Annotated in this window: 54 protein-coding genes and 3 pseudogenes (1 of these 57 only partly in view); 28 read left to right on the plus strand and 29 right to left on the minus strand. The window is 72.8% G+C overall.

Annotation, left to right across the window (positions count from 1 at the left end; translation table 11 throughout):
- The first annotated feature begins 191 nt into the window (after positions 1 to 191).
- Together AB0I68_RS16925 and AB0I68_RS16930 are read left to right on the plus strand one after the other, a co-directional pair.
- Complete coding sequence (locus AB0I68_RS16925) at positions 192 to 701, plus strand: helix-turn-helix transcriptional regulator (RefSeq protein WP_363178069.1); 510 nt, start codon at positions 192 to 194, stop codon at positions 699 to 701.
- A 628-nt stretch (positions 702 to 1,329) separates the two neighbouring features.
- Positions 1,330 to 1,491 (plus strand): hypothetical protein, encoded by a 162-nt coding sequence (locus AB0I68_RS16930; RefSeq protein WP_363178070.1) that lies wholly within the window; start codon positions 1,330 to 1,332, stop codon positions 1,489 to 1,491.
- A gap of 358 nt (positions 1,492 to 1,849) precedes the next feature.
- Here AB0I68_RS16930 and AB0I68_RS16935 read toward each other — a convergent pair.
- The 3 genes and pseudogenes from AB0I68_RS16935 to AB0I68_RS16945 form a co-directional block, all read right to left on the minus strand.
- Positions 1,850 to 2,011 (minus strand): annotated as a pseudogene (locus AB0I68_RS16935) (IS5/IS1182 family transposase); the annotation flags it as partial.
- Complete coding sequence (locus tag AB0I68_RS16940; RefSeq protein ID WP_363178071.1) at positions 1,944 to 2,933, minus strand: GNAT family N-acetyltransferase; 990 nt, start codon at positions 2,931 to 2,933, stop codon at positions 1,944 to 1,946. The pseudogene AB0I68_RS16935 and the gene AB0I68_RS16940, both read right to left, overlap by 68 nt.
- A gap of 945 nt (positions 2,934 to 3,878) precedes the next feature.
- Complete coding sequence (locus AB0I68_RS16945) at positions 3,879 to 4,100, minus strand: hypothetical protein (RefSeq protein ID WP_363178072.1); 222 nt, start codon at positions 4,098 to 4,100, stop codon at positions 3,879 to 3,881.
- A 202-nt stretch (positions 4,101 to 4,302) separates the two neighbouring features.
- Between AB0I68_RS16945 and AB0I68_RS16950 the strand changes: the two genes are divergently transcribed.
- Genes AB0I68_RS16950 through AB0I68_RS16965 form a run of 4 tightly spaced genes read left to right on the plus strand, consistent with a single transcriptional unit; the run spans position 4,303 to position 5,030 of the window.
- The gene (locus AB0I68_RS16950; RefSeq protein ID WP_363178073.1) at positions 4,303 to 4,467 is read left to right on the plus strand and encodes a hypothetical protein; all 165 of its coding nucleotides are present in this window, start codon (positions 4,303 to 4,305) and stop codon (positions 4,465 to 4,467) included.
- On the plus strand, positions 4,457 to 4,660 hold the full coding sequence (locus AB0I68_RS16955) for a MazG-like family protein (protein WP_363178074.1): 204 nt from the start codon (positions 4,457 to 4,459) through the stop codon (positions 4,658 to 4,660). Before AB0I68_RS16950 ends, AB0I68_RS16955 begins: the two co-directional genes overlap by 11 nt.
- Positions 4,661 to 4,678: 18 nt before the next feature.
- Entirely contained in the window at positions 4,679 to 4,876 is a 198-nt protein-coding gene (locus AB0I68_RS16960; RefSeq protein ID WP_363178075.1) for a hypothetical protein, read from the plus strand.
- A gap of 10 nt (positions 4,877 to 4,886) precedes the next feature.
- Positions 4,887 to 5,030 (plus strand): hypothetical protein, encoded by a 144-nt coding sequence (locus AB0I68_RS16965; protein ID WP_363178076.1) that lies wholly within the window; start codon positions 4,887 to 4,889, stop codon positions 5,028 to 5,030.
- Between the two features lie 216 nt (positions 5,031 to 5,246).
- Here the strand turns inward: AB0I68_RS16965 and AB0I68_RS16970 are convergent, their stop codons facing one another.
- Both AB0I68_RS16970 and AB0I68_RS16975 read right to left on the minus strand, forming a co-directional pair.
- On the minus strand, positions 5,247 to 6,119 hold the full coding sequence (locus tag AB0I68_RS16970) for an undecaprenyl-diphosphate phosphatase (protein WP_363178077.1): 873 nt from the start codon (positions 6,117 to 6,119) through the stop codon (positions 5,247 to 5,249).
- Positions 6,120 to 6,167: 48 nt separating this feature from the next.
- A complete protein-coding gene (locus AB0I68_RS16975) occupies positions 6,168 to 6,893 on the minus strand; it encodes a VTT domain-containing protein (RefSeq protein WP_363178078.1) in 726 nt (241 codons plus the stop codon).
- A 49-nt stretch (positions 6,894 to 6,942) separates the two neighbouring features.
- On the opposite strand from AB0I68_RS16975, the pseudogene AB0I68_RS16980 reads away from it, so the two are divergent.
- The 5 genes and pseudogenes from AB0I68_RS16980 (at position 6,943) to AB0I68_RS17000 (ending at position 10,974) form a co-directional block, all read left to right on the plus strand.
- Positions 6,943 to 7,659 (plus strand): annotated as a pseudogene (locus AB0I68_RS16980) (DNA alkylation repair protein).
- A 66-nt stretch (positions 7,660 to 7,725) separates the two neighbouring features.
- Positions 7,726 to 7,857, plus strand: coding sequence for a hypothetical protein (locus AB0I68_RS16985; protein ID WP_363178079.1), 132 nt, complete (start codon positions 7,726 to 7,728; stop codon positions 7,855 to 7,857).
- Between the two features lie 101 nt (positions 7,858 to 7,958).
- Entirely contained in the window at positions 7,959 to 9,140 is a 1,182-nt protein-coding gene (gene tuf, locus AB0I68_RS16990) for an elongation factor Tu (RefSeq protein ID WP_363178080.1), read from the plus strand.
- A 106-nt stretch (positions 9,141 to 9,246) separates the two neighbouring features.
- Positions 9,247 to 10,092 carry a patatin-like phospholipase family protein gene (locus AB0I68_RS16995; RefSeq protein ID WP_363178081.1) on the plus strand — a complete coding sequence of 282 codons (846 nt, stop codon included), beginning with the start codon at positions 9,247 to 9,249 and terminating at the stop codon, positions 10,090 to 10,092.
- A gap of 90 nt (positions 10,093 to 10,182) precedes the next feature.
- Positions 10,183 to 10,974, plus strand: coding sequence for a fused MFS/spermidine synthase (locus AB0I68_RS17000; protein ID WP_363178165.1), 792 nt, complete (start codon positions 10,183 to 10,185; stop codon positions 10,972 to 10,974).
- On the opposite strand, the gene AB0I68_RS17005 is transcribed toward AB0I68_RS17000, so the two are convergent.
- Both AB0I68_RS17005 and AB0I68_RS17010 read right to left on the minus strand, forming a co-directional pair.
- Positions 10,961 to 12,292: an MFS transporter gene (locus AB0I68_RS17005; protein WP_363178082.1), complete on the minus strand. Its 1,332-nt coding sequence runs from the start codon at positions 12,290 to 12,292 to the stop codon at positions 10,961 to 10,963. The genes AB0I68_RS17000 and AB0I68_RS17005 overlap by 14 nt on opposite strands.
- Before the next feature lie 107 nt (positions 12,293 to 12,399).
- Entirely contained in the window at positions 12,400 to 13,428 is a 1,029-nt protein-coding gene (locus AB0I68_RS17010) for a hypothetical protein (protein WP_363178083.1), read from the minus strand.
- Positions 13,429 to 13,525: 97 nt separating this feature from the next.
- On the opposite strand from AB0I68_RS17010, the gene AB0I68_RS17015 reads away from it, so the two are divergent.
- The 3 genes from AB0I68_RS17015 (at position 13,526) to AB0I68_RS17025 (ending at position 17,699) form a co-directional block, all read left to right on the plus strand.
- The gene (locus tag AB0I68_RS17015) at positions 13,526 to 13,978 is read left to right on the plus strand and encodes a DUF4442 domain-containing protein (protein WP_329104485.1); all 453 of its coding nucleotides are present in this window, start codon (positions 13,526 to 13,528) and stop codon (positions 13,976 to 13,978) included.
- Between the two features lie 520 nt (positions 13,979 to 14,498).
- Positions 14,499 to 17,009, plus strand: a complete 2,511-nt coding sequence (locus AB0I68_RS17020; protein WP_363178084.1) for a glycoside hydrolase family 3 C-terminal domain-containing protein — start codon at positions 14,499 to 14,501, stop codon at positions 17,007 to 17,009.
- Between the two features lie 57 nt (positions 17,010 to 17,066).
- Positions 17,067 to 17,699 (plus strand): DedA family protein, encoded by a 633-nt coding sequence (locus AB0I68_RS17025; protein WP_363178085.1) that lies wholly within the window; start codon positions 17,067 to 17,069, stop codon positions 17,697 to 17,699.
- 45 nt (positions 17,700 to 17,744) lie between these two features.
- On the opposite strand, the gene AB0I68_RS17030 is transcribed toward AB0I68_RS17025, so the two are convergent.
- Complete coding sequence (locus AB0I68_RS17030; protein ID WP_363178086.1) at positions 17,745 to 18,296, minus strand: gamma carbonic anhydrase family protein; 552 nt, start codon at positions 18,294 to 18,296, stop codon at positions 17,745 to 17,747.
- A 155-nt stretch (positions 18,297 to 18,451) separates the two neighbouring features.
- Between AB0I68_RS17030 and AB0I68_RS17035 the strand changes: the two genes are divergently transcribed.
- Positions 18,452 to 19,225 carry an acyltransferase gene (locus tag AB0I68_RS17035; RefSeq protein WP_363178087.1) on the plus strand — a complete coding sequence of 258 codons (774 nt, stop codon included), beginning with the start codon at positions 18,452 to 18,454 and terminating at the stop codon, positions 19,223 to 19,225.
- A gap of 367 nt (positions 19,226 to 19,592) precedes the next feature.
- On the opposite strand, the gene AB0I68_RS17040 is transcribed toward AB0I68_RS17035, so the two are convergent.
- Entirely contained in the window at positions 19,593 to 20,000 is a 408-nt protein-coding gene (locus AB0I68_RS17040) for a CoA-binding protein (protein ID WP_363178088.1), read from the minus strand.
- Between the two features lie 102 nt (positions 20,001 to 20,102).
- On the opposite strand from AB0I68_RS17040, the gene AB0I68_RS17045 reads away from it, so the two are divergent.
- The 3 genes from AB0I68_RS17045 to AB0I68_RS17055 all read left to right on the plus strand — a co-directional run bounded on the left by AB0I68_RS17045 (position 20,103) and on the right by AB0I68_RS17055 (position 25,016).
- Positions 20,103 to 20,729, plus strand: coding sequence for a YigZ family protein (locus AB0I68_RS17045; protein WP_363178089.1), 627 nt, complete (start codon positions 20,103 to 20,105; stop codon positions 20,727 to 20,729).
- Between the two features lie 112 nt (positions 20,730 to 20,841).
- Positions 20,842 to 22,008 carry an exonuclease SbcCD subunit D gene (locus tag AB0I68_RS17050; RefSeq protein ID WP_363178090.1) on the plus strand — a complete coding sequence of 389 codons (1,167 nt, stop codon included), beginning with the start codon at positions 20,842 to 20,844 and terminating at the stop codon, positions 22,006 to 22,008.
- Positions 22,005 to 25,016, plus strand: a complete 3,012-nt coding sequence (locus tag AB0I68_RS17055) for an SMC family ATPase (protein ID WP_363178091.1) — start codon at positions 22,005 to 22,007, stop codon at positions 25,014 to 25,016. The genes AB0I68_RS17050 and AB0I68_RS17055 overlap by 4 nt, the downstream gene beginning before the upstream one ends.
- On the opposite strand, the gene AB0I68_RS17060 is transcribed toward AB0I68_RS17055, so the two are convergent.
- Entirely contained in the window at positions 25,006 to 25,452 is a 447-nt protein-coding gene (locus AB0I68_RS17060) for an Lrp/AsnC family transcriptional regulator (RefSeq protein ID WP_363178092.1), read from the minus strand. The genes AB0I68_RS17055 and AB0I68_RS17060 overlap by 11 nt on opposite strands.
- A gap of 94 nt (positions 25,453 to 25,546) precedes the next feature.
- Between AB0I68_RS17060 and AB0I68_RS17065 the strand changes: the two genes are divergently transcribed.
- A complete protein-coding gene (locus tag AB0I68_RS17065) occupies positions 25,547 to 26,065 on the plus strand; it encodes a rhodanese-like domain-containing protein (RefSeq protein WP_363178093.1) in 519 nt (172 codons plus the stop codon).
- Positions 26,066 to 26,148: 83 nt separating this feature from the next.
- Here AB0I68_RS17065 and AB0I68_RS17070 read toward each other — a convergent pair whose 3' ends face one another.
- From AB0I68_RS17070 to AB0I68_RS17085, 4 genes are all read right to left on the minus strand, one after another.
- Positions 26,149 to 27,852: a DUF885 domain-containing protein gene (locus AB0I68_RS17070; RefSeq protein ID WP_363178094.1), complete on the minus strand. Its 1,704-nt coding sequence runs from the start codon at positions 27,850 to 27,852 to the stop codon at positions 26,149 to 26,151.
- Positions 27,853 to 28,015: 163 nt separating this feature from the next.
- On the minus strand, positions 28,016 to 29,482 hold the full coding sequence (locus AB0I68_RS17075) for a GNAT family N-acetyltransferase (RefSeq protein ID WP_363178095.1): 1,467 nt from the start codon (positions 29,480 to 29,482) through the stop codon (positions 28,016 to 28,018).
- 179 nt (positions 29,483 to 29,661) lie between these two features.
- Positions 29,662 to 31,263 (minus strand): alkaline phosphatase D family protein, encoded by a 1,602-nt coding sequence (locus AB0I68_RS17080; RefSeq protein WP_363178096.1) that lies wholly within the window; start codon positions 31,261 to 31,263, stop codon positions 29,662 to 29,664.
- A gap of 115 nt (positions 31,264 to 31,378) precedes the next feature.
- On the minus strand, positions 31,379 to 32,230 hold the full coding sequence (locus AB0I68_RS17085; protein ID WP_363178097.1) for an alpha/beta fold hydrolase: 852 nt from the start codon (positions 32,228 to 32,230) through the stop codon (positions 31,379 to 31,381).
- Between the two features lie 296 nt (positions 32,231 to 32,526).
- Here AB0I68_RS17085 and AB0I68_RS17090 point away from each other — a divergent pair, with 296 nt between their 5' ends.
- A complete protein-coding gene (locus AB0I68_RS17090) occupies positions 32,527 to 33,288 on the plus strand; it encodes a GntR family transcriptional regulator (protein ID WP_363178098.1) in 762 nt (253 codons plus the stop codon).
- Between the two features lie 825 nt (positions 33,289 to 34,113).
- On the opposite strand, the gene AB0I68_RS17095 is transcribed toward AB0I68_RS17090, so the two are convergent.
- The 3 genes from AB0I68_RS17095 to AB0I68_RS17105 form a co-directional block, all read right to left on the minus strand.
- Positions 34,114 to 35,271, minus strand: a complete 1,158-nt coding sequence (locus AB0I68_RS17095) for an ROK family transcriptional regulator (RefSeq protein ID WP_363178099.1) — start codon at positions 35,269 to 35,271, stop codon at positions 34,114 to 34,116.
- A gap of 100 nt (positions 35,272 to 35,371) precedes the next feature.
- Positions 35,372 to 36,022 carry a response regulator transcription factor gene (locus tag AB0I68_RS17100; protein ID WP_363178100.1) on the minus strand — a complete coding sequence of 217 codons (651 nt, stop codon included), beginning with the start codon at positions 36,020 to 36,022 and terminating at the stop codon, positions 35,372 to 35,374.
- 4 nt (positions 36,023 to 36,026) lie between these two features.
- Complete coding sequence (locus AB0I68_RS17105; RefSeq protein WP_363178101.1) at positions 36,027 to 37,202, minus strand: histidine kinase; 1,176 nt, start codon at positions 37,200 to 37,202, stop codon at positions 36,027 to 36,029.
- A gap of 108 nt (positions 37,203 to 37,310) precedes the next feature.
- Here AB0I68_RS17105 and AB0I68_RS17110 point away from each other — a divergent pair, with 108 nt between their 5' ends.
- From AB0I68_RS17110 to AB0I68_RS17125, 4 genes and pseudogenes are all read left to right on the plus strand, one after another.
- The gene (locus AB0I68_RS17110) at positions 37,311 to 38,222 is read left to right on the plus strand and encodes an ATP-binding cassette domain-containing protein (protein WP_363178102.1); all 912 of its coding nucleotides are present in this window, start codon (positions 37,311 to 37,313) and stop codon (positions 38,220 to 38,222) included.
- Positions 38,223 to 38,251: 29 nt separating this feature from the next.
- A complete protein-coding gene (locus AB0I68_RS17115; protein WP_363178103.1) occupies positions 38,252 to 39,001 on the plus strand; it encodes an ABC transporter permease in 750 nt (249 codons plus the stop codon).
- 40 nt (positions 39,002 to 39,041) lie between these two features.
- A complete protein-coding gene (locus tag AB0I68_RS17120) occupies positions 39,042 to 39,476 on the plus strand; it encodes a hypothetical protein (RefSeq protein WP_363178104.1) in 435 nt (144 codons plus the stop codon).
- 193 nt (positions 39,477 to 39,669) lie between these two features.
- A pseudogene (locus tag AB0I68_RS17125) lies at positions 39,670 to 40,026 on the plus strand (helix-turn-helix domain-containing protein); the annotation flags it as partial.
- A 219-nt stretch (positions 40,027 to 40,245) separates the two neighbouring features.
- Here the strand turns inward: AB0I68_RS17125 and AB0I68_RS17130 are convergent.
- A complete protein-coding gene (locus AB0I68_RS17130) occupies positions 40,246 to 41,097 on the minus strand; it encodes a helix-turn-helix domain-containing protein (RefSeq protein ID WP_363178105.1) in 852 nt (283 codons plus the stop codon).
- A gap of 134 nt (positions 41,098 to 41,231) precedes the next feature.
- Between AB0I68_RS17130 and AB0I68_RS17135 the strand changes: the two genes are divergently transcribed.
- Complete coding sequence (locus AB0I68_RS17135; protein ID WP_363178106.1) at positions 41,232 to 42,233, plus strand: alpha/beta fold hydrolase; 1,002 nt, start codon at positions 41,232 to 41,234, stop codon at positions 42,231 to 42,233.
- A 362-nt stretch (positions 42,234 to 42,595) separates the two neighbouring features.
- On the opposite strand, the gene mug is transcribed toward AB0I68_RS17135, so the two are convergent.
- From mug to AB0I68_RS17160, 5 genes are all read right to left on the minus strand, one after another.
- Positions 42,596 to 43,174, minus strand: a complete 579-nt coding sequence (mug, locus tag AB0I68_RS17140) for a G/U mismatch-specific DNA glycosylase (RefSeq protein WP_363178166.1) — start codon at positions 43,172 to 43,174, stop codon at positions 42,596 to 42,598.
- Positions 43,171 to 44,604, minus strand: a complete 1,434-nt coding sequence (gene purB / locus AB0I68_RS17145) for an adenylosuccinate lyase (protein ID WP_030300188.1) — start codon at positions 44,602 to 44,604, stop codon at positions 43,171 to 43,173. Before purB ends, mug begins: the two co-directional genes overlap by 4 nt.
- A gap of 71 nt (positions 44,605 to 44,675) precedes the next feature.
- On the minus strand, positions 44,676 to 45,467 hold the full coding sequence (locus AB0I68_RS17150; protein WP_363178107.1) for an SGNH/GDSL hydrolase family protein: 792 nt from the start codon (positions 45,465 to 45,467) through the stop codon (positions 44,676 to 44,678).
- Between the two features lie 69 nt (positions 45,468 to 45,536).
- Positions 45,537 to 46,562, minus strand: coding sequence for a hemolysin family protein (locus tag AB0I68_RS17155; protein WP_363178108.1), 1,026 nt, complete (start codon positions 46,560 to 46,562; stop codon positions 45,537 to 45,539).
- Complete coding sequence (locus tag AB0I68_RS17160) at positions 46,559 to 47,899, minus strand: hemolysin family protein (protein WP_363178109.1); 1,341 nt, start codon at positions 47,897 to 47,899, stop codon at positions 46,559 to 46,561. The genes AB0I68_RS17155 and AB0I68_RS17160 overlap by 4 nt, the downstream gene beginning before the upstream one ends.
- A 194-nt stretch (positions 47,900 to 48,093) precedes the next feature.
- Here AB0I68_RS17160 and AB0I68_RS17165 point away from each other — a divergent pair, with 194 nt between their 5' ends.
- On the plus strand, positions 48,094 to 48,519 hold the full coding sequence (locus AB0I68_RS17165; protein ID WP_363178111.1) for a GNAT family N-acetyltransferase: 426 nt from the start codon (positions 48,094 to 48,096) through the stop codon (positions 48,517 to 48,519).
- A 3-nt stretch (positions 48,520 to 48,522) separates the two neighbouring features.
- On the opposite strand, the gene AB0I68_RS17170 is transcribed toward AB0I68_RS17165, so the two are convergent.
- Positions 48,523 to 49,188 (minus strand): class I SAM-dependent methyltransferase, encoded by a 666-nt coding sequence (locus AB0I68_RS17170; RefSeq protein WP_363178112.1) that lies wholly within the window; start codon positions 49,186 to 49,188, stop codon positions 48,523 to 48,525.
- A gap of 246 nt (positions 49,189 to 49,434) precedes the next feature.
- Here AB0I68_RS17170 and AB0I68_RS17175 point away from each other — a divergent pair, with 246 nt between their 5' ends.
- On the plus strand, positions 49,435 to 50,097 hold the full coding sequence (locus AB0I68_RS17175) for a hypothetical protein (RefSeq protein WP_363178113.1): 663 nt from the start codon (positions 49,435 to 49,437) through the stop codon (positions 50,095 to 50,097).
- A 68-nt stretch (positions 50,098 to 50,165) separates the two neighbouring features.
- Here the strand turns inward: AB0I68_RS17175 and bioD are convergent, their stop codons facing one another.
- Genes bioD through bioB form a run of 3 tightly spaced genes read right to left on the minus strand, consistent with a single transcriptional unit; the run spans position 50,166 to position 53,440 of the window.
- Entirely contained in the window at positions 50,166 to 50,885 is a 720-nt protein-coding gene (bioD, locus tag AB0I68_RS17180) for a dethiobiotin synthase (protein WP_363178114.1), read from the minus strand.
- Position 50,886: 1 nt separating this feature from the next.
- On the minus strand, positions 50,887 to 52,200 hold the full coding sequence (locus AB0I68_RS17185; RefSeq protein WP_363178115.1) for an adenosylmethionine--8-amino-7-oxononanoate transaminase: 1,314 nt from the start codon (positions 52,198 to 52,200) through the stop codon (positions 50,887 to 50,889).
- Complete coding sequence (gene bioB / locus AB0I68_RS17190; protein ID WP_363178116.1) at positions 52,193 to 53,440, minus strand: biotin synthase BioB; 1,248 nt, start codon at positions 53,438 to 53,440, stop codon at positions 52,193 to 52,195. Before bioB ends, AB0I68_RS17185 begins: the two co-directional genes overlap by 8 nt.
- A gap of 156 nt (positions 53,441 to 53,596) precedes the next feature.
- Here bioB and AB0I68_RS17195 point away from each other — a divergent pair, with 156 nt between their 5' ends.
- Positions 53,597 to 54,769, plus strand: coding sequence for an 8-amino-7-oxononanoate synthase (locus tag AB0I68_RS17195; RefSeq protein WP_363178117.1), 1,173 nt, complete (start codon positions 53,597 to 53,599; stop codon positions 54,767 to 54,769).
- Positions 54,770 to 54,773: 4 nt separating this feature from the next.
- On the opposite strand, the gene AB0I68_RS17200 is transcribed toward AB0I68_RS17195, so the two are convergent.
- Together AB0I68_RS17200 and AB0I68_RS17205 are read right to left on the minus strand one after the other, a co-directional pair.
- Positions 54,774 to 54,995 (minus strand): DUF397 domain-containing protein, encoded by a 222-nt coding sequence (locus AB0I68_RS17200; RefSeq protein ID WP_363178118.1) that lies wholly within the window; start codon positions 54,993 to 54,995, stop codon positions 54,774 to 54,776.
- 12 nt (positions 54,996 to 55,007) lie between these two features.
- Positions 55,008 to 55,184, minus strand: the 3' portion of a protein-coding gene (locus AB0I68_RS17205) for a helix-turn-helix transcriptional regulator (RefSeq protein WP_363178119.1). It continues 708 nt past the right edge of the window; only the last 177 of its 885 coding nucleotides appear in the window; its start codon lies beyond the right edge, outside the window; the stop codon is at positions 55,008 to 55,010.

A 55,184-nucleotide genomic window follows, 5' to 3' on the forward strand; every position in this document is an offset into this window, starting at 1 on the left:
CGTCGCGGCGCGTGGTCGTGGAGGTGGCGCGTGGCCGCGGAGGCGCGGCGGAGGCCTGTGGAATCCGCAGTGCGGGATGTGTAAGGTGCTGCCCCAGCACTGCCCCGACGCCGGCCTGCTCGATTCCGAGGTGGGCCGCCCACACCTACCCCCGTCGATCGCGATCTTCACCAGGAAGTGTCAAACCGCCCATGAACCCACTGCCCGGTGACCTTTTCGCCCGCCGGCTTCGTCAAGAGCGCGAACGCCTCGGCATCAGCCAGGCAGAGCTGGCACGCCGTATGGCCGCACTGCTTGGCGCGAACGTTGACTCCACCGCCATCACGCGCATCGAGCAGCAGACCCGTGCGGTCAGGCTCGACGAGGCGGTCACCGCTGCCGAGGCTCTCGGGGTTCCGCTGATCACGCTGGTCAGCGACAACTACGCCCGGGAAAACGAGGCTGAGATCCAGAAGCAGCTCGCCGAACTCGCCATCGCCGAGCAGGAGCGGGAGAGGCTGCGGCAGAAGATCCACCGGATCACCCAGACCATCCAGCAACTCTCCGCCGAGCGGGAGGCCTTCCGCTCGCACGCGCTGAGCGTCAACCCTGAAACCGCCGGCGACCACGAGCTCGACCCGGAGACCCAGGCCTCTCTCGATGTCCGGATGCGTGATGTCCGAAACAAGCCGGCCGGAGAGGGTGCAGGCCTAGGCACATGACGCTGTTGCGGGCGGCCGGGTTGAACTTCCGGTTGCAGACGTTAACCGTCTCGGTTTCTGCCACCGGTTGGCCTGCATGATCTCCTCGGTGCTCGCGTCGTTCCGCCTTGTCTGGGTGACATGACCAGCCCGCAGACTGTGGAAGTCGTATGCCGACGGATCCCTCCCATGTGCCGGTGCGGCATCGCGTGCAGCGCGTCGCCGCTCACGCCGGTCGTGTGGATCCGTGCGTCCCTTCGAAATGGGGGGGCGTCGCCCGCAGCAAGAGTGGACGACCAAGGTCCACGCTGCTGATCAGCCCCGTGTGGCCGGCGGCGCCAAAGACGTGCGCGTCGAGTTGACACCCGTACGAATGCCGCAGGATCGTCCGCCGACGCGCATTGGCATTTTCTGTAGTAGAGGCCGCCGCCAGTGCGCCCCACCGGTGAACCGTGCACGGCGCGCAGGTCGATGGTGCAGGCTCGGACGGCGTGACAGCGGCGTCGAGAAGGGCATTGTCCTGGTTGGCCTTCGGCTGGCCACGGGCCCACGGATCCGTCGATCAGATGTAGCTCCAGGCCGTGCAGCCGCACGGCCGCAGTGTCCCAAATCGCCGACACTGTCGGGCGGTTCAGATAGGATCGTAGGTATGGGAATTGACTGGGAAAACATCCTCGACACAAGCGGGAACGGCCTCGACGAGGCATACGACAAGGCCGTCTCCTCGGCCATCTATAGCGAGACCCTGGAGGGCGACCATCGGCCACTCCCGGTCGGCGAAGAGTACGACGACACAGATGGCCTGCGCTGACCTGAGGGCGCACGCAGAAACTGCCCGATGAGCCGGGGTTTTTTGTTGGGCTTGGTCCGCGTCGACGGGCATTGGAGATGAGAGGCTTCTGCCCCGGAGTGAACCGGTGGTCAAGCGTGACATCGGCAACCTCGCCTCGCCGTGTCCGGATGAGCGCGGCACGGGTAGCGAGAAGTTGCGCTCGGACGGCCCGGCGTCCGTCGCCGGCTTCTTCGGCGGGGCGCTGACCTGGCCGGGGAAGTCGCGGGCCAGGCCGGCATAGCCGGAATCGACTTCGGCTTTTCACGTTCGGGTGCAGACGCAACTGCTCCTCGCGGCCCTCGGTGCGTACTGCAATGACATCGTGCATCCGACCTGGGCGGATCGCCCCGAGCCACAGCTCCCGACCCTGCTCGTCGCTGATCATCGTGACTTTCTCGGTGTTCTGCTTCATCTTGCCCGACACGAACGCCTTACGGCCCGGCCGCCCCGCCTTCGGGCGGCGTACCTGTACTTCGGTACCGTCGATCCGCAGCGTGATCCCTTCGGCCTGGGCATAGGCGAACAGGTCCGGAAGGGCCCTGAGCCCTGATCCCGGGCCGATCCGGCACCGCGAAGCCGCGAGCGGCCAGCAGCGGGCCTACCTCGCCGACCGCCCGGTCGATCGTGGAGGGCGAGACTCCGAACAGCGCCGCGAGCACCCTGTGCGACAGCGCCCAGCGCAACACCACCAAGGTCACCAGCACCCGGTCCACGAAGACCAGTTGGTGATCCGGCCCAGCCCCGGCCGCCCGCAATCGGCCATGGCCACGCCGTTTGGTCAGCTCAGACTCTCGGGCTGCGGTCCACGACCCGGCCAACTCGGTGATCAGTGCACCCAGGTGTTCCTTCGAGATCCCGTACAGGGCAGACTCAGAACAGGCCGCGCGGGCCCAACTTGACTTCACACCCCAGATGATCCCGCGCGGCTTTTTGCCTCGGACACCAGGGCGGCTGCCGGAGCCTGACCACCGACGCCCCGACCATTCAGGCCCGGGCCGGTGCGCCCATTCCTGGTCGAGGATGCTGAAGACTTCGGAGTCACGCCAGCCGTCCCGGATCAGCGCGGTATGCCGGTGTCGACCCTCGTGGGTCATGCCGAGCTTGCCCAGCACCCGGGCCGATGCGACGTTGCGAGGATCGCAGGTCGCATAGATCCGGTGCAGTGCCCTCAGCCCAAACCCTCTGCCGGGAAGTTCCCCGCCGATGGCTGTGCCCACGCCTCGACCCCACACCCGAGGATGTACGAGATAGGAGATCTCGCCCTGACGGTGGGCCAGGCTACGAACCTTCAGCTCGCCGATACCGACGAGTTCACCGTCGAGGCAGGCCGCATACACGAATCTTGCCTGCGGAGACTGCAACCGGGCATCCACCGCGCCTTGGACGAAGTCCCGCGTCTGTTCCTCAGTGTTCGGCCCCACGCCTGGTAGCGGCAAGCCTCCGGCAGGCCGGCGAAGGCATGTACAGCGTGGAAGTCACTGACAACGAGCTCGCGCACAGTCACCGAGGTATTGATCACGAGCCGATCCTGTCAGGCCAGAATCGCCGAATACCAGCACTCAAGTCGCGGGCTCCTACGCGATCAAGATCGCGTCATTATCGTGCGGCTACTCGTAAGCCTGCGCGCGCTGACCGACGGGGCGACGTCGACCGGAGGAGCCTGGATCGGCAGCTGGGCGGCACGCACCCGAGCCCTGGTTCGTACCCCTGAGTCCTTTGGCTACGAGGACTGGTGCGACTCGCGGGGTCTGGCCAGCACGCCAACGTGGTCAACTCGGCGCCGACATCACCAGTTCGACTTCAGTAGGACCCGCCCAGTCGGCGGGGTGCTCGTGCGTTACGCCGCCTTGACCATGTCGGCCCGGGTGGCTTTCTCCCACTCAACCAGGAGTCGTTGGTACTCCGCCGCGCGCCGGAGTGTGTTGGGCTCCTCCATGAGTCGTCGGATCGCCGTGTTGATCCGCGCAGCAGCAGGGCGCAGTCGACCGTGAGGCCTGGCGGGTGAGGGCATGGATGAATCGTACGGGCCCGCACCGACAATGGCCGCTGAGCTCCGCCCTCGATGGCGTAACTCGGCCGACTCCTCGGCGGCGTGGTCCCGGCGAGGGCGCGGACGGGCAGACGAGGCCCGCCGCTACGCCCCCGCGGAGGGCTCAATGCGGGATGCTGTCGATCAACTCGCGCCCGCCCTGACGAAGAAGGGCGGCGAACTCGTCCTCACAGAGACGGCGCGGAGCGTGGGGTGCGAGTTCCAGGCCAAGCAGTTCGAGCGGGCCGGCTACACGGTGACCTTCCCGTGGCCTCCCCAGGGCACTCGGGAGCGGGCCGTCATGATCGTGTCCCGCCTCACCACGAGCCCGCTCCGGCTAGCCGTTGGACCACCTTCCGCACCGGGTGGCCACCGTGACCGTGGAGACCGCCACGGGGCCCCTGGAGGCCCTCGGGGTGTACGTGCCGTCCCGCGAGCAGACGGAGGCGAAGGCCACCAGGAAGCACATGTTCCTGGAGGGCCTGGCCGCCGCGCTCCCCAGCGGGGAGGCGGCCACCGCCTGGTCCTCGGGGACTTCAACATTCTGGAGCCGGAGCACGTCCCGAAGTACCGCACGTTCCAGGTGTGAGAGTACGCGTTCCCTACCGGGCCCGCCGCGGCCGGCTACCGGGACGTCTTCCGTCTCCTGGCCCCTGACGCCCTGGAGTATTCCTGGGTGGGGCGCGCCGGCGACGGCTACCGCTGCGACCACGCCTGCGTCTCCCGGCCCCTCGCACGCCACGTAGAGGACTGCCCGGTACGTGTATGAGCCGCGCACCAGCGAGGACCGGCTCACAGACCAGTCCACACTGACGGTCTCCCTGGCAATCCACACCACGGCGCCGCTGAGAGTGACCGACCTGGCCGCCGCGGACGTCACGGCGTCGGCGCTGTTCCAACCCGAGAAAGATTGGCATGAAGGTTGAGACCTGGGAGCACGTGACGCGGCTGCGGAAGTGGCTCGACACGAACGCGGCCCCGACGTTGGCGGAGGACGCCTGGCTCCTGCGCATGCTCAAGATTTCCGAGGAGCTGGGGGAGGTCGCGGAGGCCCTTCACGGGACGCTTGGCGTCAACCCGCGCGAGGGTGCGTCCCACGACTGGGGAGACCTCGCGTAGGAACTCGCGGACGTCATCGTGACGGCCATGGTCGCCCTGGACACCGTGAGCGGGGACGGCGCGGCGGTGGTGGAGCACCAGCTCCAGGGCCGCGCGCCGGATGAGATCACGGCGGCCGGGGACATCCGGCTCCTCCAGGTCCTCGCGATCAACGGGGACATGGGGGAAGGCGCCATCGCCGAATACGGGGCGCTGGGCACGGGGTCCGCACGGTGAGGCCGTCGAGGTGACGCACACGTGGGAGGACGTGGAAGCGCGCCTCGGCCGGCTCGTCCGCAAGGCCGCCGCCGCGCTGGACGACCTCACCGGCGATGCCCGGGACAGGGCGGATGAGCGGCTGCGTTTCCTCGTGACGAGGGTCGCGACGTAGGCCGGACATGGACCTCAGCTGACCCGCTCCACCCTCTGTACGGAAGGGCCCGCACGGCTTGCCGTGCGGGCCCTTCCGTGTCATCACTTGCTTTGCGGACGCACACGCCTTGGGGGCGTCCCGCCTCCCGAGTGGGAGACGGGTGGGAGATGATCATGGCAAACGGATGCAGTCAAACACTAGAAAGTGCTAGATGGCGCACGAATGTGCACTGCATCAGCCGGCCGACGCGGCGGCGTGGGGGCTGAGCACGCCCATCGCGATCAGTACGAACAGCGCGATGCCGAGCAGGATCCGGTAGACCACGAAGGGCATGAAGCTCTTGCTGGAGATGAACTTCATGAACCAGGCGATCACGACGTAGCCCACCACGAAGGCGATGACCGTCGCGAAGATCGTCGGGCCCCAGGAGACGGGCCCCTCGCCCAGCTTCTTCAGCTCCATGCCGCCCGAGGCCAGTACGGCCGGAATGGCGAGGAGGAAGGAGTAGCGGGCCGCCGCCTCGCGGGTGAAGCCCATCAGCAGACCGCCGGAGATCGTCGCACCGGACCGGGAAACGCCCGGGACCAGGGCCATCGCCTGGCACAGGCCGAAGATCAGACCGTCCTTGACGCCCAGCTCCTTGAGCGTCTTGCGCTCGCGCATCGCCCGGTGCCGGCCGCCCTCCTCGTCGCGGGCCGCGAGCCGGTCGGCGATGCCGAGCACGATGCCCATCACGATGAGGGTGGTGGCGGTCAGCCGCAGATCACGGAACGGGCCCTCGATCAGGTCCTTGAGCGTGATGCCCAGGACACCGATCGGGATCGAGCCGACGATGACCAGCCAGCCCATCTTGGCGTCCTGCTCCGAGCGCAGCGCCTTGTTGAACAGCGAGCGGAACCAGGTGGAGATGATCCGCGCGATGTCCTTGCGGAAGTAGATCAGCACGGCGGCCTCGGTGCCGATCTGTGTGATCGCGGTGAAGGCCGCGCCAGGGTCCTGCCAGCCGGCGAATGCCGCGGTCAGCCGGAGGTGGGCGCTGGAGGAGATCGGGAGGAACTCCGTAAGCCCCTGGACGAGACCGAGGACTAGGGATTCGAACCAGCTCATGTCGGGGTGCGCTCGTCCTTGTGATCGTCGGGCAGTTCGGGTCCGATGCTAGGGCCCGTGGGGAGCGGCGCCGACCGCAGGGGGGTGCTGGGGCGCGGGATCGCAGGTTTCGCACGCCGGTACGGGCGCCAGCCGGTGCCGCTTTCGCCATCCGACGATTGCGGCCGCCACCGTCGAGACGGCGATGAAGCCGAAGGAGGCGAGGAAGGCGGGAGAGTCCGGCGAGGAGGCGCTCGCGCCCGCGACCACGTACGCGGCGGTGTTCGGGACGACGCCGATCGCCGTCGCGAGGAGGAAGGGGACCCAGCCGCAGCGCGACACGGCGGCACAGTAGTTGGCGACCGCGAACGGCAGGCCCGGGAAGATCCGCACCGCCAGCATCGAGCGGAAACCGTGCCGGGCGAGCTGGTCGTCGGCCGCCTGCAGCCAGCGCCCGCGCAGCAGCGGCCGCACCGCGTCCCGGCCCATCATTCGGCCCAGCCCGAAGGAGATCCCGGCGCCGATGACCGAGCCGCAGACCGCCGCGACCAGCCCGAACGGGATGCCGAAGACGGCACCCGCCGCCAGGTTGAGCAGCGGGCGCGGCGCCAGGGCCGCCGTGGCCACCCCGTACGCGGCCGCGAACAGCAGGACCGCCGAACCCACCGGCAGACCCGGGGGCCAGCCCTCCGACAGGATGCGCTGGGGCTCGTACAGCACGACGCACACGCCGGCCGCCACGAGCAGCACGACGAGCAGCGACAGCCGGGTCCACGGCGCGAGGAGGAGGGACATCCGGGGAGACTAGCCGACCAATGCGGCGTCGCGCCGTAATCCGGGCCTCATGCGGCCGAACGACCAGCGACCCCCGAAGGTCTGGCGCAGCGCCCTCACGGACACCCTCCTCGACCGCCTCACCACGACGTACGGCGCGGCCGCCGACCCGGCGCAGGCCCGGTCCACGGCCGCGTACATGAAGGACGTCGCACCCTTCCTCGGCATCCGTACCCCGCTGCGCCGCGAGCTGTCGAAAGCCGTGACCGCGCAGACCCCGAAGCCCGCGGAGGCCGACGTGGCCGCGCTCGTGCTGCGGTGCCGGTAGCTCCCGGAGCGCGAGTACCACTACTTCGCGGTCGACCGTCTGCGCCGCCACGTCCGGGTGTGCTCTTCCGGATTCCTGCCGGTGGCCCGGCAGTTGATCGTCACCGTCCCGTGGTGGGACATCGTCGACCACCTCGCGGCCCACGCGGTCGGCCCGCTCGTGGCCGCCGACCCGGCGCTCACGGCCGTGACGGCCGAGTGGATCGGGGACGAGGACCTCTGGCTCGCCCGCACGGCCCTCCTCCACCAGTTGGGCTACACGTCCCGGACGGACGCCGAGCGCCTCTTCGCCTCCTGCCGCCGCCAGTGCGGCCACCCGGACTTCTTCATCCGCAAGGCCATCGGCTGGGCGCTGCGCGAGTACGCGAAGACGGACCCGGAGGCGGTCCGTGCCTTCGTCGCGGCGCAGCGGGACCGGCTTTCCCCGCTGTCTGTGCGCGAGGCGCTCAAGAACCTCTGAGGGCTGTCCCGTAGCCGCACGGAAATTCAGTCGACGGGCCGCGAGCGGTCCGGCAGGATCAGGGCCATGTCCCGGTACGCCTTCCTCGCAGCGCCGTCCGCAGTCGCGGACGCGCCGAAGGCTGCCGATTTCCTCTCCGAGGCATTCGCGGCGTTCGAGGCATTCGCCTCCGCCGCATTCGACGGCGCACGAAGCTGACCCTTCCCGGATAGTCCGGCGGACCCCGCAGGGGGAGGGTCGGCTCGGCTTCAGGGGTCCCGTCGCAGCTTCCGATCATCGAATCAACGGGAAACGACATCATGGCCAAGACGGCCTTCGTGCGCACCAAGCCGCACCTCAACATCGGCACCATGGGTCACGTCGACCACGGCAAGACCACCCTCACCGCCGCCATCACCAAGGTCCTCGCCGAGCGCGGCGGCGCCTCCTTCGTGCCGTTCGACCGGATCGACCGGGCCCCCGAGGAGGCCCGGCGCGGCATCACCATCAACCTCACGCACGTCGAGTACGAGACCGACACCCGGCACTACGCCCACGTGGACATGCCCGGGCACGCCGACTACGTCAAGAACATGGTCACCGGCGCCGCGCAGCTCGACGGGGCGATCCTCGTCGTCTCCGCGCTCGACGGGGTCATGCCACAGACCGCCGAGCACGTGCTCCTCGCCCGGCAAGTCGGCGTCGACCACATCGTCGTCGCGCTCAACAAGGCCGACGCCGGGGACCCCGAGCTCACCGACCTGGTCGAGCTCGAGGTCCGCGAGCTGCTCACCGCCAACGGATACGGCGGGGACAGCGCGCCGGTCGTACGGGTCTCCGGGCTCGGCGCGCTGGAGGGCGACCCGCGCTGGACCGGGGCGATCGAGGCGCTGCTCGACGCCGTGGACACGTACGTGCCGATGCCGGTGCGGTACACGGACGCGCCGTTCCTCCTGCCGGTGGAGAACGTGCTGACGATCACCGGCCGCGGGACGGTCGTGACCGGAGCCGTCGAGCGCGGGAGCGTGCGCACGGGCGACCGGGTGAGCGTCCTCGGCGGCGACGGCGAGCCCGTCGAGACCGTGGTGACCGGCCTGGAGACCTTCGGCAAGCCGATGGAGTCCGCCGAGGCCGGGGACAACGTCGCGCTGCTGCTGCGCGGGGTGCCGCGGGACGGCGTCCGCCGCGGGCAGGTGGTCGCAGCGCCCGGGAGCGTCGAGCCGAGGCGCCGCTTCACCGCACAGGTGTACGTGCTGTCTGCGCGGGAGGGCGGGCGCACCACACCGGTGGCGTCCGGGTACCGGCCGCAGTTCTACATCCGCACCGCCGACGTGGTGGGGGACGTGGACCTGGTCGGGGCCGGCGTGGCCCGGCCGGGCGAGACGGTCGCGATGACCGTCGAGCTCGGGCGGGACGTGCCGCTGGAGTCGGGGCTCGGCTTCGCGATCCGTGAGGGCGGGCGGACCGTCGGCGCGGGGACGGTCACGGCCGTGCTCGACTGAATCGCCGCCGGTAGCCCCGGCGGACTTGACACCCCGCCGTGGTGGCGGCGGTCCGGTTGCGCCAGACTGCCGTCACCACGGACGTGCGAAGAAGGGGTGGGCCGGGATGGGCGGCGATACGGCACTGGTGCTGGGCGGCGGGGGGCTCACCGGCATCGGCTGGGAGTCGGGGATCCTGTACGGGCTCGCGCGGGCGGGCGTCGACCTGGCCGCCGCCGACCTCGTCGTCGGCACCTCGGCGGGCTCGGTGGTGGGCGCCCAGCTCACCTCCGGGCTGCTCACCCCGCGAGAGCTGTACGAGCGTCAGCTCGGCGACCCCGCCGGCGAGGTCGTCGCCCGGCTCGGCGCGGGGCTCGTCGCCCGGTACGCCGTCGCGATGCTGCGCTCGCGGGATCCGGAGAGCTACCGCAGGCGGGTCGGCGCCCTCGCGCTCGCCGCCGACACCGGCGTGGAGGCGGAGCGGCGCAAGGTGCTCGAGGCCCGGCTCGTCTCGCACGCGTGGCCCGAGCGCAGGCTCGTCGTCACTGCCGTCGACGCGCTCACGGGCGAGCTCGCCGCCTTCGACCGGGCGAGCGGCGCAGGGCTGGTCGACGCGGTCTCGGCGAGTTGCGCGGTGCCCGGGGTATGGCCGCCGGTCACCGTGGGCGGGCGCCGGTTCATCGACGGCGGGATCCGGTCCGCGACCAACGCCGACCTCGCCTCCGGCTGTGCGCGGGTGGTGATCCTCGCGCCGCTGGCGCTCGGATCCGGGCTCGTCCCCTCACCGGCCGCCCAGGCGGCGCGGCTGCGGGAGGCGGGGGCGCGGGTGCTGCTGATCACCCCGTCCGCGCAGGCCCGCAAGGCCTTCGGGCGCAACGTCCTGGACCCGGCGCGGCGGGACCCGGCGGCGCGTGCGGGACTCGCGCAGGCGGCGGAGCACGCGGCCGAGGCGGCCGCGGTCTGGGCGGCCTGACCTCCGACGGCCCGCCTGCCGGACAATGGTGCGGTGAGCGACGAACAGATCCCGGTCGTCCGGGACGTGGGCCAGGGCACCGCCAAGCTGATGCCGGACGTGGACCGGGAGCGAGCGTGGCTGCTGACCGTCGACGGCGCACCGCAGTCGTACGTGGACCTCGACGATCCCGAGTACCTGGAGTTCGAGTACGTACGGCGGCTCGCGCACGTCCTGGACAGCGTGGCGCAGCCCGGGACCGCGCTGGACCTGCTGCACCTCGGCGGCGGCGCGCTGACGCTGCCCCGGTACGCGGCGGCGACCCGGCCGGGCTCCCGGCAGGCCGTGGTGGAGTTCGACGCCGCTCTGGTGGAGCTGGTCGCGGAGCACCTGCCGCTGCCGGCCGGGGCGGGGGTCACGGTGCACGCCGCCGATGCGCGGGCCTGGCTGGCGGGCGCGGCCGCCGACAGCGCGGACGTACTGGTCGCCGACGTGTTCGGCGGCTCGCGGGTGCCGGCGCAGCTGACCTCCGTGGAGTACGCGCGGGAGGCGGCCCGGGTGCTGCGGCCGGGCGGGGTCTACGCGGCGAACCTGGCCGACGGGGCGCCGTTCGGCTTCCTGCGGGCCCAGCTCGCCAATTTCGGGGCGGTGTTCGGTGAGCTCGCGCTCGTCGCGGAGCCGGGTGTGCTGCGCGGGCGGCGGTTCGGGAACGCGGTGCTGCTCGCCTCGGACGCGGAGCTGCCGGTGGCCGCGCTGGCACGGCGGTGCGCGGCGGACGCGTTCCCCGCGCGGGTCGAGGACGGGGCCGCCCTGGCCCGGTTCATGAAGGGGGCGGTGCCGGTGGGGGACGCGGATGCCGTCGCCTCGCCGGAGCCGCCGGAGGGTGCGTTCAGCCTGGGCTGACCCCGGCGGACACACCCGGGCCGGGAGCGTCCGGGCCGGGAGCGGCGGCCGGAATCGACGCGGCCTTCGGGGGAGCGGGCTTGCGGGTCAGCCGGCGCACGTCCGGGACGAAGAGGACCGCCGCGGTGCCCAGCACGACCAGCGTGGCGCAGCCCCACAGCGCAGAGGTGCGGCCGAAGGCCGACTCGACCGGCCCGGCCACGGCGGTGGCCAGCGGGAGCATCGACACCGAGCCGAACCAGTCGTACGCGGAGACCCGGGAGAACTTCTCCTCCGGGATCTCCTGGTGCATGGCCGTCATCCAGTTCACGCCGAACACCTCGATGGCCGTACCGCTGACGAACATCACCGTGCACAGGCCCCACACCGGCAGCGGGACCGCCAGACCCGCCGACGGCAGCGCCAGCGGGAACACGCACAGGGTGCCGACCAGCAGCAGACGACGCGGTTTCCACACCATCATCAGGACGGCCCCGGCGATGGTGCCGATGCCGAAGAAGGCCAGCGCCAGGCCCCAGGGGGCGGGCCCGCCCAGCTGGTCGCGGGCGACGAGCGGACCGTAGACCGCCTCGGCCGCGCCCACGACGGCGACGACCACGGAGAACTGGAGCACGATGCTCCACAGCCAGGGCCGGGTGCGGAACTCCACCCAGCCCTCGCGCAGGTCCGCCAGCAGGCCGCCCCCGGGGACCCGGTCGGCGGTGTGGCTGACGTCCAGGAGGGCGCGGAGGGCGCCGGCCACCGCGAACGCGGCGGCGTCCACGGCCAGGACCCAGCCGGGGCCGATCGCGGCGATCATGGCCCCGCCGAGGGCCGCTCCGCCGATGCCGGCGCCGTTCATGGCCATCCGGAAGAGGGCGAAGGCGCGGTTGGCGTGCTCGCCGGAGACGCTGGAGAGCAGCATGCCCTCGGCGGCCGGGTTGAAGAAGGCCGTACCGGTGCCGCAGAGCGCGGTGAGCAGCATCATCTGCCACAGCTGCGGGTGCCCGGTGAGGACGAGTACGGCGAAGGCCGCCTGCGAGACGCAGTTGAGGGCGTTGGCCGCGACCATCACCCGGTGTCGCGGCAGCCGGTCGGCGAGGGCGCCGCCGATCAGCAGGAACAGGACGAGCGGGAGCGTGCGGGCCGCCGCCACCAGGCCGACGTCGCCGCCGGACCCGCCCGCCTCCAGGACGGCGAAGGCCGACGCGATGAGGGCTCCGTGGCTGCCGAGGTTCGTCACGACCGCGGCGCCCGTCAGCAGCGTGTAGTTGCGGCCGGCCCAGGCGGGCCGGCGGCGTGGGGTGGTACGGGACGGGGCGGTGGGGGGAGAACTCACCCCCGGACTATTCACGCCCCGGGCCGAGAATCCAAACGGATTACGGACCGGGGCGCGGGGTCGGACGGATGGTGCGAACAGGGGACCTGTGACCTGTGAACTGTGGGTCAGCCGTTGCTGGCGGTGCCGTTCAGGCGCACCGAGCTGAGGATCTTGTCCATCGTCTCCTGGGGGACCTCGCCCTGGACGCCCGTGGCGCTGTAGAGGACCCAGCTGGAGAAGTCACCGTTGGCGGTCTTGAAGCTGAACGCGATCGACTTGCCGTCCGCGGAGCACTTGTTCTCCTTGGGCACGCCGATCGCGGTCGCGGTCGCCATGTGACCCTTGAGGCCGGAGGAGGTGGTGTACTCCTTCGGCTCCGAGACCTTCACGGTGCCCTTGGGCGCCTTCTGCGCGTATGCGGCGAACGCCCAGTTGCCGGCCTCGTTCTTCACGGCCTCGGCGGTGTCCTTGGCGCCCTGGCCACCCTTGGTGCCGGTGCCGGCGAGCTCGATCGTCTCCTCACGGCCGTCCTTGTTGGAGTCGACCTTGCACCAGTCCTCCTTGAGGAAGGCCGGGGCGGAGAAGCTGACGATCGGCTTGCCGTCGTTCTTGACCGCGTCCGAGAAGCTGGCGATGACGCCCGCGCCCGCCACGTTCCACTCCGGCGGGACGTCGAAGGCGGTGCCGTACTTGGGGTTGACGACGACCTTCCAGCCCGGGATCACCGGCTTGACGTCGCCGCCGGCGCGCGGGTTGGCGCCGGGCGAGGCCGGGGCCTCGGAGGTGGCCGGGGCCGAGGAGGTGGTGGCGGGCTTGTTGTCGGCCTCGTCCTTCTTCTTGTCGTCCCGGGTCAGCACGAACGCGCCGGTGGCGGCCGCCACCACGACGACCGCGGCCGCCGCGACGATGGCCACGGTCTTGGTCGCGTACGGGCTCCCGCCGCCGCCCTGCGGCTGCGCGGCCTGCTGGGGCTGGCCCCACGGCTGGGTCGGAGGGGGCGTCTGGTGGCCCGCCTGCGGGTATCCGTAGCCGGGCTGCTGCTGGTACGGGTTCGGCTGCTGTCCCGGCTGTCCCGGCTGCTGCTGGTAGGGGTTCTGATGCGCGTCCTGAGGGTTCTGCTCTCCCCCGGGCGGCTGCTGCTGTCCTGGCCACATGGCCGGTAACGATAGTGGGAGTGGGTGCGAGGAGCCACGGCCGCCCCCCGGGAGAGGTCTGGCCAAGCGCATCTACTCGCGGGTAACATCGCGTTCCATGAGCGCAGATCAGATGAACGTGGGCGAACTGCTCGCCGCGACGGTGCCGATGGCCCGGACCCTGAACCTCCAGTTCCTGGAGACCACCCCCGAGCGCGCGGTCGTCCGGCTGCCGGACCAGCCCGACTACCACAACCACGTGGGCGGCCCGCACGCCGGCGCCATGTTCACGCTCGCCGAATCCGCGAGCGGCGCGATCGTCCTGGCCGCCTTCGGCGACCAGCTCTCGCGGGCCGTGCCCCTCGCCGTCAAGGCCGAGATCGGCTACAAGAAGCTCGCCAAGGGCGTCGTGACGGCCACCGCCACCCTCGGCCGCCCGGCAGCCGACGTCATCGCCGAACTCGACGCGGGCGGCCGCCCGGAGTTCCCCGTCACCATCGCCATCCAGCGCGAGGACGAGGCCGTGACGGGCGAGATGACCGTCGTCTGGACGCTGCGCCCGAACGCGTAGCGCGCAACCGCCGGTCAGGAATGCCGGCGGTTGCGTCCGTCGGAGGCCGGCCCGCAGACCAGGGGCTTGCCGGTGGACGTGACCGCGGCGGCTCCGGCGGGGGAGCAGAAGGAACCGGCGTGCCTGCCGGGGCCGGCGGTGGGCTCGTCGCCCGAACCGCCCGTGGCGGAACCGCCGGTCGAGGACCTCGAGGACCCGCCCGAGGACGAGGGAGAACCGTCGTCCCGGGCGGGTTCCGTGTTCGGTGCCGCCGGCACCGGGCGGACACGGGGCCGAGCGCAGTGACTCCGTACGCGCAGCGTGGCTGAAACGGATCGATTCGTTCCAGGAGAGGGGGGAGTTGGCTTCGGCTGCGACGGGCCGCACCGCGACGCCGACGCCCCGGAGCCGCCGCCGCAGGGCTGAACCTCGGCGCAGCGGTGGCGCGTCCGAGCGGGTCCGGGCGGGCCGGCGGCGCACAGTGGGCGCGGGAGCGGTCCGGCGCGGGCCGCTCCCGCCGACCGAAGCCGCAGGGAGCGCCATGAGCGAGGCCGTGTCCAGACGTTCCGCGATGCGGCTGCTCGGGGCGGTGGGCGCCGCCCTGGGTACGGGCGGCTGCGTGGCCGCGGTGCCGCCCGGCGCGGTCTCCCGCACCGCCCCGGCGACCGCCACCGAGGCGGCGGCCGAGGCCCGGCCCGGCAGCTCCGCGCGGATCGACGCCCTGCTGGAGCGGCTCACCCTCGAGGAGAAGACCGCCCTGCTGCACGGCGGCCGGGACCCCGCCCCGCTCGGCCAGGCCGGGTACCTGCCCGGCGTACCGCGCCTCGGCATCCCGGCGCTGCGGCTCGCCGACGGGCCCGCCGGGGTTCGGGTCGCCAAGCCGGCCACCGCACTGCCCGCGCCGGTCCTGCTGGCCTCCGCCTTCGACCCGGCGCTGGCCCGCGAGTACGGCAGGGTCATCGGCCGCGAGGGCCGGGCACTCGGCCAGGACGTGCTGCTGTCCCCGATGGCCAACCTGATCCGTACCCCCTACGCCGGACGGAACTTCGAAACCTTCGCCGAGGACCCGCGGCTGACGGCGGACCTCGTCGCGGAAGTGGTCCGCGGCATCCAGGACGAGGGGCTCATCGCCACCGTCAAGCACTTCGCCCTGGGCAACCAGGAGCAGGGCCGCGACACCGTCGACGTGGTCGCCGGCGAACAGACCCTGCACGAGACGGAGCTGCGCGGCTTCGAGGCCGCCGTCGCCGCCGGGGCGGGCTCGGTGATGGGCGCGTACAACAAGGTCAACGGCACGTACGCCTGCGAGAGCAAGCCGCTGCTCGACGAACTGCTGCGCGGGCGCTGGGGGTTCGGCGGCTGGGTGATGTCCGACTGGGGGGCGAACCACAGCACCGTCGCCGCCATCGGCGCCGGTCTGGACATGGAGATGCCCGGCGGCACGCACTTCGGCGGCCCGCTGCAGGAGGCGGTGCGCGGCGGCTCCGTCCACGCGGACGCCGTGGACCTCGCGGTACACCGGATCCTGGCCACCATGGACCGCTTCGGGCTGCTGGCGGCGCACCGGCCGGCCCGGCCCGCCCGCGACGCCGCCGCCGGGGCCCGGGTCGCCCGCCGGGTCGCCACCGCGGGTGCGGTACTGCTGCACAACGAGCACGCCACCCTGCCGCTGACCGGAGCCGCGGCCCGCTCGATCGCCGTGATCGGACCCACCGGGCGGGTGCCCTTCGTCAGCGGCGGGGGCAGCGCGCACGTGGTCCCCGAGAAGGCGCCCGCCCCGCTCGACGCGATCAGGCGGCGCGCCGGGAACGGCAGCACGGTGCGCTACGCCCTGGGCGAGGACCTGTACGGCCGCCCGCTCCCGGCGAAACTGCTCACCCCGGCGGCCGACCTGCACGACCGGGGGGTGGACGCCGGGCGGAGCTGGAGCCACGAGGGCGAGTTCACGCTCGCCGCGGACGACGAGTGGACGCTGCTCGTCCACTACACCGGGAAGCGGCCGAGCGTACGCCTCGACGGCGAGGAGCTGTTCCCCGTACGGCAGGGCGTGGCCGAGTACTTCGCCGGCGGACTCCTCGGTGCGGCGCCCGACGGGCTCGCCGTCCGCCGCCGCACCCTCGCCCTCACGGCGGGCACCCACCGGCTCGCCGTCTTCGCCGAGGGCGGGGACAAGGGCCAGCGGTTCCGGCTGCTGCACACCACGAAGGCGATCCGGGACGCCGACCTCGCCGAGGCCGTGAAGACCGCCACGGAGGCGCGCAGCGTCGTGCTGTTCGCCTACGAGGACGCCACCGAGGGCAGCGACCGGACCTCGCTGGGCCTGCCGGGCGGGCAGGTGCGGCTGATCGAGGCGGTCGCCGCCGCGAACCCCCGCACCACGGTCGTGCTCAACACCTCCTCCAGTACGACCATGCCGTGGCTCTCCCGTACCGGAGCGGTCCTCCAGATGTACTACCCGGGCCAGGAGGGTGCGGGAGCCACCGCCGACATCCTCTTCGGGGACGTGGACCCGGGCGGCCGGCTCACCCAGACCTTCCCGGCCGACGAGCACGCGACCCCGGTTGCCGGGGACCCGGCGCGCTACCCGGGGGTGGGCGGCAGGCAGGAGTACAGCGAGGGGATCCACGTCGGGCACCGCTGGTACGACGCCCAGCGGGTGGCGCCGCTGTTCCCGTTCGGGCACGGGCTCTCGTACACGACGTGGGAGTACGAGAAGCTGGGCGTCCGGCCGGAGCGCGGCGGGCTGCGCGTGGAGTTCACGGTCCGCAACACCGGGCGCCGCAAGGGCACCGAGGTGGCCCAGGTGTACGTCGGCCCCTCGGCGGAGCTGAAGCTCGACCAGCCGGTGCGCGCGCTGGCCGGCTACCGGCGGCTCACCCTGGCGCCGGGCGAGGCGCAGCGGGTGGTCCTCGACATCGATGCCCGAGCGCTGTCCTCCTGGGATCCCGAACGGCACGCCTGGGTGCTGGGTTCAGGCCGTCGTGAAGTGTTCGCGGGCCGTTCCTCCCGCGAACTCCACCTGAGGGGAAAGGCTGTGGTCACGAGCAGATAGGCTGCCCGTTCGGCGTGTCACAGGGGCTGCGCCGGGACGAATCGGGAGGACGTACCGGTGCACATCCAGGAATGGCTGGAGACGATTCCGGCGGTCAGCATCTATCTCCTGGTGGGTCTGGTCATCGGGCTGGAGAGCCTCGGCGTCCCGCTGCCGGGGGAGATCATTCTGGTCAGCTCGGCGCTGCTGGCCTCGCAGCACGGACAGATCGACCCCGTGGTCCTGGGGATCTGCGCGTCCGCCGGCGCGATCGTGGGCGACTCGATCGGCTACGCGATCGGACGCAGGGGCGGCAAGCCGCTGCTGGAGCGGCTGGGCCGGCGCTTCCCCAAGCACTTCGGGCCGGAGCACGTGGCCCAGGCGGAGCGCTCCTTCGAGAAGTGGGGCATGTGGGCCGTCTTCTTCGGGCGGTTCGTGGCACTGCTGCGGATCTTCGCCGGTCCGCTGGCGGGCGTGCTGCACATGCCGTACTGGCGGTTCCTGATCGCGAACATCCTCGGCGGCATCGTCTGGGCGGGCGGCACCACCGCCGTCATCTACTCGATCGGCATCGTCGCCGAACCGTGGCTGAAGGGCTTCTCCTGGGTCGCGCTGGTGGTGGCCCTGCTGATCGGCCTCACGGTGACGCTGGTGCTCCGCAGCCGCATGAAGAAGGCGGCTGCCGCGGTGGAGACGGCCGCGGCCGAGTAGCGGCCCGCCGCGCGGCCGGCTCCCCTCCGGCCGCGGGCCGTACGGCTACTGCGGGGGCTGGACGGCGGCCCGGTGCTGCTCGGCCAGGTCCGCGTACATCAGGGCGTTGACCTTGATGCCCTCGCGCTCCTCGTCGGTCAGCTCGCGCCGCACCTTGGCCGGCACACCCGCGACCAGCGAACCGGGCGGGACCACCATGCCCTGCGGGACCAGCGCCTGCGCGGCCACGAGCGACCCGGCACCGATCACCGCGCCGTTGAGGACGGTGGCGCCCATGCCGATGAGGCAGTCGTCCTCGACGGTGCAGCCGTGCACCACGGCGTTGTGGCCGATGGAGACGCGCTCGCCGATCGAGACCGGGAACCCGGGGTCGACGTGCACCGTGCAGTTGTCCTGCACGTTGCTGTCCGCACCGAGCGAGATCGGGCCGCAGTCGGCGCGCAGCACCGCCGAGTACCAGATGCTCGCGCCCGGGGCCATCGTGACGTCGCCGACCACGACGGAGGTCGGCGCGGTGAAGGCCGTGTGGTCGATCCGCGGGTTCTTGCCGCCGACGCCCGCGACGAGTGCCTGGCCCTGGTCCGCCTGATACGTCATGTTCTCTTCCTCAGTCCTGTGCCGGCCGTGTCGGCCGTGTCCGCCGGGTCCTGCCGTGCCGCCCTACCGGCACGGTAGGGCACGCGCCCCGCGCGACCGGCGATGGGGTGAAGATCACGGCGCGCTCGGGGCGCCCGGCGCGTTACGGTGGCCCGGTGCCGAAGAACCAGAACACGTTCTCATCCCTGACGGCCCTGAGCCGCAGGCTCGCCAACCGCGCGGTCCACGCCGGCTGGCGCTGGATGCAGCAGGCCGGTGCGGTCACCGCGCAGACCCCCGGCCGGCTGCGCTTCGGCGCGATCGGGCACGGCACCCGCCTCGCCTTCCCGCAGGGCACGGTCTTCGGCGAGCCGTGGATCCGCCTCGGCGAGCACTGCATCATCGCCGAGCAGGTCACGCTGACCGCCGGGATGATGCCCGGCCTCGACCTCGGAACCGAGCCCGTGCTGGTCCTCGGCAACGGCGTGGTGCTCGGCCGGGACACCCACGTGATCGCCGACACCCGGATCACCATCGGGGACGACACCTTCTGCGGACCCGGGGTGTACATCACCTCCACCAACCACAGCTACGACGATCCGCACGAGCCGGTGGGCAAGCAGTGGCCGCGCAGCGCACCGGTGGAGATAGGACCGGGCTGCTGGCTCGGCACGGGCGCGGTGATCCTGCCGGGGGCGCGGCTGGGCCGCAACGTGGTGGTGGCCGCGGGGGCCGTCGTACGGGGCGAGGTGCCGGACCACGCCGTGGTGGCCGGGGCGCCCGCGCGGATCGTGCGGCGGTGGCAGCCCGAGACGGGCTGGCAGCCGCCGCTGCGGACCCCGGCGCCGGTGCCGATCCCGGACGGGGTGACGCCGGAGCAGCTGCGCGCGGTGGCGCAGCTGGTGGAGGCCGAGCAGCGCTCCGCCGGCGCGGCCCCGGAACCCGCCTGATCCGGAGCGGAGACCCGGCCCGGCTCTTTCGGACCACGCCAGCGCCACCGCTGCCCCCGACCCGCGGCGCTCGCCCGGCCGCCGCAGAACGATCAGGACCCCGGACGAGGCGGACGAGGGGCATCGCGCCCGCTGACGCTGGTCGTCGGCGCCGAGGAGTTCCGGGTGCCGGCCGGAGCCGCGGCCACCTTCGAGGCGAACCTCGCGCACGGCTGACGCAACGACGGCTCCGTGCCGATGGAGATGACCCTCGCCGTCTCGGTCCCGCCGATGAACGGGCGCGAGGCGCCGGTACAGCACTGACGGGACCGCTGACAGGCCCGCGGCCCGCTGACGGGCCCGCCGGGCGGGCCGCCGCGGACGCCCGCTACCGCAGCGCCGGGATCTCGATGGCGGGGCAGCGGTCCATCACCATGTCCAGGCCGGCCTCGCGGGTGCGGGCGAAGGCGGCATCGTCGATCACGCCGAGCTGGAACCAGACGGCGTCCGCCCCCGCGGCCACGGCCTCGTCGGCTACCGCCCCGGCGAGGGCGCTGTTCACGAAGACGTCCACGACGTCCACCTTGAAGGGGATCTCCGCGAGCGAGGCGTAGCCCTGCTCCCCGTGCACCGTCTCCGCCTTCGGGTGCACGGGGACCACCCGCTTGCCGAACCGCTGGAGCGTGCGGGCCACTCCGTAGGCCGCCCGGTCCTCGTTGTTGGACAGGCCCACCACGGCCCAGGTGTCGCCGAGCTCGGTGAGGATCTTGCGGATGGTTGCCGGGTCGCCGTACACGGGTGCCGCCTCCTGATGCCTTCCGGGTGCGGTTCCGGTGCTCCGGCCCGCACCCGGGATCAACGGAAAGGACACATGTCCGATTCCCCGTAGGGTGGAGCGGTGAAGTCAGACCAGTACGTGACGGTGGCCCGCGAGGGCGTGCACGAGTCCGAGATCAACCGCTCGCGCTTCCTGTGCTCGCTCGCGCCCGCCGCGACCGAGCAGGAGGCGCAGCAGTTCATCGCGCGCATCCGCAAGGAGCACCCCACCGCCACGCACAACTGCTTCGCGTACGTCATCGGTGCCGACGCCTCCGTCCAGAAGGCCAGCGACGACGGCGAGCCCGGCGGCACCGCCGGCGTGCCCATGCTGCAGATGCTGATGCGCCGCGACATCCGGTACGCGGTGGCCGTGGTCACCCGCTACTACGGCGGCGTCAAGCTCGGTGCCGGCGGCCTGATCCGGGCCTACGGCGGCGTCGTCGGCGAGGCCCTCGACGAGCTCGGCACCCTCACCCGCCGCCGCTACCGGCTGGCCACCGTCACCGTGGACCACCAGCGGGCCGGAAAGACCCAGAACGACCTGCGCTCCACCGGCCGCACCGTGGTGGACCTGCGCTACGGGGCCGCGGTCGAGATCGAGGTGGCCCTGCCGGAGGCGGACCTGCCCGCCTTCGAGGCCTGGCTCGCCGACAGCACGGCGGGCAGCGCCACCCTCACCCTCGGCGGAGAGACGTACGCGTCCTGAGGACGAGCCATGGGGGCCCCGGTGACGCGTTAGCGTAGAGGGGTTCAGCGAGCGGGAGACGACCAGGGGGACGGAAGAACATGTGCAGCGAGACGTCCGGCGGGGCCGGCGAGTGAGGCTCCTGCACACCTCCGACTGGCATCTCGGCCGGTCCTTCCACCGTGTGAACCTGCTGGGGGCCCAGGCCGCCTTCATCGACCACCTGATCGAGACCGTCCGCGAGCACGAGGTCGACGCCGTCCTCGTCGCCGGCGACGTCTACGACCGGGCCGTGCCCCCGCTGCCCGCCGTCGAGCTGTACGACCGGGCCCTGCACCGGCTCGCCGACCTCGGCGTACCCACCGTGATGATCTCCGGGAACCACGACTCCGCCCGCCGGCTCGGCGTCGGCGCCGGGCTGATCGGCCGGGCCGGGATCCACCTGCGGACCGACCCCGAGGGCTGCGCCGACCCCGTGGTGCTGGCCGACGTACACGGTGATGTGGCGCTGTACGGACTGCCGTACCTGGATCCCGCCCTGGTGAGGGACCGGTTCGGGGCGGAGAAGGTGAGCCACGAGGCCGTACTGGGCGCGGCCATGGACCTGATCCGGGCCGATCTCGCCGCCCGGGCCCCCGGCACCCGCTCGGTCGTCCTCGCCCACGCCTTCGTCACCGGCGGGCAGGCCAGCGACAGCGAGCGCGACATCGCCGTCGGCGGGGTCGAGGCCGTGCCCGCCTCCGTCTTCGACGGGGTGGACTACGCCGCCCTCGGCCACCTCCACGGCTGCCAGACGATCAACGAACGGGTCCGCTACTCCGGTTCCCCGCTCGCCTACTCCTTCTCCGAGGCCGACCACCGCAAGAGCATGTGGCTGGTCGACCTCGGCGCGGCCGGGGAGATCACCGCCGAGCGCATCGACACCCCCGTGCCACGGCCGCTCGCCCGGCTCCGGGGGCGGCTCGAGGACCTGCTCGAGGGGCCGTCGTACGCCCCGTACGAGGACTCCTGGATCGAGGCCACGCTCACCGACCCCGTCCGGCCCGAGGACCCCATGGCCCGGCTCGCCGCCCGCTTCCCGCACACCCTCAGCCTCGCCTTCGACCCCGAAGGCCGCGAGGAGGACGGCGGGGCCTCGTACGCCCAGCGCCTCAAGGGGCGCAGCGACCAGGAGATCGCCGAGGACTTCGTCGCCCACGTGCGCGGCGGCGGCGTCGCCGACGAGGCCGAACGGGCCGTGCTGCAGAGCGCCTTCGAGGACGTACGGGCAGGCGACAGCCGGCAGGAGAACCACCGATGAGGCTGCACCGGCTCAGGATCACCGCCTTCGGGCCCTTCGCCGAACCCCAGGAGATCGACTTCGACGCGCTCTCCGGCGCCGGGATCTTCCTGCTCCACGGCCCCACCGGCGCGGGCAAGACCTCCGTCCTCGACGCCGTCTGCTACGCCCTGTACGGCTCGGTACCCGGTCCCCGCCAGGCCCCCGGCACCAGCCTGCGCAGCGACCACGCGGACGCCGGGACGCCGACCGAGGTCACCCTCGAACTCACCGCGGGCGGGCGGCGCCTGGAGATCACCCGGCGCCCCGAGCAGGACCGGCCGAAGAAGCGCGGCACCGGCACCACCAAGGACAAGGCGCAGAGCCGGCTGCGCGAGTACGACGGGGAACGATGGCTCGCGCTCAGCCGTTCCCATCAGGAGATCGGCGAGGAGATCGAGCAGTTGCTCGGCATGAGCCGCGAGCAGTTCTGCCAGGTCGTGCTGTTGCCGCAGGGCGAATTCGCCAAGTTCCTGCGGGCCGACGAGGCGGCGCGGGGCCGGCTGCTGGGCCGGCTCTTCGACACCCGCCGCTTCGCCGCCGTCGAGACCCTGCTCGCCGAGCGCCGCCGGGCCGCCGAGGCCAAGGTGCGCACCGGCGACGAGAAGGTGCTCGGCATCGCCCAGCGGCTCGCCCAGGCCGCCGGGGACAGCGCCGACCTGCGGGCCTGGCCGCTGCCCGGGCACCAGCCGGGCGATCCCGGGCTGGCCGGGGCGGTCCGGGCCTGGGCGGCCGTCGCACGCTGCGCGGCCCGGGAGCGGCTGACGGTCACCGAGTACGCGCTGGCCGCCGTCGAGGGCCGGCACGCCGCCGCCCGGCGGGCCGCCGAGGAGGCGCGGGAGCTCGACCGCCTCCAGCGCCGGCACGCCGAGACGGCCCGCCGCGCCGCCCTGCTCGCCGAGGCGGAGCCCGAACGGGACCGGGTCCGCGCCCTGCTCGACCGGGCCCGCCGGGGCGCCCTGGTGGCCCCCGCCCTGGAACTGCGCGGAGCCGCGTCCGCAGCCCGGCTCTCCGCAGCCCACGCCGAGGCGGCCGCCCGCGCGGAACTCCCGCCGGCCCTCGCCGAAGCGGGCACCGAGCAGCTGTCCGCCGTGGAGCAGCGGCTGCGCGAGGACCTCGGCGCGCTCGGCGCCGCCCAGCGGTCCGAGCAGCGCAGCGCCGAGATCGGCCGCGAGCGGGCCACGCTGGAGCGGGAGGCCCGCGACGCCGAGGAGCAGCTGCGGGAGTCCGCCGACTGGCTCGCCCGCTGGGAGGCCACCCGGACCGCGCTGGCGGAGCGGGTGGACGCCGCCCAGCAGGCCGCGACGCTGGCCGAGCAGCTCGCGGGGCGCCTGGAACCGGCCCGGATGCACCTGAACGCCTCCCGGCGCCGCGATGCGCTGGAGGCCGATGCGCAGCGGGCCGAGGGCGAGCTGCTCTCCGTACGCGAGGAGTCGACCGCCGCCCGGGAGCGCTGGCTCGAGCTCAAGGAGGCCCGGCTGCGCGGGATCGCCGCCGAGCTCGCCGAGGCGCTGGTGGCGGGGGAGGCCTGCACGGTGTGCGGATCGGCGGAGCATCCCGCTCCGGCGCGCCCGGCCCCCGGGCACGTGGACCGGGCCGCCGAGGACGCCGCCCACGCCCGCTACGAGCAGGCCGAGGAGCGCAGGGCCGCAGTCGAGCGGAAACTGGCCGCGGTCCAGGAGGCACGGGCCGAGGCCGCGGCGGCCGCCGGGGAGTCCGGCACCGAGGAACTCCTCGCGCTGACCTCCGACCTGAGCTCCCGGCACGCCGCCGCCCACGCCGCGGCCGCCGGACTGCACGCGGCCCGGGAGCGGCTGGCCCGCGCCGAGCGCGAGCACGCCGTACGCAGCTCCGACCGGCTCGACGCCGAGCGCCGGGCCGCCGCCCGGGCCTCCCGGCGCGAGACCCTGGACCAGGAGCAGGCCTCGCTGGAGGCCGAGCTGGCCCACGTACGGGGCGATGCGCCCACGGTCGCGGCCCGCGCCCGGATCCTGGAGGACCGGGTCCGGATGGTCACCGGGGCCGCCGCCGCGCTGCGGCGGGCCGAGGTCACCGCCGCCCGGCTGAAGGAGGCCGACGACCAGCTCGCCGACGCCGCGTTCAAGGCCGGCTTCGACACCACCGAGGCCGCCGCCGACGCCGTGCTCCCGGACTACGAACGCACCGCGCTCCAGCACCGGCTGGACGCCTGGCAGGCCGAGGAGGCCATGCTGGCCGACCGGCGCGGCGAACGCGACACCGCCGCCGCGGCGGCCCTGCCCCCGGCCGACCCGGACACCGCCGAAGCCGGTGCCGAGCGGGCCGCGGCCCGGCTGCGCACGGCCGGCTCGGCCTTCGACGCCGCCCGGGTGCGCTGCGCGGAGCTGGACCGGCTGTCCCGGCAGGCGGAGCAGGAGCTGCGGGCGCTGGGCCCGCTGCGCGAGGCGTACGACCGGGTGGCCCGGCTGGCCGGGCTCACCGCCGGCACCTCCGCCGACAACGAGCGCAAGATGCGGCTGGAGGCGTACGTCCTGGCCGCCCGCCTGGAGCAGGTCGCGGCTGCCGCGACGGTACGGCTGCTGCGGATGTCCGGCGGCCGCTACACGCTCGTCCACTCCGACGCCAAGGCGAGCGGGCGCGGGCGTTCCGGTCTCGGGCTGCACGTGGTGGACGCCTGGACCGGCAGCGAGCGGGACACCGCCACGCTGTCGGGCGGCGAGACCTTCTTCGCGTCGCTCGCCCTCGCCCTCGGTCTGGCCGACGTGGTCACCGACGAGGCGGGCGGTATGCGCCTCGACACCCTTTTCATCGACGAGGGCTTCGGCAGCCTCGACGACCAGGCGCTGGACGAGGTGCTCGACGTACTGGACTCGCTGCGCGAACGGGACCGCAGCGTCGGCATCGTGAGCCACGTCGCCGACCTGCGGACCCGGGTGCAGGCGCAGCTGGAGATCGTCAAACAGCGCGGCGGCTCGGTGGTGCGCCACCGCAGCCCGGCCCTCACGGACTGAGCGGGCGGCGGGACAGCGGCGAGGAGTACACGATGCTGGTGGTGACGGCGCCGAGGCCGGCGATCCGGCCCGCGACCTCCTCGAGATGCCTCATCGAGCGGGCGGTGACCTTGAGCACGAAGCAGTCGTCGCCCGTGACGTGATGGGCCTCCAGGATCTCCGGGGTGGTCTCCAACAGGTCATGGAACGGCTTGTAGTTGCCGTGCGGATAGCGCAGCCGCACCAGCGCCAGGATGGACTTGCCCAGCTTCTCCGCGTCCACCACGGCGGTGTACCCGGTGATCACGCCCGCCTCCTCCAGGCGGCGCACCCGCTCGGTGACCGCGCTCGCGGACATGGAGACGGCGCGTGCGAGCTCGGCGAAACTGGCCCGGCCGTCCTCTTGGAGGGCCGTCAGGATGCGCCAGTCGGTGGCGTCAGGGGAATAGTCGGTCATATGGCAGATGTAGCAGGGCAATCCCCGGCTGAACAAGAGGAAGGCCGGGGAAAGGCACTTCCCGAGTTGATCAGCGGCTCGTAGATTCTGAGCCATGACGAAGACACAGAACACCCCCGCCCCGGCCGCCCCCACCGCCAACCCCGTGCTCCGGGTGCCCCCGGCCACCCCGGCCGCGGCCGCCGCCTACTTCGCCGCGAGCCTCGCCTTCCACGCGGACGTGTCGGATGTCGCCGCCGCCTTCAAGGCCCACCGAGAGCAGGGCGCAGAGCTCGGCTTCCAGCTGATCGACTCCCGCTCCACCCCGGCCTGGGACCAGGCCCACGTGCCCGGGGCGATCCACCTGCCCACCGCCCTGATCCCCGAGCAGGCCGAGCAGCTCCTCGACAAGAGCCTTCCCGTGGTCACGTACTGCTGGGGCCCCGGCTGCAACGGAGGCGCCCCCTCCGCCCTCGCCCTGGCCCAGCTCGGCTTCCAGGTCAAGGAGATGCTCGGCGGCATCGAGTACTGGATCCGCGAAGGCTTCGAGGTCGAGACCTGGCAGGGCAGCCAACAGCGCGGCGAGGCGGACCCGCTGACCGCGCCGACCGACTCGGACGACTGCGGCTGCTGAGGCTCCGATCCCGCGCCGGAACGCCGTACGGGCCGCTCGCTCCCCGGGGGAGACGGGCGGCCCGTACGCGTCACTGCCCGGGATCAGAGCTTCGACAGCTCGTCCACCAGGTCGTCCAGGCCCAGCGAGCCCTGCGACAGCGCCGCCATGTGCCACGCCTTCAGGTCGAAGGAGTCGCCGTGCGCGGCGCGGGCGTTGTCCCGCCCGAGCAGCCAGGCCCGCTCGCCCAGCTTGTAGCCGATCGCCTGTCCCGGCATCGACAGGTAGCGGGTCAGCTCGCTCTCGATGAAGTCCGCCGGACGGCCGCTGTGCAGACCGAAGAACTCCTGCGCCAGGTCCACCGTCCACCTCTCACCCGGGTGGAACGGCGAATCCGCCGGGATCTCCAGGCCCAGGTGCATGCCGATGTCGACGATGACCCGCGCGGCGCGCATCATCTGGCAGTCCAGGTAGCCCAGGCGCTGCTCGGCGTCCTTGAGGTAGCCCAGCTCGTCCATCAGGCGCTCCGCGTACAGCGCCCAGCCCTCGACGTTGGCGCTGACGAGGCCGACGCTGGCCTGGTAGCGGGAGAGCTGGTCCGCGACGTGCGTCCACTGCGCGAGCTGGAGGTGGTGGCCCGGAACGCCCTCGTGGTACCAGGTGGAGACCAGGTCGTACACCGGGAAGCGGGTCTGGCCCATCGTCGGCAGCCAGGTGCGCCCCGGGCGGGAGAAGTCCTCCGAGGGGTTGGTGTAGTACGGGGCCGCCGCGCCGCCGGGCGGGGCGATCATGGACTCCACGCGCTTCACGCGCTCGGCGAGCTCGAAGTGGGTGCCGTCGAGGTTCTCGATGGCCTCGTCCATGATGCCCTGCAGCCAGGCCTGGACCTCCTCGACGCCCTCGATGTGGGTCCCGTGCTCGTCGAGGTGCCCCAGCGCCTCCCAAGGACCCGCGCCCGGCAGGATCTTGGCCGCCTCGGCCTTCATCTCGGCGAGCAGCCGGTGGTACTCCGACCAGCCGTAGGCGTACGCCTCGTCCAGGTCCAGGTCCGTGCCGTTGAAGTACCGCGACCAGCGGGCGTACCGCTCGCGGCCCACCGGGTCCGGCGCGTCGGCGACGGCGGGCGCGTACACGTCGCGCATCCAGTCGCGGAGCTCGGTGAGGGCCGCGGTCGCACCGGCGGCCGCCTCCTCCAGCCCGGAGCGCAGCGACTCCGGGCCGCGGGACGCGAATTCGCCGAAGAAGCTCTCGCCGCCGCCGTCCTCGCCCACCCAGGTGGTGAGCTGGCCGATGAAGGTGCCGGTGGCGCGCGGGCCCCCGTACAGGCCGCGGTCCAGGCCGAGTCCGAGGCTCTCGCGGTAGCCCGCGAGGGCGGCGGGGACCGCCCGCAGCCGCTCCGCGATCGCCGCCCAGTCCTCGTCCGTGTCGGCCGGGGTCAGGGTGAAGACATCGCGGACCGAGTGCGCGGGCGAGTGGATGTTGCTGACGGCCCGCAGGTCCTCGTCCGCCTCGTACACGGCGAGTTCGGCGGTGAGGCGCTCGCGCAGCAGGCGGGCGCAGCGGCGCTCGGCGTCGCTGTCCGCGCCGGGCAGCCGCTCGGCGGCGTCGAGGCGGGCGAGGGTGGAGCGGGACAGGTCGGCGGCGGCCGCACGGCCGGCCGGGGAGAAGTCCGGGAGCCGGCTGGAGCTCGCGGCGACACCGAGATAGGTGCCCGTGATCGGATCGATGGCGATGAGGTCGTCGACATACGCGTCGGCGACCTGGCGGGGCAGCCGGGAGGCGCTGTCGCTACGAAGGGTCTCTGACATGCGGCCATCTTCGTACGGCGGACGGCCCCGCGTCATCACCGTTCGCTGTCAGCCTGCTGACGTGCGCGGGAGCGGCGGACCGGGGTTCCGTTCCCGCGCGCCGTCAACCGGCTCCGGCCGGGGGCGACTTCACGCCACCCGGCCGGATCCTGCTGCACCGGGTTCAACGCCGGTGGTTCTGCTGCCCGTACGGGTGCTGCGCGCGGGGCGGCTCGTACGGGACCCGGGAGACGATCGGCGTGGCTCCGAGCCGGGCCGTGATCACCAGGGTGCCCTCCTCGATCTGGTAGTCGAGGGGCAGGCCGAGGCCGCGCATGGCCGCGACCATGCCGGTGTTGGCGGCCCGGGTGACGGCGTACACGCTGTCGCAGCCGGTCTCGACGGCCATCGCGATCAGGCGGCGCAGCAGCTCGGAGCCGATGCCGCGGCGCTGCCAGTCGTCCTCGATCAGGAGCGCGACCTCGGTCTCGTCCCCGTCCCACAGCAGGTGGCCGAGGGCGACGAGCCGTCCGGAGGCGGTGGTGGCGGCGAGGGTGCGGCCGAACCGGGGACTCAGCAGGTGGCCGAGGTAGCGGTCGGCGTCGGTGACGGGCCCGTGGTAGCGCAGGCCGAGGGTGCGCTCGGAGCAGCGGTCGTGCATCGCGCGGGCGGCGGCGAGGTCGGAGCCGTCGGCGCGGCGCACGGTGATCTCGTTGCCCTCGGGCAGGGTCAGCACGTCCTGGCTGCGCGGGACGCGCGGGCCGAGCCGGGCGTCGAGCTCGACGAGGGCCCGGGCCCGGGCGAACTCGGTCGGGGTGAAGGGCAGGTAGGGGCGCTCCACGGTGATGGCACCGCCCGAGGGGTCGCGCAGGCGCATCACCGTCGCCTCCAGGACGCCCTCGACCGGGGCTTCGGCCCCCGCGTTGGGGCGGCCGGAGAGGGTGGTGGCCGGGATCGAGTGGATGGTGCAGCGGCCGAGCAGCTGGCGCAGTGCGAGGGGCAGCTCGGCGGCGTCCAGGGCGGTGCGGGTGGCCAGGCCCAGGACACGGGTCGGAGTGTCGACCAGGTCGTGCGCGTCGGCGCGCTCGATCCAGGTGCTGTGGCCGCCGGCCCCGGCGATGGCGCGGGCGAGGTCGGCGGAGGGCAGCTGCTGCGGGGAGCGCAGCAGGAACTCGTCGACGGTGCCGCCCTCGGGGAGCGGGTGGGTCTGCAGGGTCAGGATGTCGACGCCGCTGTGGGCGAGCGCGATGCACACCGCGGCCAGGCTGCCGGGCTCGTCCCGTACGGTCGTCCGCATCCGCCACAGGGAGGTGGTGGCGGCGGTCGCGGTCTCCGAGGTGGACTCCGACGTGGACCCGGACGTGGACCCGGACGCGGAACCGGCCCGGACCGCGCCGGGAGCCGTATCGGAGGGCGCTGTGCTCCGCGGCGGCGGCGCATGGCTGTGGCGGCGTGCCCACCAGGTGTGGAACGCCGCCGTGACCAGGAGAGCGACGGCCGAGGCGACCAGCAGGACCGGGCCCTTCGGGCCGTGCGCGACGAGATTGGCGATGCCGTCGGCGACCGCGACGGCGCAGAACAGCGCGGCCAGTTCGACGATGTCGCGGCGCCAGTGGTGGCGGTGTGCGGGGACGTGGATGCGTTCAGTCATGCATGCCACTGTGGCGCAGGGGTGTTGCGTGATCACGAACGATCTGTGACCGACTGGTTAAGTGTCCGTCTGGCCGATTTCGCCCTGTTTTCCGGCCGGTTTCCGGTATCCGGAATCCGCAGTACCGGCGCCGGTGCTGCGGACATGCGGTCCCGGGGTCCGGTGGTCCTACTGGCCTACTACTGGCCTACGCGCCCGGGCTGGAGCGTCGTGGTGAAGAGTACGCCGCCTCCCTGACGCCGCAACCGGACGGTGAGCTCCCCGCACTCGCCGTCGATCTCGACCTCCCCGTAGTACGGGGGGTTCTCGGACGGCGACATGTTGGCGAGCGGGGCCGACTGGACGTACGCGGTCTCGGGCCCGAAGGTGGCGTCGAGCTTTCCGGCGGGGAACCCGCCCGCGCCGACGGGACCGGAGACGAACTCCCAGAACGGCGCGAAGTCGGTGAAGGCGGCCCGCTCGGGGGCGTAGTGGTTCGCGGCCGTGTAGTGGACGTCGGCGGTGAGCCAGAGGGTGCCCGTGATGCGCTGGTGCTTGATGTGGCGCAGGAGTTCGGCGATCTGCAGCTCGCGGCCGAGCGGGGCGCCCGGGTCGCCCTGGGCGACGGCCTCGAAGTTCGCGGTCCCGTCGGCCACGACGATACCCAGCGGCATGTCGGAGGCGATGACCTTCCAGGTGGCACGGGAGCGCGACAGCTCGCGCTTGAGCCAGGCCAGCTGCTCCTGCCCGAGGATGCCGATGGGGTCCACGGTCTGGCGGCCGGGGGAGTTGGCGTCGCGGTAGGTGCGCATGTCGAGGACGAAGACGTCGAGCAGCGGCCCGTACCGCATCACCCGGTACATCCGGCCCTCGGCGCGGCCGCCCCGGAGGTCGGTGACGGGGAAGTACTCGCCGAAGGCCTGGCGGGCGCGGCCGGCGAGGGTGTCGATGTCCCGCACGGTGTACCGGGGGTCCTCGATCACCTGGCCGGGGTACCAGTTGTTGCGCACCTCGTGGTCGTCCCACTGGGCGAGGACCGGCACCTGGGCGTTGAAGTCGCGCAGGTTGCGATCGAGCAGGTTGTAGCGGAAGTTCCCGCGGAACTCGGCGAGGGTCTCGGCGACCTTCGCCTTCTCCTCGGTGGTGATGTTGCGCCAGATGCTGCCGTCGTGCAGGGGGACGGAGGCCTGGATCGGCCCGTCGGCGTAGATCGTGTCCCCGCTGAAGAGGAAGAAGTCGGGGTCGCGCCGGCGCATCTCGTCGAAGACGCGGTAGCCGCCGAGGTCCGGATTGATGCCCCAGCCCTGGCCCGCGAGGTCCCCGGACCACACGAAGCGCACGTCGTGGCGGCGGGAGACGGGGGTGGTCCGGAAGGTGCCGCGGACCGGCTCGCCGGTGCGGCGCGGGTCGTCCGGGTCGGCCAGCACCACCCGGTAGTGGACCTGCTGTCCGGGCGGCAGGTCGCGCAGGGTGGTGGTGCCGGTGAAGTCGGTGGCGGGGCCGAGGAACGGGCCGCCGTGGCGTCGCACGCCGTAGCGGAACGACTCGCTCGGGGAGGTCTCGACGTACATCCGCGCCGGCCGGTCGGAGCGCGTCCAGACGGTGGCCGAGTGGGCGGTGATCTCACCGGACTGGGTGCCCCAGGGCGCGCCCGGTCGGCCGGAGCGGGTGAACGCCGCGGCGGTGGCGGCCGCGGCGGTGGCGGGCGCGGCGGTGGCGGGCGCGGCGAACGCGCTGGACAGGGCGAGGCCCACCGGAACGGCGAGTGAACCGCCGAGCAGGGACCGTCGGGTGTGCGGCATCGGTGCCATCGGAGCGTCTCCAGGGGCCGGCGGGGACGGGTCGGACCAGTGTGCCGCCGCACACGGGCCCGCCCGCGTCGCGCAGTCGAACCGTGGATGAACAGCCGTCAGCCGCTCAGCCCACCTGGCTGGTTGTGGCGTGCACCGTGTCCAGAACCACACGGGAGACGAGCGCCGGGTCGTCGTTCATCGGGACGTGGCCGCATCCCCGGAGCCGGACCAGCCGGGCGTTGGGGACCGCGCGCTTGGCGCGCACGCCCTGGCGCGGCAGGAGCAGCCGGTCGCGGGAGCCCCAGGCGATGGTGACGGGCAGGCCGGGCACGTCCGAGGTGAACCGTACGGAGCGGCCCGCGGCCAGCGTCTCGTCGAAGCCGGTGGCCTCGCGCAGGGCGAGGGTCTCGGCGACCACGGCCGCCGGTGAACGGCGGGCCGGGTGGGCGTAGATGGTGCCGGTCAGCGCGGCCCGGCCGGCGGCACTGCGCGAGAGCCGTTCCAGCGTGGAGTGGGGCAGTGTGAGCGCCCCGACGCGCATCGCGCGGAGGGTGGCGAAGGCGTACTTGCGCTCGGCCTCGGTCCAGAAGCCGGCGGGGGAGAGCGCGGTGACCGAGCGGACCAGGTTGCTTCGGCCCATCTCGAGGGCGAGGAGGCCGCCGAGGGAGTTGCCGACCACGTGCGGGCGCTCGACACCGAGGGCCGAGCAGAGCGCGCCGAGCGCGGGGACGAAGGTCGCCAGGTCGTACGGAACGCCCGCGGGCAGGGGCTCCGAGAGGCCGAAGCCGGGCAGGTCGACGGCGATCACGTCGTGCTCGGCGGCCAGGATGTCGGTCACCGGGTGCCAGGCCTGGAGGTGGTGGCCGATGCCGTGCAGCAGGAGAAGCGGTGCGCCGGCGCCTTTGCGCTCGTAGGCGACGGTGGTGGTGCGGGGGCCCAGCGGCGATTCGATCGGGAAGGAGACCGTGGCGGTCATGCTGCTCCTCGTCGGGTGGACGCGTGCGAGACAGGCTGTCAGTAATGACTAAGGCCATGATTACCGCCCGGTAGCCCGGTGCGACAAGCCTCCCGCGCGTGTCGGGGTGAGCGAGAACATCGTATGAACGGCTTGATACGTATGCCCGATCTGCCCAGTAAAGGGGTGAGGATTGGTCTTGACCAAGGGGGTGCGCCGTCCTATCGTCGCAGGGATAGTGCAGGAACCTTTAATAAACAAAGGCGCGGAACTGCCGCTGGAACACGGCGATTGCAGCGATGGCAGGAGGAGTCAGGGTGGGGACCACGCAGCTCGAAACGGTGCCGGAGCCGAAGTACTGGCACCTCAAGACCGTCCTCAGCGAGGCGCTCGACCGCGACTTCGCCGTAGGCGAGGTCCTGCCGAACGAGCGTGAGCTCGCCGCCCGCTTCGGAGTTGCCCGTGCGACCCTGCGGCAGGCCCTGGAACAGCTCGAACTCGAAGGGCGCCTGCAGCGCCGCCGCGGGGTCGGCACCACCGTCGCCCCGCCGCGGGTCGGCGTGGCCGTCGGCAGCACGGGCCACGGCTGGCCCGGCGAGAGCGTCGACGGCTGGGAGATCGTGGACGCGGCCGACGCGGCCCTGCCGTCCGCTGCCGTCCTGAAGCTCCTGGGCGCTGCCGCCGACCAGCCCGTGCACACCGTGCGCCGGACCCGGGTCTCCCACGGCCAGGCCGTCGCCGCCGAGTTGCTGTACGTGCCGGCCGCCTCCGTGCCCGGCCTCTCCGCCATCGACGCCCCGGCCGGACCCGCCCGGGCCCGCGCCGTGCTGCGTGAGCTCCAGAGGCTCGCCCTGGACGGCCAGGACCGCTCGGTGGAGCTCGGCTCGGCGCGTGCCGACGACGCCAAGGAACTCGACAGGCTGCCGGGCGCCCCGGTGCTCGTGGTCACCACCCGCTACTTCACCGCAGCGGGGACCGCCGCCGTCTCGGTCGCGACGTACCGCGCGGACACCTGCCGCCTGACCTTCGGCGACTCGGGGGACGTGGAGATCACGCACGAAGCGCGCGTCGCCTCCTGACCCCTGCGGTCCCACCCGCACCACGACGGCCCTGTCCCGGCACCTGCCGGGGCCGGGCCGTTCGCACTTTCGCTCTCGCGCCGGGCCGGGCCGGGCCAGGTCGGACCGGGCCGGGTCGGACCGGGTCGGGCTGGGCCTGGTGGGGGCGGGTCGGGTTGGGTCGGGCTGGGCCTGGCCTGGTGGGGTCGGGTTTGGTCGGGCCTGGTCGGGCCTGGTCGGGTCGGGCTTGGTCGGGCCTGGTGGGGTTGGGTTGGGTCGGGCTGGGCCTGGCCTGGTCGGGTCGGGTTCGGGCCTGATCGGGTCGGGCTGGGGTCCAGGCCGGGGGCCGGAGCATCTGCGGGTGGCGGCGGGAGCCGACGGCCCGGACGCGGTCAGCGGCCGGCCCCCGGCACCTGCCGGGCCCAGGCCGTTTCGGCCCCGCCGCCTCGTGACGAGCCGGACCCTGCGGGGGGCCGGGGTCGCGCGGCGAGGGGCCACCTCGCGGGAGGCGGCGGGTGGCGGCGGGAGTCGGCCAGGACGCGGTCAGCAGCGGTCCGAGGGCCGGACGCTTTCCGGACGCCGGGGGATAACCGGGGTCCGAGGGCCGGACGCTTTCCGGACGCCGGGGGATATCCAGGGTCCGAGGGTCAGATGCTTTCCGGACGCCGGGGGATATCCAGGGTCCGAGGGTCAGATGCTTTCCGGACGCCGGGGGATATCCAGGGTCCGAGGGGCAGATGCTCTCCGGACGCCGGGATATCCGGGCCGCCGGGGTCAAGTGGCCGCCCGGGGTCGCGGGGTGGCGGTGCATCTCGTTGGTGGCTGCGGGAGCCGGCCGGGGCGGGGTCAGCGGCGGCGGGTCGTGACCGTCTTCTCCACCGCGAAGAGCTCTTCCTCCACGTGGTCCAGCGCCAGTCGGAGGGCGCCGGTGGCCACCGCGGCCTCGCCGAGCAGGGACTGCGCCACGCGCGGGGGGCGCAGGCAGTAGCGCTCCAGCTCGCGGCGCAGGGGATCCAGGACCCCGTTCAGGCCGGCCGCCCAGCCGCCGACCACGACCAGCTCCGGATCCATGGCCAGGACCAGCGCCGCCACGTCGTGCACCAGCCGCTGGATGAAGCGCTCCACCGCGGCCACGGCCCGCTCGTCGCCCCGCCCGGCCATGGCGAACACCTCGGCCACCGCCTGCTCGTCCAGCGGGTGCAGCGGTTCGCCGGTCGTGGACAGCAGCTTCTCGGGCGTGACGTCGCGGCCCAGCAGGTGCAGGGCGCCGATCTCGCCGGCCGCCCCGCCGAACCCGCGGTGCAGTCGGCCTCCGATCAGTGAACCCGCGCCGGGGCTGAGCCCCGCCATCACGAACACCATGTCGTCGGTGTCCTGCGCGGCGCCCTTCCAGTGCTCGGCGACCGCGGCTGCATTGGCGTCGTTCTCCACCTGCACCGGGCAGCGGAACGAGCGCCGCAGCCGTTCGCCGAGCGGCAGCCCGGTCCAGCCGGGCAGGGCCGTGCCGAGGCGTACGGTGCCGTCCGCCTCCACGATGCCGGGGCTGCCGACGCCGACCGCCCGCAGGGAGTCGCGCGGTACGCCGGCCCGCCGCAGCAGATCGGCCACCGCCGCCCGCACCCGCTCGAGCCGCTCGTCGGCGGACGCCGTCTCGGCGACCTCCTTGGTGCCGGCGCCGATCACCCGCCCGTCCAGCCCGGACAGCAGCACCGCGATCCGGTGCGAGCCGATCTCGATGCCGAGGAGGTGCCCCGCCTCGGCCCGGAACCGGTAGCGCCTGGCCGGCCGTCCCTGGCGCCGGGCACCCTCCTCCACGCCTGCCTCGACGACGAGCCCGGTCCCGATCAGCCCCTCGACCACGCCTTCGACGGTCGGCCGGGACAGCCCGGTCACCCGGGTGAGGTCGGTGAGTGTCGGCGATTCCGCCGCCCGCAGTGCACGCAGCACCACGGCCGAATTGATCCGCCGGAGCAGAGAGGGATCCCCGCCGGTCAGCTGCCCCAACGTGTGTCCTCCCAGCTGGTGAGTCTGTCTGCCGGATCGTACTGTGCCCCCAGGGCAGCGGCGAGAACCAGCCCCCGTCGACCGGAACCGGCTGCTCCCCTCAGGCCGGGGCGACGAATCCCGACTCGTACGCCGCGATCACGGCCTGGGTCCGGTCCCGCGCCCCCAGCTTGCCCAGGATCGCGCTCACGTGGGACTTCACCGTCTCCGTGCCGACGATCAGTTCACGGGCGATCTCGATGTTCGTCAGCCCTCGCGCCATCAGCCGCAGCACCGCCTCCTCCCGCTCGGTCAGTGCGGCCCGCTCCAGCGCCGCCCGCGCCTGCCGGTTCCCGTACTCGGCGGCCAAAGCCCGCACGGCCGCGGGGAACAACAGCGTCTCGCCCTCCGCCACGAGCCGTACCGCGTGCACGATCTCGGAGGGGCGGGCCCGCTTCAGCAGGAACCCGTCCGCCCCGGCCCGCAGAGCCTGGTACACGTACTCGTCGTTCTCGAAGGTGGTCACCACGAGGATCTTCGGCGGGGAGTCCACGGTCCGCAGCACGGCCCGGGTCGCCTCGATCCCGTCGAGCAGCGGCATCCGCACGTCCATGGCCACCACGTCCGGCCTCAGCTGGCGGACGAGGGGGACGACGGATGCCCCGTCGGCCGCCTCACCCACCACTTCGATGTCGGGCTGGGCGTCCAGGACGGCACGCAGACCCGCGCGCACCAGGGGTTCGTCATCGACGAGCAGAACGGTAACCGGCATCCCGTCAGCGTATTCGCTCCAGCGGAAGCCGGGCGCGCACCCTCCAACTGCCCTCGAACGGCCCGGTCTCGGCCTCGCCGCCGAGCAGTGCGGCCCGCTCCCGCATCCCGCGCAGCCCGCTCCCGCTTCCGGCCATGATGGTAGGCCCCTCGGGCAGCGGGTTCGTGACCTCCATGTCCAGCCTGCCGACGGCCATCTCCACCCGGACCCGGACCGGCACCGGACCGCAGTGCCGCAGCACGTTCGTGAGCGCCTCCTGCAGGATCCGGTAACCCTCCCGGGTGACCGGGCCCGGCAACTGCTCCAGTGGACCCGCCAGTTGCGCGTCCACATCCGCCCCCGAGGCCCGGGCCGACTCCAGGAGCCGGTCGGCCTCCGCCAGCGTCGGCCGCTGCGAGGCAGGCTGCGCCGACTCCCGAAGGACCAGCAGGACCCGTTCCAAGTCCTCCAGCGCGGCCCGGCCCGTCTCCTCGATCGCGCTCAGCGCCCGGTCGGTGAACTCCGGGTCGCCGGCGGCCCGAGCCGCCCCCGCCTGCACCACGGCCACCGTCAGGGCGTGCCCGATGGAGTCGTGCAGCTCCCGCGCGATGCGGGTCCGCTCCAACAGCTGCTCGGTGCGGGCCTCCAGGGCGGTGAGCCGCTCGGCCGCCGAAGGCCCCAGCAGCCGGCGCGCGACGGCGGTGACCAGCTCGCCCAGCAGCACCACTATGACGACGAGCAGGACCAGCGGCACCGGAGCGAGCAGGGCGGCGGCCCAACGCGGCGGAACGAAGGGCACCATGGGGTCCGAGGTGAGTGGGTGTCCGATCGCCGCTGCGACCAGATCGACGGTCATCTCCGGCAGCCACGCGGTCGCGAGCATGGCGGCGAGCGAGATGGCGAGCCGTATCTCGAGCCAGAGCAGCGTCCGCCACCGGTCGCCCCATCGCGCCGACGGGGCGGCGCTGATGGCACTGTCGGGGCTGCCGTGGTCTTTCGGCGTGAGCAGGAACTGCGCCTGCAGTCCTTCGGCCAGCCGTACCCAGGGCACCAGGCCGAACGGTATGACGATGACCAACGGCATCCACGGCCACGCCGGCTCTATGAACATCCACAGGGCGAGCAGCAGCACGGGCACGCACAGGTGCAACCAGCGTGAGTAGGTCACCGGTTGGAGCGGGGCACGGAGCAGTCGGTACATGCCCTCATCGTGGCAGTGCGCGGCCCGGCAGCGTCTCCCCCACGTGGGGGAGACGGCACCCTCGTATGGGGGAGGGAAGGGGGTGGGGCGGGCGGCGAGTCTTGAGCCATGAACAGCATCGAGATCCGGGAACTGACCAAGGAATACGGCCGCACCCGGGCCGTGGACCACCTCACCTTCGATGTACTGCCAGGGCGGGTCACCGGATTCCTCGGCCCCAACGGCGCCGGGAAGTCGACCACGATGCGCCTGCTGCTGGGCCTGGACCGGGTCACCTCCGGGACGGCCACCATCGGCGGGGCGCGGTTCACCGACTTCCCCGACCCGCTCCACCGGATCGGCGCCCTCCTGGACGCGCAGGCGGCCCACGGCGGGCGCACGGCCCGGGACCACCTCCGCTTCCTCGCCGCCGCCAACCGCATCCCGGTGCGCCGGGTCGAAGAGGTACTGGAGCACGCAGGGATCGCCTCGGCGGCCAAGCGGCGGATCAAGACCTTCTCGCTCGGCATGCGCCAGCGCCTCGGCATAGCGGCCGCGCTGCTGGGGGATCCCGCGGTGCTGCTGCTGGACGAGCCGACCAACGGCCTCGACCCCGAGGGCATCATCTGGATCCGCGAGCTGATGCGGAGCCTCGCCGCCGAGGGCCGCACGGTGCTCGTCTCCAGCCATCTGATGTCTGAGACCGCGGCGCTGGCCGACCACCTGGTCGTGCTCGGACAGGGCAAGCTGCTGGCCGACTCCTCCATGGATGAGTTCATCGAAGCCCGCAGCACCCCGAAGGTGCGCCTGCGCACCTCCGACCCGGTCCGGCTGCGGGCGGCCCTGGCCCGGGACGGCTTCGTGATGGCGACCGCCGACGACGGGCGCTGGACCGTGGAGGGCATACGGGCCGAGCAGCTCGGCGCCATGGCCGCCCGTGAGGGCGTCCCCGTGCTGGAACTCTCCGACGAACGCGCCTCGCTGGAGCAGGCCTACCTCGACCTCACCGCCGACCACGCCCAGTTCGCCGCAACCCACTGACCTTCCCCCATGACTCAGGAGGCTTCGCCATGAGCGCTGCTCTGCCCACCGTCCCCGTCCTGCACTCGGAATGGATCAAGATACGGTCCCTCCGCGGAACCTTCGGGGCGCTGATCGCCATCTTCATCGCGGCGGTGGGGATCCAGGCGCTGACAGCCGCGGCGATAGGCCATGCCGAAGCCGGCAGCATGGGGGACGATCCGATTCGCGCGGCCTTCTACGGCATCGACTTCGGGCAGATAGCCGCATTCGCCTTCGGGGCGAGCGCACTGTCCGCGGAGTTCCACAACGGCGCACTGCGCACGTCGCTGGCCGCGGTGCCGAACCGTAGCCGCTTCTACCTGTCGAAGATCGCCGTGGTGGGCGTACTCGCCTTCCTGGTGGGGCAGGTCACCGGAGTTCTCACCTTCGTCCTGGGCCAGGCTCTGATGGGCCGGTACGCGCTGGCACTGGGGGATCCGGGCACCCTCCGCGCCGTGTTCGGCAGCGGTGTGTACCTCACTCTCATGGCCCTGTTCGCGGCCGGGCTGACGGCGGTGCTGCGCAGTGCGGCGGTCGTGCTGAGCGTGCTCATACCCTTCGTCGTCATGGTTCCGTTCATCATCGGCCAGGCCGCCGGCGGTGCCGCCGAGTTCCTGCCGGACCAGGCGGGACAGCTCGTCATGCACCTGGAATCCACCGGTCGGCTCGGTCCCTGGAGCGGGCTCGGGGTGCTGGCGCTGTGGGCTCTGGCCGCGGTGATCGGCGGCTGGGCGGCGGTGCGCCGGCGGGACGCGTGACGCCGAGGCAGTTGTCAGTGGTCCCCGGGATACTGACGGCATGACCACGGCAGAGCATCTCGACACGATCGACCGGCTCCGGACGCGTGACTTCCCCGACGTCCGGGGCAGGTCCGAAGTGGGCACGAGTGGGCCCGGCTACCACCTCGCCGAGCTGGGCGGGAGCCGGTGGTACGGGGACGAGGACGCGGCCGACCGCCTGGCGCACGAGGACCAGGTGTCCGCCGAGTACGAGGCCCTGACCCAGCTGCTGGAGGAACGCTGGGGCAGGCCCGACCGGTTAACGCTCGACAGCCTCCGGCTGCGGGCGGAGTCCGGGGAGGTGGCGCAGCCGTGGCAGGAGATCGGCGACACCAGCGACCACCTGCACCTCTGGCGGGCCGGGGACCGCTGGGTCGCCGTCTACGAGGCCCGCTGGGGGGCCGACCACTCACCGCAGCTGATGGCCGCGGTGACCGTGATCGACCCGCCCTAGTGCTGTGACCGCATGGGTTTGCAGGGTTGGCGCCGGCGGTCCCTCGGCCGGTTGGACATCGCGAGAGGTTCAACTCGAAAGGGGCACGACGGCAGAGCCGGTCAGGGTCCGCAGGCTCACGGACCGGGAGGGCCGGCACCTACAGCGGATCGTGCGGCGGGGCAGTACGAGCTCGGTGCGCCATCGCCGGGCGATGATGCTGCTGGCCTCGGCCGGCGGCAACCGGGTGCCGGTGATCGCCCCGCTCGTGCAGGCGGACGAGGACACGGTGCGGGATGTGATCCACCGGTTCAACGAGATCGGGCTGGCCTGTCTGGACCCTCGGTGGGCGGGAGGCCGTCCCCGCCTGCTCAGTCCTGACGACGAGGACTTCGTCGTCCAGACGGCCACCACTCGCCCGGCCAAGCTCGGACAGCCCTTCACCCGGTGGTCCACCCGCAAACTGCTCGCCTACCTGCGCAGGGTCCACGGCCGAGTCATCCGCATCGGCCGTGAGGCCCTGCGCTGCCCGCTCGCCCGACGCGGCGTCACCTTCCAGCGCACCAAGACCCGGGCGAAGAGCAGTGTCCGCCGCAGCTCCGGGGTCGGGCCATATCCCCACACCGTCCTTCCGAGCTGCGGCATGCCCGCATCCAGGCGACCGGCCCGACTGCGTGCCTGCGATCGACGGCCACGACGTTGCCAGCCAGATCAGCTCCTACCAGCTCCAGCACACCCCGGGCAGCCCTTGCAGCGGCCGTAGAGCTTGGGCACCGGAGGCGCGCAGTTGTCAGAACTCCGCGCCACCCCGTGCCGGCCAGGCTCTGTCGTCGGCGGCCAGCCACGGCTCGTTCGCCGCGGTGGCGGGGGTTGTCCCGGTGAACGCGCGGACGTCGTGATGGAGGTGGGGCTGGTCGGCGTAGCCGCCGTCCGCAGCCACCCGCGCGGGCGAGTGCCCGCGGACCAGGCGGTGAATGGCGCGATCAAAACGGACCAGCATGGCGGCGCGTTTGGGAGTCAGGCCGATCTGCGAGCCGAAGCGCGACCACGTGCGCTGCCGGCTCCACCCGACCCCGACTGCGAGGTCGCTCACGCGGGCTCGTCCGTGGCTGGCGACGATCTGACGCCACGCCCAGGACACCTCTGGATCGACGGCCCGGCCCGCATGGAGCCGGGTCAACAGTTCTGCGTCGATCAGCGCGAAACGCTCCGGCCAGGTTCGCGCACGGTGGAGCCGCTCCCGCAGGCGCGGCACGGCGCGGCCCCACAGGTCGTCGAGCGCGATGACGCTCCCACACAACTCCGCGAGCGGTAGCCCGAGTACGGGGTGCGCGACAAGCGGAGACAGGCGTATCTGCAAACACTCGACACCCTCGGCGCGCACCTGGAACGGGCTGAAGGCAAGCCCAACGGCCAGGCTCTGCGACCGCATTCGACCGGCCGCGCTGTGGAGGTCGAAGTCGCGGTCACCGAACTCGATCGCCACGGTGACGGCCGGGTGCGGGATGGTCCGTAGTTCGACCGGGCTGCCGCCGCCAATGCGGAACCCGGCCATGTCGACCCCGGGCAGCGCGGACACCCGCGACGGCCGCGCGATCTCCCAGGCAGCGGTGGGGTCAGCCCTGAGGCGAGCAGGTTGCATGACTCGACGGTACGAGCAGCTCGGCGGCGAATTCAACCAGCGCGCGAGGCGCGACATTTCTCCAAGACGCCTCGTGATGGCCAGCGCAAGAGTGATGGCGCCCCACCCCAACCGAGGGGGACCCAGGAGGAGCCATGGACGAGACGACCGCCCCGCACGACCAACGCACCCGCAGCCGCCCGGACGCAGCACCGAGCACCCCGCGCACACGGCCGAACCGGAGTCGATGGTGGCGGATCACCGTGCTGGTCGCCGGTGTGCTGACCGTCCTCCTCACGCTGAACACGGTGTCGGTACTCACGCAGACCGCCAACGCCTCCGGCGAGCAGATCGTGCGCATCCCCGGCGGGGACATCCACGTCGTGCAGGACGGGCCGCCCGACGCGCCCACGGTGGTGCTCCTCCACGGCCTCGGCGGCTCGACGACCTGGTGGGACCCGGTGCTGCCGGCACTGCGTGACCTGCACGTGGTGCGGGTGGATCTGCTCGGGCACGGCGGATCGGCCAAACCGGCCGACGGCTACGGCATCGCGGAGCAGGCACGCCGGGTCGGGACCGCGCTCGACCGGCTCGGGGTACGCCGCGCGACCGTCGTCGGACACTCCACCGGTGGCGCAGTCGCCACCTCGCTGGCCGAGCAGCGGCGCGACCTGGTGGGGGCGATCGCGCTGATCGACTCCGGCCCCCGGTTGGACGCGTACATCGGCGACAGCTTCGTCGGCAACCTGGTGACCACGCCGGTGGTGGGTGAGCTGATCTGGCGGCTGCGCACCGACAACACCATCCGCGACGCGCTGAGCACCGCGTTCACCCGCAAGGTACAGATCCCCGACCAGATCATCGCCGACATCCGGGGCATGACCTACCGCAGCCTCACCACCACCGACGAGGCGTCCAGCGCCTACCTGAAGGAACGGCCCATCCCCGACCGGCTGGCCGGCCTCGGCCTGCCGACCCTGGTGATCTTCGGTTCCCAGGACCGGCGGTGGCAACCGTCCAGCGCCCAGGACTACCGCCGAGTCCCCCACGCCCGCATCGAGATCCTTGAGGGTGTCGGCCACACGCCCATGTTCGAGGACCCCGACGCCACCGGAGCTCTGCTGCACGGCTTCGCCGTTGAAACCGCGCCACGCTGATCACCCATCCCCGAGCACCGCAGCCGCCCTCGTCATCTGGGTTCCGCACCTGATCGACCGGACAGCTCCTCATACTCCCGTCGGACTTCTCCATTCCCACTGGTCAACGGCGTGGAAGTGGCGAGCGTAGCGAGATGGGGCAGCCCCGCGAGCACGAGCCGGTGGCTGGCTGATGGCCGGGGCGACCAGCAACGCCGGGGCGCTCGTCGTGCCAGTGCTCTGACCGGTATGGCGAGGCCCTGCGCTGCCCTGCTCGCCCGACGGCATGAAGCGTCGCTACCACCAACCCGGTGAACCTTCGCGGTCAGAGCACTAGCCGCCTTTGGAACTGGCGCCAGACACCGCGGGCCAGGCGACAGTTCTCAAACACGGCCTAGATGTATTGCCTCGGGCGCCGGGTCCGGGGTCGACTCGGCGGCCATGCGGAGGCGGGCGTACTCCTGGGCCATCGTCTCTGCCGTCCAGTGCGCGTTGAGGCCGCTGGGGTTGGGGAGCGCCCAGATCCGGGTGGAGCCGATGGTCCGGTCCTGGAGGCCGATCTGGGCCTTTCGCTCGCCGAAAGCGGTGCGGTACGCGGTGACCCCGACGACCGCCAGCCACTGCGGGCGCAGCCGTTCCACCTTGGCGGTCAGGATGCGGCCGCCCTCGCGGAACTCCTCGGCGCTCAGCTCGTCGGCGCGGGCCGTGGCGCGGGCGACGACGTTGGTGATGCCGAGCCGGTAGGTCAGCAACTCCTCCTGCTCCGCGGGGTCCAGGCGGCGCGGGGTGAAGCCGGACAGGTGCAGGACGGGCCAGAAACGGTTGCCGGGGCGGGCGAAGTGATGGCCCGTCGCGGCGGAGAGGAGACCCGGGTTGATCCCGCAGAACAACACGCGCAGACCGCCCGCGACCACGTCAGGGATGACGCGGTCACGGGCGGCGCTCAGTTCCTCGCGGGTCAGAGGATCGACCCCGGCGTGTACCCGGCGGCCTCCGGGTGCTGCTTGGCGATCGCCTCGATACGGGAGACCACCGCGGCGACCTGGTCACCGGCCGCGCCCGTGAAGGACAGCTTGTCGGCCATCAGGGCGTCGAGCTGGGCCCGGTCCAGCGGCATCCGCTCGTCGGCGGCCAGCTTGTCCAGCAGCTCGTTGCGCTCGGCGCCCTGCTCGCGCATGGCGAGCGCGGAGGCCACCGCGTGCTCCTTGATGACCTCGTGGGCGGCCTCGCGGCCGACACCGGCGCGCACCGCGCCCATCAGGACCTTGGTGGTCGCGAGGAACGGCAGGTAGCGGTCCAGCTCGCGGGCCACGACCGCCGGGAAGGCGCCGAACTCGTCGAGGACCGTCAGGAAGGTCTCCAGCAGGCCGTCGAACGCGAAGAACGCGTCGGGCAGGGCCACCCGGCGGACCACGGAGCAGGAGACGTCGCCCTCGTTCCACTGGTCGCCGGCCAGCTCGCCGGTCATCGAGGCGTAGCCGCGCAGGATGACCATCAGGCCGTTGACGCGCTCGCAGGAACGGGTGTTCATCTTGTGAGGCATCGCGGAGGAGCCGACCTGGCCGGGCTTGAAGCCCTCGGTGACCAGCTCGTGGCCGGCCATGAGGCGGATCGTCTTCGCGATCGACGAGGGGGCGGCGGCCAGCTGCACCAGGGCGGTGACCACGTCGTAGTCGAGCGAGCGCGGGTAGACCTGGCCGACGGAGGTGAAGGCCTGGGCGAAGCCGAGGTGGGCGGCGATCCGCTGCTCCAGATCGGCGAGCTTGGCGGCGTCGCCGCCCAGCAGGTCGAGCATGTCCTGGGCGGTGCCGACCGGGCCCTTGATCCCGCGCAGCGGGTAGCGGCCGAGCAGGTCCTCCAAGCGGTCGTAGGCGACCAGCAGCTCGTCGGCCGCGGTGGCGAAGCGCTTGCCCAGGGTCGTCGCCTGCGCGGCGACGTTGTGGGAGCGGCCGGCCATGACCAGCTCGGCGTGCTCGCCGGCCAGCTTGCCGAGACGGGCGAGGACGGCGACCGTGCGGTCGCGGGCCAGCTCCAGCGAGAGCCGGATCTGCAGCTGCTCGACGTTCTCGGTGAGGTCGCGGGAGGTCATGCCCTTGTGGACGTGCTCGTGGCCGGCGAGGGCGTTGAACTCCTCGATCCGGGCCTTCACGTCGTGCCGGGTGACCTTCTCGCGCTCGGCGATGGAGGCGAGGTCGACCGTCTCCAGGACGCGCTCGTAGTCAGCGAGGGCGGCGTCCGGGACGTCGATGCCGAGGTCCTTCTGGGCGCGGAGCACGGCGAGCCACAGCCGCCGCTCCAGCGTCACCTTGTACTCGGGGGACCACAGGACGGCGAGCTCCGCAGAGGCGTAGCGGCCGGCCAGGACATTGGGGATGCGGGGCTTGGCTGTCACGTGTAGGGATTCTACTTGTGCCACCGCTGTGCGTTTACGCAGGTAGGGACCCCGCCCCGGATTGTGCCTTGCTACGAGAGCCACTCGCCCGCGGCGGCTTCGTACGGCAGCAGCTCCGGGCGCTTGGCCGGGCGGCCGTCCCCGGACGAGCGGCCCGTCAGCCGGCGGCCGACCCAGGGCAGCAGGTGCTGCCGCGCGAAGCTCAGGTCCTGGGAGCGGCGCACGGCCCAGCCCGGGGGCACCGCGGGCGGGAGCTCGGCGCGCCAGTCCTGCTCGGGCGGCAGGCCCAGCGTCTGCCAGACCGCCTCCGCCACCCGGCGGTGGCCCTCGGGCGTCAGGTGCAGCCGGTCCACGTCCCACATCCGGGGGTCGGCGAGCACGGCGGCCCCGTACAGGTCCACCACCAGGGCTCCATGCCGGGCGGCGAGCTCCTCGACGAGGACGAAGAGCTCCTCCATGCGCGGCCGGAAGCGTTCCATCACCGGCCCGTTGCGCCCCGGGGAGCGCATCAGCACCAGCGTCTTGCACGCGGGCGCCAGCAGCCCCACGGCGTCCTCCAGGTGCCCGCGCACCCGGCCCATGTCGACCTTCGGACGCAGGGCGTCGTTCAGGCCGCCCACCAGCGTCACCACATCGGCGCCCATCGCCGCCGCGACCGGGGCCTGGTCCTCGGCGATCTGCCCGATCAGCTTCCCGCGGACCGCGAGGTTCGCGTAGCGGAAACCGGACTCGCGCGCCGCGAGGCGGGAGGCCAGCAGATCGGCCCAGCCCCGGTAGGAGCCGTCGGGCAGCAGATCGGACATGCCTTCGGTGAAGGAGTCGCCGACCGCGACGAAACTGGTGTAAGACGCATTCATCTCCATGGCGGAGCGATGCTACCGCGCGGTACCCCGGCCCCGCAGGGCCGGGGCACCACTCCCGGGCACGCCGCGTCAGGCGGAGGCCGGCCTGCCGAACAGCTCGCGCAACACGTCCTCCATCGTCACCAGGCCCGTCATCGCCCCGCCCGAGCCGAGCACCGCCGCCAGGTGCGTCCGGCTGCGGCGCATCGCGGTCAGCACGTCGTCCAGCGGGGTCTCCGCCCGCACCTGGGCGATCGGGCGCAGCGCGGACACCGGGAACGGCTGGTCCCGCTCCGGTCCATCCACGTCCAGGGCGTCCTTGACGTGCAGGTATCCGAGGATCCTCGCCTGGGCGTCGATCACCGGGAAGCGGGAGTACCCGGACTCGGCCGACAGCCGCTCCAGCCCCGTCGGCGCGATGCCCGCCCGGGCCACGACGACCCGGTCCAGCGGCAGCACCACATCGGTGACCGGCCGCCGGCCCAGCTCCAGGGCGTCGTGCAGCCGCTCCCTCGCCCGGTCGTCGATCAGCCCCGCCGCACTGGAGTCCTTCACGATCCGCGCCAGCTCGTCGTCCGTGAAGGTCGCCGAGATCTCGCCCTTCACGTCCACCCGCAGCAGCCGCAGCAGGAGGCTGGCGAAGGCGTTGACGGCGAAGATCACCGGCTTCAGCGCCCGGGTCAGGGTCACCAGGGGCGGACCGAGCAGCAGGGCGGTGCGCACCGGCTCGGACAGGGCCACGTTCTTCGGCAGCATCTCGCCGAAGAGCATGTGCAGGTACGTCGCCAGCACCAGCGCCACCACGAACGAGATCGCGTGCGTCAGCCCGGACGGCACCCCGAACAGGTCGAACAGTGGGGTCAGCAGGTGCGCGATGGCCGGCTCGGCCACCACACCCAGGACCAGGGTGCACAGCGTGATGCCCAGCTGCGCCGCCGCCATCAGCGCCGACACGTGCTCCAGGGCCCACAGCACGGCGCGGGCCCGGCGGTCGCCCTGCTCGGCGTACGGCTCGATCTGGCTGCGCCGCACCGAGATCAGCGCGAACTCCGCGCCGACGAAGAAGGCGTTGACGACCAGGGTCGCCAGGCCGATCAGCAGTTGGAGCACCGTCATCGGGCTCCCTCCCCACCCTTGTCCTGTGACGGCTCGACCGGCGCGTGCAGCAGGACCCGCGCCGCCCGCCGGCCGCTGGCGTCCACCACGTCGAGCCGCCAGCCGCCCAGCTCCATGCTGTCGCCGACGGCCGGGATCCGGCCCAGCTCGGTCGCTATCAGCCCGGCGAGGGTCTCGTACGGGCCGTCCGGCACCCGCAGTCCGATCCGCTCCAGCTGGTCGGTGCGCGCGGCGCCGTCGGCGGAGTAGAGGCGGCGCCCGGAGGCGTCCGTACCGGCCGGGGCCAGGTCCGGGGTCTCGTGCGGGTCGTGCTCGTCGCGCACCTCGCCGACGACCTCCTCGACGATGTCCTCCAGGGTGACCACGCCGGCCGTGCCGCCGTACTCGTCGATCACCACGGCCATCGTCTGGCGGCCGGACAGCAGGTCCAGCAGCCGGTCCACGGTCAGCGACTCCGGCACCAGCAGCGGTTCGCGCAAGAGCTGGGAGACGGCGCGGCGGCGCCGTTCCTCGGCGGGCAGCGCGAGCACGTCCTTGATGTGGACCGTGCCGACGACGGTGTCGAGGCTGCCCCGGTAGATGGGAAAGCGCGACAGGCCGGTCGCCAGCGTCGCGTTCGCCACGTCCTCGGCGGTGGTCTGCACGTCGAGGGCGGTGACCTGGACGCGCGGGGTCATGACGTTCTCCGCGGTCAGGTCGGCCAGGTTCAGGGTCCGCACGAACAACTCGGCGGTGTCCTTCTCCAGCGCGCCCGCCTTGGCGGAGTGCCGGGCCAGCGCCACCAGCTCCTGCGGGGTGCGCGCGGAGGCCAGCTCCTCGGCCGGCTCCATGCCGAACCGGCGGACCATGTGGTTCGCCGTGCTGTTCAGGTGGCTGATGAACGGCCGGAAGGAGCGGCTGAAGACCCGCTGCATGGTGGCCACCCGCTTGGCGATCGCCAGCGGCGAGGAGATCGCCCAGTTCTTGGGCACGAGCTCGCCGACGACCATCAGGACGACGGTCGACAGCACCGTGCCGAGGATCAGGGCCGTGGAGGAGGCGGCGCCGGCCGACAGCCCCATGGCCTCGAACGGGCCCTGGAGCAGAGCGGCGATCGAGGGCTTGGAGATCATGCCGATGACCAGGCCGGTCGCGGTGATGCCGAGCTGGGCGCCGGAGAGCTGGAACGTCAGGCTGCGCACGGCCGCCAGGGCGCTCTCGGCCCCGCGCTCGCCGCGCTCGACGGCTTGCTCGAGCTCGCTGCGCTCGACGGTGGTCAGCGAGAACTCGGCCGCGACGAAGCCTCCGCAGGCAAGACAGAGCAGCAGCGCCACGAGGAGCAGGAGCACTTCGGTCATCGGTCGGTCACCTCCGTTCCATGATCAGCCAGGAGGAGGGGTATCGCGCGATGTCGGGTACTGGGGGGCTCGCCCATGGGCGGACGCTCACACCTTTCGATGGGTGGTCGGCTTGCTGTCCACAAGAGTAAAGGACGGGCAAAGAGAGCGGATCATTCTATGGGCGGAGCGCACCCGGATGATGGGATCCGGACATGAACGATCTTCACATCGGCCCGGCGTCGGCCGCCGATCTCGCCGACGTGCTCGACTTCTGGAAGACCGCTGCCGAGGGAACGAGTATCAGCGACGACCCCGCCGGGGTCGAGCAGCTCCACGCCCGGGATCCGCACGCCCTGCTGCTCGCCCGGCAGGGCGGCGAACTGGTCGGCACCGTGATCGCCGGCTTCGACGGCTGGCGCTGCCACCTCTACCGGCTCGCGGTACACCCGGCACACCGCCGGCAGGGCATCGGATCGGCGCTGCTGGCCGCCGCGGAGGAACGTTTCAGGGCGCTCGGCGGACGGCGTGCGGACGCGATGGTGCTGGACCGCAACGAGCGGGCGCACGGGGCCTGGGACGCGGCCGGGTACCACCCGGAGGACCACTGGACGCGCTGGGTCAAGCCGCTGGCCGGCTGACACCTACGCGGGACCGCGGCGGGCCGAACCGATCACGCAGTACGAGGTGGGGAACGCCGGGCCGCGCTCGGGCAGCCGGAAGCTGCGGTACGAGACGACCCGGAAGCCGGCGGCCTCGATCGCGGCGGCCGGGTCCCGCGCGGTGTGGCACCCGCCGAAGAGGTGCGGCCAGACGGTCCGGTCCAGCGTGCGCTGAACGGCGGCCATGCCGGCGGTGGGCGCCCGGCCGTGCTCGAAGAAGCGGAGCTCGGCGTCGGGGCGGAGCACCCGGTGGAGCTCCGCGAGCGAGCGGGGCAGGTCCCGCACGGTGCACAGCACGAGGGAGGCCACGGCGGCGTCGAAGGCCTCGCTCTTGACAGGGAGGGCCTCGGCGACGCCGGGCACGACGTCGACCGGGACCTCGGCACGGAGGGCGGCGTCGGCCGCGAGCCGGCGCAGGCTCCGTTCCGGTTCGACGGCGACGACCTCGGAGACGGCGCGGGGGTAGTGGGCGAAGTTGAGGCCGTTGCCGGCGCCGATCTCGATGACCCGGCCGGACACTCCGTGCAGGAGCTCGCGGCGCAGGGCGGCGATGCCGCCGCGGGTGTCGGCGGTGGTGCTGAGCCGGGCGTAGAACCGGGCGAAGAGCGGATGGCTGACGGAGTCCGGGTCACGGTGCGGTGTGGGCATGGCGGGCCTCCGGGGCGGGGTGGCGGCGGGTGCGGGTGCCCTGCCGGGCTGTTCCCCGTCCGGGTGGCCCGCGAAACCGGTACCGGCGGTGCGGGGCGGCCTCCCCCGGCGGGCCGCGGCGCTCGTCGGGGACGACCGTCCACGTGCCGGTTGAGTACGCGTACTCAGGAGCCCGGGGCGTGCGGTGGGGACAATCGGGGGATCCGCCCCGTCCGCTGGGGCCCGCCCAGAGAGAGTGGAGGCCCGGTGACATCCGCGACCGCCCCCGCCCGTGCCGTGCTGCTCGCCGCAGGACTGCTCGCGCTGACCGCCTGCGGCACCACGGTGTGCGGGAGCGGCGCCACCGCGCCCTCGGGCGCGGCCCCGGCCCCGTCCTTGAGCCCGGCCCCGTCGAGTCCGGCCCCGTCCTTGAGCCCGGCCCCGGACTACGCGGCCCAGGCGGCGGCCGCGGTGGCCCGTCACGACAAGCTCTTCCCCGAGGTGGCCAAACTGTGCGCGGGCAAGGCGGGTACGGCCACCGCCGGTTCGGGTACACCGGGGGACCTGCCCACGGACCCCGAGGCGCGCAAGTACGCGGAGAACCACGCGTACAAGAACCAGTCCACGCTCACCCCCGCGGGCAAATGCCGCGGCGACGCGCACGCCGCGCGGATCAAGGCGGCGCTGGGCGGCTCCGACGGGAAGGGCGCACCGCAGTCGGCGGAGGAGCTCAGCCGGCTCCTGACCGGGTTGGGCTACAGGCGCGAGACCGGGGACGTGTACGGATCCGGCGCCGGGAACCTCTCGTTCGTCCTGTCGATTCCGGAGAGCGGGCCGTGTGTGACGGGCCGTCTGAGCACGCCGATGAGCGTGGAGGCCCACGGGGTCTCCATGGAAGGCGGCTGCCGCGAGCCGCGCGGCGGGCACTGAACGGGCCGGGTCCGGCAGGCCCGGCGGGCCGGACGGCGCCGCCGGGCCGGGTGGGTCCGGGTCCCGGATCAGGGCTGCCAGGCCGTCAGGAACGACTCCGGGGACCAGCTGCCCGAGAGGGCGGGGGACAGCCAGGTGGGGGCTGCCGTGCGGAAGGACTCCGGGGACAGGGATCCCGAGGCCTCCGGGACGGCGCCCAGCAGGGGGAGCCCCGAGGACGACGGGAGGTCCGCCAGGTTGCAGCGGCAGGCCAGGTCCGGCTCGGCCGGCCAGCTGCCGATGACCACGCCCAGGGCCTCCAGCTCCCGGGCCCGGAGGGCCTCGGCCGTCAGGGCCGTGGAGTTGAGGGTCCCGAGGGCCGCCGGGGCGACCACCAGGACCGGGGCGTCGAGGAGGCGGGCCGCATCGGCCAGGGTGTGGCCCGCCTCGTCGAAGCGGACCAGGAGGCCGCCCGCGCCCTCCACCAGGACCAGGTCGTGGGACCGGGCGAGCCGGCTCGCCGCCTCCGCGACGGCGGTCGGCGAGACCGTGGGCAGGCCGGCGCGGCGGGCCGCCGTGTCGGGGGCCAGCGGCTCCGGGTAGCGGGCCAGTTCCACCGCCGTGACCGTCGGACCCGCCAGCCGGACCGCTTCCGCCGCGTCGCCCGGAGCACCCGGTTCCATGCCCGTCTGGGCCGGTTTGAGGACCGCCACCGAGCGGCCCGACGCCACCGCGGCCGCCGCGATCGCCGACGTGACCACCGTCTTGCCGATCTCCGTGCCCGTGCCCGAGACCATGAGTACCGTCATGTCAGCCCTCCGCCGCGGCCGCGCACACCGCGCGGCAGATGCGGGCCACATCGGCGTCGCCCGTGACGAACGGCGGCATCGTGTAGACCAGGTCCCGGAACGGGCGCAGCCACACGCCCTCCCGGACCGCAGCCCGGGTGGCCGCGGCCATGTCGACCTCATGGGTCAGCTGGACCACGCCGATCGCGCCCAGGACGCGTACGTCCCGGACACCGGGCAGGTCCCGCGCCGGGGCCAGCCCCTCCAGGAGGCCTGCCTCGATGCGCTTGATCTCGCGCTGCCAGTCCTGGCCGAGGAGCAGGTCGATCGACGCCAACGCGACGGCGGTGGCCAGCGGGTTGCCCATGAACGTCGGCCCGTGGGCGAGGACCGGGACCTCGCCCCGGGAGATCCCGGCCGCCACCCGCTCCGTGCAGAGCGTCGCCGCCAGGGTGAGGTAGCCGCCCGTCAGGGACTTGCCCAGGCACATCACGTCCGGCGTGATCCCGGCGTGGTCCGCCGCGAACAGGGCGCCGGTGCGGCCGAAGCCCGTGGCGATCTCGTCCAGGATGAGCAGGACGTCGTACTCGTCGCACAGTTCGCGCAGCACCCGCAGGTAGCCCGGGTTGTGGAAGCGCATGCCGCCCGCGCCCTGGACCACCGGTTCCACGATCACCGCGGCCAGCTCGGCCGCGTGCGCGGAGAGCAGGGAGCGCAGGTGCTCGACGTACGCGGGGTCCACGGGCGCACCGAAGCCGCTCGGCGGGATGTCGGCGAACAGCTGGCGCGGGAGGATCCCCGACCAGAGCTCGTGCATGCCGCCCTCGGGGTCGCACACGCCCATCGGCGTCCAGGTGTCCCCGTGGTAGCCGCCGCGCCAGGTCAGCAGCCTGGTCTTGCCGGACCGGCCGACGGAGCGCCAGTACTGGAGGCACATCTTCACCGCGACCTCGACCGAGACCGAGCCCGAGTCGGCGAGGAAGACGTGCTCCAGGCCGGGCGGGGTGATCTCGACCAGCCGGGCCGCCAGGCGGACGGCGGGCTCGTGGGTGAGCCCGCCGAACATCACGTGCGACATCCGGCCGAGCTGGCCGGTCGCGGCCTCGTTCAGCGCCGGATGGTTGTACCCGTGGATCGCCGACCACCAGGAGGACATGCCGTCGACCAGCTCGTCCTGCCCCTGGGAGGGCTCGGCCAGCCGCAGCCGGACGCCGGAGGCCGAGGACACGACCAGCGGCTCCTGCCGCCCGGGCATCGGGCCGTACGGATGCCAGACGTGCTGCCGGTCCAGCGCGAGCAGTTCCGCGGCCGGCAGCGAGTGGTGCTGGTCAGGCATTGGGGGCGAGATCCGTTCCCGCGCCCCGGCGGCGGACCGCCACCAGGTCCGGGCGGACCTCGCCCGCCGGAGCCTGTGCCTGCGTCTGTGCCTGCGTCTGTGCCTGCGTCTGCGCCTGGGCGGGGACGGTCTCGTGCTCGTGGCCCGAGCAGCCGCCGCACGCCGAGCCGCAACCCGCCTCGGCCGCCGAGGAGCCGCACGGACCGTGGGCCGCGGCGGCCGCGGCCACCGCGTCCGAGCGGTGCGCGGGGAGGGTCGTCGTACCGGCGCCCTCCACCTCGAAGCCGGCGTCCGCGATCATGTCGAGGTCGGCCTGGCCTGCCTGGCCCTCACTGGTGAGGTAGTCGCCGAGGAAGATCGAGTTCACCAGCTGGAGCGCCAGCGGCTGCATGGAACGCAGGTGCACCTCGCGCCCGCCCGCGAGCCGGACCTCGACGTCGGGGCAGACGAACCGCACCATCGCCAGGATCCGGAGGCAGCGCTGCGGGGTGAGGTTCCACTCCTTGGCCAGCGGGGTGCCCTCGAACGGGATCAGGAAGTTGACCGGCACCGAGTCCGGGTCCAGCTCGCGCAGCGAGTAGACGACGTCGACCAGGTCCTCGTCGCTCTCGCCCATGCCCGCGATGAGCCCCGAGCAGGCGGACAGGCCCGCCGCGTGCGCCTTCTGTACGGTGTCGACCCGGTCCGCGTAGGTGTGGGTCTTGGTGATCTCGCCGTACGTGGCCTCGGACGTGTTGAGGTTGTGGTTGTAGGCGTCGGCGCCCGCGTCCTTCAGGCGCTCCGCCTGGCCCTCCGAGAGCAGGCCGAGGCACGCGCACACCTCGACGCCCTCGTTCTGCTCCTTGATCGCCTCGATCGTCTTGCCGACCCGCTCCACGTCGCGGTCCGTCGGGCCGCGCCCGCTCGCCACCAGGCACACGCGCTTCGCGCCGCCCGCGACACCGGCCGCGGCGGCCTGGGAGGCCTCCTCCGGCTTCAGCCACGTGTACTTGAGGATCTCCGCCTTCGATCCCAGTCGCTGGGAACAGTAGGAGCAGTCCTCCGGGCAGAGCCCGGACTTCAGGTTGACCAGGTAGTTCAGCTTGACCCGACGCCCGAACCACTGGCGGCGCACCTTGCCGGCCGCGGCCACCACGTCGAGCAGTTCGTCGTCAGAGGTCGCCAGTACGGCGAGCGCCTCTTCGCGGGTCGGCAGCTCGCGCCGCAGCCCCTTGTCCACCAGGGTGTTCAGCAGGTCCATGACGCCGATCCTGGACCACACGACCACTCCCGGCCAAGGAGAGATCGCACAACATGGCCGGAACGGAGTGTGTGTATTGCCACACCTGGCACTCGAGTGACGCCCGTTAGGGTCAGGCACGTCTGTGGACAGCCGACAAAACACGAGGACCCGCCGATGCCCCAGCACAGCCCCGAGCCCGATGACGTGTTCGCCTGGATCGACGACGCGGAGCGGGCCCGTGAGAAGGCCGGGCTCGTCCGGACGCTGCGCCCCCGCCCGGCCTCCTCGCCGCTGCTGGACCTCGCGAGCAACGACTACCTCGGCCTGTCCCGGCATCCCGAGACCGTGCGCGGCGCGCGCGAGGCGGCCGAGCGATGGGGCGCCGGGGCCACGGGATCACGCCTGGTGACCGGTACGACAGAGCTTCATGCCGAGCTCGAGCGGGAGCTCGCGGCCTTCTGCGGATTCGAGGCCGCGCTCGTCCTGTCCTCCGGGTACGCCGCCAATCTGGCGGCCGTCACCGCGCTCAGCGACCGGGGCACCCTGGTCGTCTCCGACGCCGGCAACCATGCCTCGATCGTCGACGGCTGCCGGCTCTCCCGCGCCGGGACCGACGTGATCCCGCACTCCGACCCGGAGGCCGCGCGCAAGGCGCTCGCCACGCACGAGGGCAGGGCGCTGCTGATCAGCGACTCGGTGTTCTCCGTGGACGGGGACGCCGCCCCGCTCGCCGCGTACGCGGCCGCCTGCCGGGAGGAGGGCGCGGCCCTGGTCGTGGACGACGCGCACGGGCTGGGCGTACTGGGGGACGGAGGCCGGGGAGCCCTGCACGCGGCCGGACTCGCGGGCGCGCCCGGAGTGGTCGCCACCCTCACGCTCTCGAAGTCCCTGGGCAGCCAGGGCGGAGCCGTGCTCGGCCCGGCCAAGGTGATCCGGCACCTGGTCAACACGGCGCGGACCTTCATCTTCGACACCGGGCTGGCGCCGGCCGCCGCGGGTGCGGCGCTGGCGAGCCTGCGCCTGCTCCAGCGGGAACCGGAGCGCGCCGGCCGGGCCCGCGAGGTGGCCGACCGGCTGTACGGGCGGCTCACCGCGTCCGGCCTGACCGCGGCCCGGCCGGACGCGGCCGTGGTGTCGGTACGGGCCCCGTCGGCTTCGGCGGCACTGCGCTGGGCCGCCGACTGCCGCGAGGCAGGTCTGTCCGTGGGGTGTTTCCGTCCGCCGTCGGTGCCGGACGGCATCTCCCGGCTGCGGCTGACCGCACGGGCCGATCTCACGGGGGACGAGATCGACCGGGCCGTCGAGACGATCCTTGGGACCGCCCCGGCCGGAGCCACGGACCGCTAGGGCGTCACGCGAGCACGTCCGCCCGTACACATGCGAGGAAGCCGTCCCAGGCCGGCCCGGTGAAGAGCACGGCCGGGCCGTCCGTCCGCTTGGAGTCGCGGACGGCCAGCAGGCCGCCACCGAGGACGGCGGTTTCCACGCAGTTGTTCATTCCGGTGCTGCGGCTGCTCCGCCGCCACCGCGCGCTGATCAGAAGTCCGCTGCTGGAGAGGGGGGTTGCGGACACGGGGGTGCCTCCTTACGCGTCGTCAGCGAGTGAGCTGATGAGATCCGACGAGTCCTGGGGCGGGAGGGCGTGCGCCTGGATGGTGCGGAATGCGGCGCTGTACGCCTCGAGGTCTTCCTTCCGCTCCAGATAGAGGCTACTCGTCAAATGGTCGAGTACCACCACATCCAGATCGGCGATGTTCGGAAA

It is taken from the genome of Streptomyces sp. NPDC050448, assembly GCF_040655295.1.
Taxonomy (GTDB): Bacteria; Actinomycetota; Actinomycetes; order Streptomycetales; family Streptomycetaceae; genus Streptomyces.

Coding starts and splice junctions, on each gene's coding strand:
- AB0I68_RS17030 (WP_363178086.1), bottom strand. CDS start 18,296: ATGACGTATCAGGCGGACCAGGGCCAGGCACTCGTCGCGGGCGTCGGC.
- AB0I68_RS17060 (WP_363178092.1), bottom strand. CDS start 25,452: ATGACCGACTATTCCCCTGACGCCACCGACTGGCGCATCCTGACGGCC.
- AB0I68_RS17170 (WP_363178112.1), bottom strand. CDS start 49,188: ATGCCCACACCGCACCGTGACCCGGACTCCGTCAGCCATCCGCTCTTC.
- AB0I68_RS17000 (WP_363178165.1), top strand. CDS start 10,183: ATGCCGGACGTGGACCGGGAGCGAGCGTGGCTGCTGACCGTCGACGGC.
- AB0I68_RS17160 (WP_363178109.1), bottom strand. CDS start 47,899: ATGACCGAAGTGCTCCTGCTCCTCGTGGCGCTGCTGCTCTGTCTTGCC.
- AB0I68_RS16985 (WP_363178079.1), top strand. CDS start 7,726: ATGTCCCGGTACGCCTTCCTCGCAGCGCCGTCCGCAGTCGCGGACGCG.
- AB0I68_RS17085 (WP_363178097.1), bottom strand. CDS start 32,230: ATGACCGCCACGGTCTCCTTCCCGATCGAATCGCCGCTGGGCCCCCGC.
- AB0I68_RS17195 (WP_363178117.1), top strand. CDS start 53,597: ATGCCCCAGCACAGCCCCGAGCCCGATGACGTGTTCGCCTGGATCGAC.
- AB0I68_RS17165 (WP_363178111.1), top strand. CDS start 48,094: ATGAACGATCTTCACATCGGCCCGGCGTCGGCCGCCGATCTCGCCGAC.
- AB0I68_RS16970 (WP_363178077.1), bottom strand. CDS start 6,119: ATGAGCTGGTTCGAATCCCTAGTCCTCGGTCTCGTCCAGGGGCTTACG.
- AB0I68_RS16955 (WP_363178074.1), top strand. CDS start 4,457: ATGAAGGTTGAGACCTGGGAGCACGTGACGCGGCTGCGGAAGTGGCTC.
- AB0I68_RS16930 (WP_363178070.1), top strand. CDS start 1,330: ATGGGAATTGACTGGGAAAACATCCTCGACACAAGCGGGAACGGCCTC.
- AB0I68_RS17115 (WP_363178103.1), top strand. CDS start 38,252: ATGAGCGCTGCTCTGCCCACCGTCCCCGTCCTGCACTCGGAATGGATC.
- AB0I68_RS17155 (WP_363178108.1), bottom strand. CDS start 46,562: ATGACGGTGCTCCAACTGCTGATCGGCCTGGCGACCCTGGTCGTCAAC.
- AB0I68_RS16995 (WP_363178081.1), top strand. CDS start 9,247: ATGGGCGGCGATACGGCACTGGTGCTGGGCGGCGGGGGGCTCACCGGC.
- AB0I68_RS17080 (WP_363178096.1), bottom strand. CDS start 31,263: ATGCCGCACACCCGACGGTCCCTGCTCGGCGGTTCACTCGCCGTTCCG.
- AB0I68_RS17110 (WP_363178102.1), top strand. CDS start 37,311: ATGAACAGCATCGAGATCCGGGAACTGACCAAGGAATACGGCCGCACC.
- AB0I68_RS17010 (WP_363178083.1), bottom strand. CDS start 13,428: ATGTGGCCAGGACAGCAGCAGCCGCCCGGGGGAGAGCAGAACCCTCAG.
- AB0I68_RS17020 (WP_363178084.1), top strand. CDS start 14,499: ATGAGCGAGGCCGTGTCCAGACGTTCCGCGATGCGGCTGCTCGGGGCG.
- bioB (WP_363178116.1), bottom strand. CDS start 53,440: ATGGACCTGCTGAACACCCTGGTGGACAAGGGGCTGCGGCGCGAGCTG.
- bioD (WP_363178114.1), bottom strand. CDS start 50,885: ATGACGGTACTCATGGTCTCGGGCACGGGCACGGAGATCGGCAAGACG.
- AB0I68_RS17070 (WP_363178094.1), bottom strand. CDS start 27,852: ATGTCAGAGACCCTTCGTAGCGACAGCGCCTCCCGGCTGCCCCGCCAG.
- AB0I68_RS16925 (WP_363178069.1), top strand. CDS start 192: ATGAACCCACTGCCCGGTGACCTTTTCGCCCGCCGGCTTCGTCAAGAG.
- AB0I68_RS17135 (WP_363178106.1), top strand. CDS start 41,232: ATGGACGAGACGACCGCCCCGCACGACCAACGCACCCGCAGCCGCCCG.
- AB0I68_RS17150 (WP_363178107.1), bottom strand. CDS start 45,467: ATGGAGATGAATGCGTCTTACACCAGTTTCGTCGCGGTCGGCGACTCC.
- AB0I68_RS17015 (WP_329104485.1), top strand. CDS start 13,526: ATGAGCGCAGATCAGATGAACGTGGGCGAACTGCTCGCCGCGACGGTG.
- AB0I68_RS17100 (WP_363178100.1), bottom strand. CDS start 36,022: ATGCCGGTTACCGTTCTGCTCGTCGATGACGAACCCCTGGTGCGCGCG.
- tuf (WP_363178080.1), top strand. CDS start 7,959: ATGGCCAAGACGGCCTTCGTGCGCACCAAGCCGCACCTCAACATCGGC.
- AB0I68_RS17120 (WP_363178104.1), top strand. CDS start 39,042: ATGACCACGGCAGAGCATCTCGACACGATCGACCGGCTCCGGACGCGT.
- AB0I68_RS17185 (WP_363178115.1), bottom strand. CDS start 52,200: ATGCCTGACCAGCACCACTCGCTGCCGGCCGCGGAACTGCTCGCGCTG.
- AB0I68_RS17075 (WP_363178095.1), bottom strand. CDS start 29,482: ATGACTGAACGCATCCACGTCCCCGCACACCGCCACCACTGGCGCCGC.
- AB0I68_RS17130 (WP_363178105.1), bottom strand. CDS start 41,097: ATGCAACCTGCTCGCCTCAGGGCTGACCCCACCGCTGCCTGGGAGATC.
- AB0I68_RS16975 (WP_363178078.1), bottom strand. CDS start 6,893: ATGTCCCTCCTCCTCGCGCCGTGGACCCGGCTGTCGCTGCTCGTCGTG.
- AB0I68_RS17105 (WP_363178101.1), bottom strand. CDS start 37,202: ATGTACCGACTGCTCCGTGCCCCGCTCCAACCGGTGACCTACTCACGC.
- AB0I68_RS17065 (WP_363178093.1), top strand. CDS start 25,547: ATGACGAAGACACAGAACACCCCCGCCCCGGCCGCCCCCACCGCCAAC.
- AB0I68_RS17055 (WP_363178091.1), top strand. CDS start 22,005: ATGAGGCTGCACCGGCTCAGGATCACCGCCTTCGGGCCCTTCGCCGAA.